Raw genomic sequence first — 57,373 nt, forward strand, 5'->3', positions numbered from 1 at the left:
GCCCTGGCGGGCCAGCTCGGCGACCTCCTCGACCGCGTCGGCGTATGCCGTCTTGCCGTCCTCGCGGAGCTGCTCGACGAGGGCGGGGTTGGGCCGGAAGTGGTCCTGGATGAGGCTCTTGCCGCCGGAGACCACGATGGTGATGTCGGTGATGCCGGAGTCCACCAGCTCACGCACGGTGTGCTCGATGACCGGCTTGTCGCCGACCGGCAGCATCTCCTTCGGAATCGCCTTGGTGAGGGGCAGCAGACGGGAACCGAGGCCGGCGGCGGGGATGACAGCCCTGCGAATCGTCGGGGACATCATGTCTCTCCTGGTCGAGCGGCACTGCGCACCCGTCGGTACGACGGCGCCTGGGCGCCACGCGGTCGCGCGGCCTCGCAGGAAGCCTACCCAGGCGCTTCCCGGCGCCCGCGCCCCGTCCCCGATCGAACGGCGCACCTCCGGCGTATCGCCGCGGTGATCGCTAAATCGATTGCCGCCGGCTCTTCCGGCCCGGTAGGAAGCTCGCATGCTGAGAGGTGCCAAGGTCGGGCTCAGGGCCCGGCACGAGGACGACATTCCGATACTGCGGACCGAGCTCTACAACGACGTGATCTACGCCTCCCGGACCGATACCGCGCCGTGGCGGCCGATCGCCCCCGGCAAGGACGAGCGGCTCATGGCGGACGACGAGGAGCAGACGCGTGTCCAGTTCTCGGTGGTCGAGGCGGAGGGCGGGACCCTGGTCGGCTCCACGGCGCTCTGGGGCATCGACACCCACAACCGGACCGCGCACATCGGGATGGGGCTGCTGCCGGCCTCCCGGGGCAAGGGCTACGGCACGGACGCGGTCGCGGTGCTGTGCCACTACGCGTTTGTCGTGCGCGGTCTGCACCGGCTGCAGATCGAGACGCTGTCCGACAACGTCGCGATGCTGCGCGCCGCCGAGCGCAACGGCTTCCTCCGTGAGGGAGTGCTGCGCTCCTCCGCCTGGGTGATGGGCGAGTTCCTGGACGAGGTCGTGCTGGGGCTCCTTGCCCAGGACTGGAAGCCGGACACCACGGCATGAGCGCTGCCGAGGGGGTACGGCGGCGGGGCGGAGGGTCCCCGCGTCTCACCCCTCGCCGCCCGGCCGGGGTCGCCCCGGGCCGGTGCGTCGGTGGCCGGCCGACGGCTCGATGGTGACGAGGACGGGACCGGGGTCCGGTCGGGCGGCCCGCCCCTCGCCCGTCGTGTTGTGCAGCAGGGCGCGGGCCACCGCGTGCGCCTTGGTGACGGCGCGCTCGGACACCGGTCCCGCGTGCCGCCGCCGCACCACCGCCGACCACAGCTCCAGCCAGCGGTCGAAGTGCTCGGCGCGCAGCGGGCTCTCGGCGTGCAGGGCGCGGTGCGCCCGGAGGGCGTTGCGCCGGTAGACGCCCGGGGACAGCGGGGCGCTCTCCCAGAAGTCGGCCATCACGGGCAGATGGGCGGCCATGTCGACACGCGCCACCTCCGTGAAGAACCGGCCGATCAGGGGATCGCCGAGGACGTCGTCGTAGAACGCGCCGACCAGTCGCTCCACGTCCTGGCGGTCGCGGATGTCGGGAAGGTGCCGCGTTCCGTTCACTTGCCGAGCCAGAGGTCGGGGCCGAACACCTCGTAGTGAACGGCGGCGGGACGCAGCCCCTTGGCCAGCAACTCGCCCCGCACCGCGCGCATGAAGGGCAGCGGCCCACAGAGGTAGGCGGTGGTGTCCGGGGCCGGGGTGAGGTGGTCGAGCGACGCGCGTCCGGTGAAGACGTTGACGCCCGAGGAGCGGTGGGCGTCCTGCTCGTACCACAGGTGCAGGTCGGCCCCGGTCAGGCGGCTGACGAGGTCCGCCTGCTCGTCACGGTGCACATGGTCGAGCGGTGAGCGGTCGGCGTGCACGACGGTGACGGGGCGCGTGGAGGAGGTGAGGGCGAGATGGTCGAGCATCGACAGCATCGGGGTGATGCCGATGCCGGCGGAGGCGAGGAGGAGAGGCGTGTCGCCCTCCGGCAGTACGAGATCACCGGCCGGCAGCGAGACATCCAGGACGTATCCCACCTCGGCGTGGGCGTGCAGCCAGGACGAGACCTCGCCGTCGGGCACCGAGCCGTCGGCGGCCCTCTCCCGCTTGACCGTGATGCGCCAGGTCTTGTGGTCGGGGGCCGTCGACAGGCTGTACTGGCGGATCTGGCGGGCCCCGTCGGGCAGTTCCGCGCGGACGCTGACGTACTGGCCGGGCCGGAACGCGGGCGTCGGACGCCCGTCGTGCCGGCGCAGGACCAGGGACACGGCGTCGGCGGACTCCTGACGGCGCTCGGCGATCTCCATGGGCCGCCACACCTCACCGTCCGCCACCCCCGCCTCGGTGTACAGACGGGCCTCGACGGCGATCAGGGCGTTGGCCATCAGCCAGTAGACCTCGTCCCAGGCGGCACCGATCTCGGGGGTGACGGCGTCACCGAGGACTTCGGCGACCGCCCCGAGCAGGTGACGTCCCACCAAGGCGTACTGGTCCGCGGTGACACCGAGGGAGACGTGCTTGTGGGCGATGCGCGCGAGCACGGCGTCGGGACGCTCGTCGGGCCGCTCGACCAGGAGGGTCGCGAAGGCCGCCACCGAACCGGCCAGGGCCTCGCGCTGGGCGCCGGAAGCCTGGTTGGCGCGGTTGAACAGATGCCGCAGCAGCTCCGGACGTTCCTCGAACAGCCGCCGGTAGAACACTTCCGTGATCGTGGTCAGCGAGGCTCCCACCACGGGAAGCGTCGCACGGACGACGGGGGCCGACTGCGCGGAAAGCATCAGACACACTCCAGTATGTGAATTGGTATGCGAGACTCGTATTTTTGGTCGCGACAGCCGCTTGACGATCGCGAGCGCGAGCGCGAGCGCGAGGCGCGGAACCGTCAGCCCGGGGGAGCGCCGAGGGCCAGCAGGACCGGACCCGTCGGTGACGTCACCAGGTCGGCCACGGTCACACCGTTCAGCGAGGCGTAGAAGGCGTCCTGCGCCTGTCGCAGCGCTCGCCGCAGCCGGCAGGCGCCCGCGAGCGGACAGGGAGTGTCGCCCTCGCACACCACGGCTTCCCGGTCGCCCTCCAGCGTCCTGACCAGATCCCCCACGTGCGTGCTCCGGCCCGCTTCGGTGAGTGTCAGCCCGCCGTTGCGGCCGCGCCGCGCTTCGATCACCCCCAGGTGCTGCAGCTGTGCGATGGCCTTCGCCATGTGCGTGTAGGGGACGTTCATGGAGTCGGCGATCTGCCGCGTGGTCAGCAACTCCTCGCTGTCCACGACGGCCAGGCGCATCACCGCCCGAAGCGCGAGATCCGTGTATCTGGTCAGCCTCACGGCGGCAGCCTAGCAATCTTGCATCCAAGATGCTTATTAAAAGGGGACGCTGGGGGAGTGGCATACGTCTCGTCGGACGCCTACGGCTGAAGGCGGCTCAGTTCCCGCATGGCCTCGTGCTCCACCCGTGCGAGTTCACCGAGCACCGTGCCCGCCTGTCGCAGGTGCTCCTCCTCGCCCGACGCACCGGCCCTTTCGATCAGCGCCGCCACTTCGGTCCACAGGGTGGCCGCCTCGGCGTACAACGCGTGGCCCGTGCGGACATGGCCGCTGTCGAGCAACTCGGCGCACTCGGCGAGGAAGTCACGGTAGAGATTGCGGAACAGCGCGCCGCCGGTGCCTGCCCTCTCCATCAGCAGCGCTGCCTGCGGCAGATCGCGTCGCGGATCGTCGGTGCGCCGCAACCATGTCGGTACGAGCCTGCCGGCCTTCTCGATGCCCCGGTGCCCCAGGTTGGCGATGGGCGGGTGGAGGAAGGCGTCGGCGCAGGCGGTGATGGCCGGAACGACCCGGTCCGCCAGGCCGGGTGTGCCTCCTGCCGGGACGGTGAGCGTGAACGAGCGGTGCCTGGCGCTCATCGGTCCACGCGCGGCCCGGGCCTCGGCGAGGCTCGTCAGACTGGTGGACACCGCCCCGCCCTGCTGGGCGGTGTCCACCAGCTGGGCGTCGCGGTCGTCGTAGCCGTACAGGGCGACGACGTGGCCGGCGAAGTGCACCTTCGAGGAGAAGTACGGCAAGTGGTAGCTGTCGAGCTGGAGTCCGACCGGGTGACCTGCGTCGAGGGGGGCCTGCACGTTCTCCCACGCCCTGCGGGGTGAGCCGGTCTCCTTGACGACCAGCTCCAGGCCGAGCGCGGCGGCCAGGTTCCTGGTGAGCTCGAACGGCCTGACCCGCCCGCCGAGGAACGGGAAGTCCATGTTCTTGCTGTCCCAGTAGATGAAGGACAGTCCGGAGCCGAGGCCGAAGAGCATGGGCTCGGACAGATCGAGCCCTTGATGCCGCAGCAGCACCCCGAGGGTCGTCGTCTCGCAGTGGTGTGTGTCGCGGACCTCGATGCCTTCCACTGTCGTCATGCGGGCCATCATGGCGGACGCTCGCACCACGGGAGGGCTCGATGGTTCCCTCGGCCCCGAGGCCCCTCGGTTTCTCCGGGCGCGGTCCGTCGGCTACTCGGCGGGCTCCGACAGCCGCTCCACCTCGGAGGCGGCTTCGTGTGCCGTCCGCTCGGCCCGCGCGAGGCTGTCAGCGGCCTGCTCCCGTTGTTTCTCCGCCGCCCGTTGCTGCCGCTCGGCCCGCTTGAGGTCCTCACGTGCCTCCCGCACGCGCTGATCGGCGGCACGAGCCTCCTCGCGCGCCCGGCGCAGGCGCTCGCGCTTCTCCTGCCGTTCACGCTTCTCCCGGGCGAGCCGCTCCCGTTTCTCCTGGGCGAGCCGCTCTCGCTTCTCGTGGGCGAGCCGTTTCCGTTCCTCCTGGGCGAGTTGCTCCTGCTTCCGGCGGCGCCGTTCGGCGACCTCGTCCCGCGCGTGCTGGTGGGCGGCAGGTGCCTTGGTCGCCGCTCCGGCCGGACTTCGGCGTCGATCGGTCTTCACGGCCGTGGGGTCGGGAAAGTCCGACGGAGGGGTGAGGGCGCTCTCCAGCCGGCCGGTCGCCCACCGGTCGGCCGCGTCCTGGTCGGCGAGCACGGCCCGCAGGGTGGCCTCGACGTCTCGTAGCACCGGGTCCGACAGCCGGTGACCCGCCTCGGCGGCGAGCCCGGCGGCCTGCCGGGACATCGCGGAGACGACGCCTCTGCGCTGCTCGGTCAGCTCCTTGACCCCCTCGGCGTCCAGGCTCCGGTAGGCGTCGCGCAGCGCGCGCCCTAGGCCCAGGAACGTTCGGCTCTCCTCCGGCCGGGAGCGCAGCAGCAGGTTCGCCGCCCAGGCCGCGAGGGAGGGGCGCCGGGCGGCACGGATTCGACGGGCGTCCGCTGTGCGGCCGGCCGCTTTCGCCTCGCCGGCCAGGCCCTCGCGGCGGGAGACGAACGCGGGTGGAGGCGTGACGTAGAGCTCGTCGAGCGCCGTTGCCACGGCGTCGCCGTCGCCGCCGCCTTCTTCGTCGTTGTCGTCCTGGCCGTCCCGTCCACCTCCGCGGCGCGGGCTCATCAGGCTCGCCCGGACCGATCCGTGGCGGGGACCGTGCTGAACCGGGCCGTGTCGACGTCGCTCCGACGCAGCCGTTGGGCCTCCCGGAAGAGGCGGTCGGTCCGGTCGGACAGGACGCCGCCGAGAAGCAGGTCGGGGGTGTAGAAGGACCGCGCGGCGGCGGCCACCTGTCGTGCGGACAGGTCGATCTGGATGATGCCGGTGCGTCGGATGCCGTCGATCGAGGTGGCCCAGACGACACGCCGCACGTCCGCCCACGCCAGCGCGCTCATACACATCGAGCAGGGCTCGCCCGTCGTGTAGAGCGTGGTGTCGGCCCAGCCCTGGTTGCCCTGCCGCCGTACGTAGTCGTTCATGGCGACCACCTCGCCGTGCAGCAACGGGCTGTCCGCCCCCTCGTTGACCCCGCTCCCCAGCACCTCGCCGGTACGACTGCCGACGATCACCGCGCCGAACGGCCATTCCGGGTTCCGCCGGGCCTGCTCGATGGCCAGCTCCATGAATCGCTCGTGCTCGCTGCGAGTGCCAGTGCGAGTGGGGGTCTGCGTCTGGGGCTGGTTCTGGGGGGCGATCGGCCGGGCGTGGCTCTCCTGGAGCGCGGGCCGGGGGAGGCTGAGGGGCGCCGCGGCTCCCGTCAGCACGGCTCCCCACCTGCCGAGAAACTGCCGCCTGCCCGCATCCATCCGTCTCTCCTCACGTCGCGCCGACGATTCCGGAGGGTATCGGTTCGGATCTGCTGTGTAGTCGATGTGGGAGGCGGCCGGGCGCCGTGCCGTCAGGACGTCGCGTCGGAGCGGCCCCCGGGACCCAGGAGGCCCGTAGGCCGGAGAGGGGTCTCGGATGCGACGCGGGGGAAGCTGCGGCGGGTCGCGCGGAGAACGAGGGGTGGGATCGCGGCCCGGGTGAGCTGCGCCAGGCGGAGCCAGCGGGGGATGTAGACGGCGGTCCGCCGCTGTTCGACGGCGTGCGCCAGGCGCGCGGCGACGGTCTCGACGGTCTGGACGTGCCCGGCCGGAGGCGGCATGTGAGCCCGCAGTTCCCGCACGGCCGGGTACCGGTCGGCGTCGCGGATCAGCTCGGTGTCGGTCCAGCCGAGGTAGGCGATGCCCACGGCGACTCCGTGGTGCGCCGTCTCGGCGCGCAGGGTGTGGGTGAACGCCTCGACGCCGGACTTGGAGGCGCAGTACGCGCTCATCATGGGCGCGGCGCCGATGGTGGCCAGGGAGGCGATCTGCAGGTGGTACCCGGCGGTCCGCACCAGGTCCGGCAGGAACGTGCGGGCCGTCTCGGCGCTGCCGATCAGGTTGACGTCGATCACCCGGCGCCAGGTGTCGGGGTCCGACCGGGCGAAGGGACCGCCTTCGGCGATGCCCGCGTTGGCCACGACGACCGAGGGCGGGCCCAGGTGTTCGCGGATGGTCCCGGCGGCTTCGTCGAGGGCCGCACGGTCGGTGACGTCGACCCGCAGGGCCAGCGTCGTGCCGGGCAGGGCGGCGGCGGTCGCCCGCAGCGCCGGCTCGTCGTGGTCGAGGAGGGCCAGGCGGGCGCCCCGCCGGGCGAGTTGGTGGGCCAGCGCCGCTCCGATGCCGCGTGCGGCCCCGGTCACCACGACTGTGCGGTTCTTGAGTGGACTGTCGACCACGGAGACCCCTCCCTTCTGTTGTCCTCGTGCGGGTCTTCCGCGTGACCTGGCTGCCGTACAAGGAGACGTCAGCGGTCGAGGCCGGGTTTTCGGCCGGTGCGGTCCCGGTGGGCGAGGACGCGTTGGGCGCGGGTCAGGCCGGGCAGCCGGTGGCGGCGCAGGGCGGCGCGGGCGGCGTTGGCGCCCGGGGCGCCGTGGACCCCGCCGCCCGGGTGGGCGGAGGCGGAGGCGAGGTAGAGCCCGTCCACGGGCGTCTCGGGACGGCCGGTGCCGGGGGCGGGACGGAAGACGAGCTGCTGGTGCAGGGCGGCGGTGCCGCCGTTGAGGGCGCCGCCGTGCAGGTTGCGGTCGAGGGACTGGAGAGTGGGCGGGGCCAGCACCCGCCGGGCGCGGATACGGGAGCGGAAACCGGGCGCGAACCGCTCGACCTGGCGCTCGACGCGATCGGCCATCAGCTCCTGCTCCGTACGGCTCCACGCGCCCGTCAGCCCCTCGTCGCCCGCGTCGGACTTGATGACGTGCGGCACATGGGTGTAGGCCCAGGCGGCTTCGGTGCCCCGGGCCGAGCGGGAGGGGTCCGCGGTCGTCATCTGCCCGAACAGGGCGAAGGGACGGTCGGGTACCTGGCCCATGGCGATCTGGGCGGCGCAGCGGGTGAGTTCGTCGACCCCGTCGGCCAGGTGGACGGTCCCGGCCCCCGCCGCCGCCTCGGCCCGCCAGGGCACGGGCCCGTCACAGGCCCAGTCGACCTTGAACGTGGCGAAGTCCCACTGGAAGCGCCTGAGGTCGGCCAGCACCTGGGAGGGCAGGTGTTCCGGGCCGACGAGTTCGCCGTACAGGGCCGGTGCGGACACGTCCGCCAGGACTGCGTTGCGGGCGCTCACCGTCTCGCCCTCGGCGGTGAGCACTCCGGCGGCCCGTCCGTCGCGCACCAGGACCTCCCGGACGCGCTGCCCGCAGCGGACGCTGCCGCCGCGCGCCCGCAGCCGGCCGACGAGGGCCGCTGTCAGGGCTCCGGCGCCGCCCGCCGGCACCGGGAAGCCGTACGTCTGTCCGAGCATGCACAACAGCCAGCCGTAGCCGCCGCTGCCCGCGGCCTCCGGCGCGAGGTCGGCGTGCTGGGCGTTCCCGGCCAGCAGGAGTCTGCCGCCCTCCCCTCGGAACTCCTCGTCGCCCATGCGGCGCACCGGGGTCGCCAGGGTGCGGGCCATCCGCAGGCCCCCGGCCGCCCGCAGCCTGACGGCGAGGCGGGCCGCTGCGCGCAGCGGCGGGAAGGGGGTGAACAGCGCGTCCACGATGTCGGGGCCGAGGCGCTCCCAGGTCGCGTGCAGACGTTTCCAGGCGTCGCCGTCGCCGGGGTGGAAGGCGTCGAGAGACGCGGCGGTGACGTCGATGTCGCGGGAGAGCACCGCGCACCTGTCGTCGGTGAGGGGATGGGCCAGGACGTGCGGGGCGTGGCTCCAGCGCAGACCGTGCTCGTGGAGACGCAGCCCCGCGAGGACCGGTGACGCGGCGGCCAGGGGATAGAAGGAGCTGAAGAGGTCGTTGACGAAGTCGGGGTCGACCTCCCGGTCGTGGCGCACCGCGCCGCCGGGCTCCGGCTGTTCCTCCAGGACTTCGACGCTCCATCCGGCGTCCGCCAGCAGATTGGCGGCCACCAGCCCGTTGGGACCGGCCCCGACGACGACGGCGTCATGCATGACCGTCGGCGCCGCCGTGTGCCGCCGCCCCGCGCAGCCCGCGCGCCCTCGCGGGCCGTTCCGTCGCGGCCTCGTCCGGGGCCTTCTGCCCGGGCGCGCCCTGCGCCTCGCAGAGCCGGGCGAGCCGGGCGAGCATCGCGCGGTGTCGCAGCTGGATCAGCGCTTCCACGCCGACGTTGTGGAGCTTTCCGCCCACGCCCTGTAGGGGGTGCTCGTCCGCGATCACCAGGCAGTACCGCCCCCAGGGGCGCAGTTCGAGGGAGATGCGCGCCGTCCCCAGCACCCCTGCCCGGGCCTCCAGGCCCAGCGCGGAGCCCTCCTCGCAGGAGCGGACGACCGTCTCGTTGCCGAGCCGCACGGGGCCCACCCGGATCTCGTAGGCGAGCGCCGAGCCCACCTCGGGCCACTGCCCCCGCACCGGCTCGGTGTCCGAGGTCCCCACCACCCACTCCCCGTACCGGCTGCCGTCCGCGAGGACGTCCCACACAGCCCGCGGGCTCACCTTGATCAGACGATGCCGTACCGCCATCGCGCACCTCCAGCCGTGTCCCGCCTCGGTCGACGGCCGAGTGCCCGGACCGAGCGGAACCACACCAGGCACGTGCACCGCGCGACGCCCCCCGAGCCCACGGGACGCCGAACGGCGTCCCGTGGTGTTGCCCGATCGGATGCAGAGGTCTGCCCCTATGGACCTCGTCGAACAGGGCGGCGCCGGTGTAGCAAGGAATTTCACGCGTTGGTCATGGGAGAGGGCTGTCAGTGCGGACACGCAGGAGCGACAAGGCAGGCGACGACAGGAAGGAGAACCGGGGCCCGGCTGTGACAGCGGCGTCACCCGCGCGGCAGCACCCGGATCTGTCGTCGCCGCAGGGACTGCTCGCACTGCAGAACGCCACCGGCAACGCGGCGGTCGTCCAGCTGCTCCGCCGGTCCGGCCATTCCTGGGCCCAGGAGGAGCACCGGCACAGTGCCGACTGCGGGCACCGGGGTGCCGCCGAGCCCACCGTGCAGCGCTCGGCCGTCCACGACGTCCTGCGCGCGCCCGGCCAGCCCCTCGACGACGCCACCCGTACGGACATGGAGGCGCGGCTCGGTGCCGACTTCTCGGACGTCCGCATCCACGACGACAGCGCGGCGAGGGCGTCGGCCGCCGAGGTCGGCGCCCGCGCCTACACCTCCGGCAGCCATGTGGTCATCGGGGACGGCGGAGCCGACAAGCACACGCTCGCCCATGAGCTCACCCATGTCATCCAGCAGCGCCAGGGGCCGGTCGCCGGCACCGACAACGGTGGCGGGCTGAAGGTCTCCGACCCGTCCGACCGGTTCGAACAGGCCGCCGAGGCCAATGCGCGCCGGGTGATGTCGGGCCCTGCGAGGCCCGAGGTGCAGCGGGCGGCCGCCCCGGGGCGGGACTCGGCGGATTCCGCGCGTGACCTTGCCTCCGCGCCGGCGGTGCAGCGGATGCTCGGGGATCCGCAGGAAATGCTCCAGGAGAAATACTGGAAGGACAAGATGACGGCCGCGGGCCATCCTCTCCTTCCGCCCAAGACGAAGAAGAAGGGAAAGGCCGGGGCGGCCCCGAAGCGGAAACTGGAGGACATTCTCCACACCGTCGGACCCCAGCTCCTGGAGGAGCTGGCCGGTCTGGGCGACAAGGGCAAGGGCCGTCTGAAGCTCTACCGGACCATGTTCGCGAGCGAGGCCGTCCAGATCATGGAATGGAAGGGAAAGGCCACTGCCACCGAGGACTGGCTGAAGACCGAGAGCAAGGACGGCGACGGAATCGCGAAGCGGTTCCGTGCGGCGGTGGCGGACGGCGCCGGCGACGTCGGAGTCATGCCCGTCAGCAACCACCTCGGTGACGCCGGTCAGGCGGAGGAGTACTTCCATGACGAGGACACGCAGGTGATGGTCGAGTTCACGCTCAAGGAGGGCGCGCACGAACTCCTCTTCCACCCGCAGTACATGGCGATTTCCGGAGACAAGGGAACTCCCTATCACATCAGGAAGACCCGCGAGGAGGAAACGGGAAGCACCTTCCCGACGGCCGCGGGCGGCGAGGGAAAACTCCCCGGATACATCGGGCTCAAGCCCGAGGCGAAGGAGCCGTTCAGCCTCTCCCTCGGGGACAGTGACATCACCCGCCTGCTCTTCCAGCTGTTCGTGGAGGACGTCAGGCCGGTGAAGGGCGAGAAGAACGTGTAGCCCGGGACGGCCCGTGAGGGATCCGATCCCTCACGGCCCCTCGGGCGAGGGGGTGGACCCGCCGCCTCGGCGGAGCCGATCATGGGCACCATGAGTGACATGCCCGTGGGGGAGGAAGCCGCCGAGGTCCGCCGTTTCTGGGAGGCGCTCGCCCTGCCCGGACTGGTCGACGTCCACACGCACTTCATGCCCGAGCGTGTCCTGCGCAAGGTGTGGGAGTACTTCGACGGGCTCGGACCCCTGACCGGCGGGATGGAGTGGCCGATCACCTATCGGCACGAGGAGGCCGAACGGGCCGCCCTGCTGCGGCAGTTCGGGGTCCGGGCCTTCACGGCGATGCTCTACCCGCACAAGCCGGGCATGGCCCGGTGGCTGAACGGCTGGGCGGCCGACTTCGCCGGCCGCACCCCCGACTGTCTGCACACCGCGACCCTCTATCCGGAGCCTGGCGCCGAGGCGTACGTCCGCGAGGCCGTCGAGGCGGGCGCGCGTGTCTTCAAGGCGCATGTGCAGGTGGGCGCGTACGACCCCGCCGCCGAACTCCTCGATCCCGTCTGGGGGTTGCTGGCCGAGGCGGGGGTCCCCGTGGTGATCCACTGCGGTTCCGGACCCGCGCCGGGCAAGCACACCGGTCCCGAGCCGATCACCCGGGTGCTGGCGCGGCACCCTCGGCTGCGGCTGATCGTCGCCCACATGGGGATGCCCGAGTACGAGGAGTTCCTCGGGCTCGCCGAGCGGTACGGGGAGGTGCGGCTGGACACCACGATGGCGTTCACCGACTTCAGCGAGGGGTTCATGCCGTTCCCCCGCCGTGCCCTGCCCCGGCTGGCGGACCTCGGTGACCGTGTCCTCCTCGGCTCCGACTTCCCGAACCTCCCCTATCCCTACGTGCACCAGCTCCACGCCCTGGAGCGGCTGGGCCTCGGCGAGGAGTGGCTGCGGGCGGTGTGCCACGACAACGCGGCGAAGCTGTTCGCGCTGTGGGGGTCCGGGCAGGTGCCACCCGGCCACTTGATAGGCAAGTGACGACTTGCCTATGCTGGGGTGTGGCCGACGACCTGTTCAAAGCCCTGGCCGACCCCACGCGCCGGGTCATCCTCGACGAGCTCACCGAGAAATCCGGGCAGACACTGTTCGAGATCTGTTCCCGACTGAGCATGAAGCACCAGCTCGGGATCTCGCGCCAGGCGGTCTCCCAGCACCTCGCCGTGCTGGAGTCCGCGGGGCTCGTCGAGACCAGACGGGAGGGCCGCTACAAGTTCCACGACCTCAACACGGCCCCACTGCGGCGGATAGCCGAGCGGTGGCACATGTCCGACACCCCCGCACCGCAGCAGGAGAGCACCCCATGAAGATCCATCTGACCAGCGTCTTCGTCGACGACCAGGCTGAGGCCGAGCGGTTCTACACCGAGATCCTGGGCTTCGTGAAGAAGCACGACGTCCCGGTGGGCGAGAAGGACCGGTGGCTGACCGTCGTCTCGCCCGACGAGCCCCACGGCACCGAACTCCTTCTGGAACCCGCCGGTCATCCGGCTGCCAAGACCTACCGGGACGCCCTCGTCGAGGACGGCATCCCGCTGGCCCAGTTCGCCGTGGACGACGTGCGCGCGGAGTACGAGCGCCTGCGCGGCCTCGGTGTGCGCTTCGTCCAGGAGCCCGTGGAGATGGGCCCCGTCACCACCGCCGTGTTCGACGACACTTGCGGCAACCTGATCCAGATCGCGACGGAGCCGCAGTAGGGGAGTAGGGGAATTGGGGCCGGAGGACACCTCCCGCCACGCCCCCGGCCTGATTTCGAGGCAGGAGAAGGAAACTTTCCCTCTTGGCGGCCGAAACGTTAACACCAGGGCGCTTCGGAGGCCACGGTCGTGGCGACGAGAGATGCCAGAATGAGCCGGGTGCGATCAGGAGACGGGCGGGCTACCTTGGCGGACCAGACGGTCGACCAGACGGCCGACCGGCCGGCGGACAGCAACGACGGACAGGGCGACACGTCCCGGCCGGTCACGATCGCGTTCATCGCCGAGTCGGCGGGAGTGTCCGTCCCCACCGTGTCCAAGGTGATCAACGGCAGGTCCGGCGTCTCCGCCGACACCCGCGCCCGCGTCGAGGAACTGGTCGACCGGTACGGCTACCGCAAGCCGACCGGCGCCCAGCGCAACAACGTCCTGGAGCTCGTGTTCCGCGAGTTGGAGCACCTGTGGGCGGCCGAGATCATCCGGGGTGTCGAGCGGGTCGCCCGCCGCCACCGCGTGGGTGTCATGGTGTCCGAGTTCGGACTGCACGACTCGAACCCGCTCACCTGGGACGACACCGTCTCCCGGCGGCCCAACTGCGTCCTGTCCGTGGCCCAGCTGTCCGAGGCCGAGCGGGAGCAGCTCACGGCCAAGGGCATCCCGTTCGTCGTCTTCGACCCGGCCACGGAACTGCCCGACGACGTCCCGTTCGTGGGCGCCACCAACTGGTCCGGCGGCCGGGCCGCGACCCGCCACCTCACCGAACTCGGCCACCGCCGCATCGCCATGATCGCCGGCCCGCCGGACCAGCTGTACTGCAGCGCCCGGCTGGACGGATACCGCTCCGCGATGGGGGCGGCCGGTCTGCCGGTCGACCCGGAACTCGTCGTGCACGCACCCCTCACCGGGGAGGACGGCCGGCGCGCCGCGCGCGCCCTGCTGGCTCTGCCCGACCGTCCGACGGCGATCTTCACCACCAACGACCTCCAGGCGCTGGGCGTCTACCAGGCGGCACGCGAGGCGGGTCTGCGCATCCCCGACGACCTGAGCGTCGTGGGATTCGACGACCTGCCGGTCGTGGCATGGGTCGACCCGCCTCTGACGACCGTTCACCAGCCCCTGACGGAGATGGCGGTGGCCGCGACCGAACTGGCGCTCACGCTCGGCCGGGGCGAGGCCGCCCCCCAGGCCGGGATGGAGATCGCGACGACCCTGACGGTCCGGTCCAGCACCGCCCCGCCCCCGGAAGCCGACCGCCCGGGCCATTGACCGCCGGGACAGCCGGTAACTAGCCTGCCGAAAGAAACTTTCTACAACTTGATACGAGACTTTCGTGACTGCGAAAGGACCCTGAGGGTGACCAGCGTGTCCGAGACGGACCACACCGTCAGCAATCCGGTGATCCCCGGCTTCCACCCCGACCCCTCCGTCTGCCGGGTGGGCGACGACTACTACCTCGCGTGCTCCAGCTTCGAGTACTTCCCGGGCGTCCCCCTCTTCCACAGCCGGGACCTGGTGCACTGGACCCAGATCGGCAACGCCCTCGACCGTCCGAGCCAACTAAGGCTGCCCCCGGACGCGGCCTCCTCCGGAGGGATCTACGCGCCCACCCTGCGCCACCACGACGGCCGTTTCTGGCTGATCGTCACCAACGTCAGCGGCGACGGCAACCTGCTGTTCACCGCCACCGACCCGGCCGGCCCCTGGTCCGACCCGATCCGGCTGCCCGGGGTGGACGGCATCGACCCCGACCTCGCCTGGGACGAGGACGGCACCTGCTGGTGCACCACCGCGGGAGTCGGACAGATCGGCCTCGACCCCCGCACCGGCGAGACCTCCGGCACCCGTCGACAGCTGTGGTCCGGGGCACCCGGCGCCAAGGCCCCCGAGGCACCGCACCTGTACCGCATCGGCGACCACTGGTACCTGCTCATCGCCGAGGGCGGCACCGAGCGGGGCCACGGCGTCTCGATCGCCCGCGGCCCCAGCCCCACCGGCCCGTTCGAGCCCTGCCCGGACAACCCGATCCTCAGCCACCGCGGCAGGGACCACCCCATCCAGAACACCGGCCACGCCGACCTCGTGCAGGGGCCCGACGGCTCATGGTGGATGGTGCTGCTCGGTGTACGTCCCGGCGGCGGCACCCCCGGCTGGCACGTACTCGGCCGCGAGACCTGCCTCGCGCCGGTGGGATGGGTCGACGGCTGGCCCGTGGTCGGAGAACTGGCCACGACCATGCCCGCGCCGCCCTGGCCCCTCCACCCGCCCGCCGTCGTCCCGGAAACCCGGGACGACTTCGACGCCGCTGAACTGGCGCCGCACTGGATCTCGTTGCGTCGGCGTCCCCCCGAGGACGTCACCACCAAGGAACGGCCCGGCTCGCTGACCCTGCGTGCCCGTGGCGGGTCGCTCGACGACGCCGAGGTGACGTTCGTCGGACGCCGTCAGCAGCACGCGTCGTGCCGGGTGCGCACCCTGGTGGACGTGGCGGAGGGACAGGGCGGCCTCGCCGTACGCCTCGACGAACGGCACCACTACTCCGTCGAGACGAGCGCCGGAGAGGTGCGGGTCCGCGCCCGCATCGGCCCGTTGAACACGATCGTGGCGTCCCGGCAGGTGCCGGACGGACCCGTGGTGCTCCGCGCCGAGACGGTCCCCACGACGGTGAACGACCCGCGGACCGGCCCCGACCTCGTCTCGCTCGGCTTCGAGGAACCCGACGGCGGCTACGTCGAACTCGCCTCGCTGGACGGCCGATACCTGTCCACGGAGGTCGCCGGAGGCTTCACCGGCCGGGTGTTCGGCATGTTCGTCTCCACGGCCTCCGCGCACTTCGACTGGTTCGACTACGAGCCGCTGGAGAGCTGAAGCGACCGCTGCTCCCGGCGCTGCCGCTGCTGCAGATCCGGGTCCGGCACATCCTCCACGACCGAGCCCTCCTCCACGATGCGGTCCTGCTCCATCACGATCGCGCGGTCGCAGCTGCCCGCCACCACGCCCAGGTCGTGCGTGATCAGGACGATGGCCATACCGTGCTCGTCGCGCAGCGTCCGCAACAGGTCCAGGAACCCCGCCTGCACGGTCACGTCCAGCGCCGTGGTCGGTTCGTCGGAGATCAGCACCTTCGGCGACCCGTCGGCGCCATGGCCATGACGACGCGCTGGAGCATGCCGCCGGACAGCTCGTGCGGGTGCGGGCGTGCCACGTCGTCCGGATCGCGCAGTTGGTCGCTGGTCAGCAGATCGCGGATACGCTGCCGTACGGCGCCCTTGCCGACCTGTTCGTCGCTGGTGCGCCGGATCACCTCACGACGTTTCCCCCTACGCCGCTCCCGCCCGTGCGGCCGACCTCTCGGGCCCCACGCATGGCCGGGCGGTTTCCACGGCTCCGACGGCCTTGTGCCGCGTTCATCAGGAGCGCGGCAGGTGCAGGGACGTCCCCGTCTGTTCGACGTCGACCTCGACGTCGTCGGCGAAGGCGCCGGTCGCTGTCACACCACCGAAGAGCACGGTGGCGACCGCCGCGGCCACCGCGAACATCCTCCGGTGCTGCCGCACTCGCCCGGCACGTCCGCTGTGGAGGCCGTCTCCCGCTACCTTCCGGCGGCGCGGGTCCGGGTCGGCCGCGACCGTGCGAGGCCGCACAGCGGTCCCGGCGGGCGGCCCGCACGCGATGGCCACCCGCGCGTCCAGCCATGCCTCCGCCTCCTCCGCCCGCACCCCGCACGCCGCCACGAACGCCGCGACCAACTCCTCGCGGGGCAGGCGGTCCCGGCCGAGCATGGTCGCCGCCGTGGAATAGGGCAGGGTGTGACCCGACTCGGTAGCGCGGCGCTCCAACTGGCGGTAGCTCAGGCCCGACCACGCCTTGAGGCGGCGGAGCGCCGCCACGAAGGCGGCTGCGTCGGTGTCCGGCGGTGTGGGCGGTGCTGTGGTCATCGTGGTTCCCCCTGGTCGACCTGGACGTACACGGGCTCGCACAAGCTCGAACACCATCATGGCTTGAGAAGCGGCGGGAGCGACGGTCAACCTCGGGACGGATTCCCGATGTTGGAGGTCATATGGGCAAGACTCCGTCGCCCCCCACCCACAACCACAGTCCCCACCACAACCACAGTCCCCACCACATCCACAGTCCCAGCCACATCCACAACCGCCATACCCACCACAGCCATGGGCACGGCCCCCGCCGCCGTACGGCCATCGGCACCGCCTTCGCCGCTCTGCTGACGCTCGGCGGGTGTGCCGAGAAGCCCGGTGCCGAACGGTCGGCGGCGCGCGCCCCTGAGACCCGGCACCGCGAGGCGGAGTCGGTCGCCGACTTCCTCCGCCGTACCCTGCCCGCCGGGCCCGGTGGCACCGTGATCGCCGCCCGGGGTGACCGGCTCGTGCACTGCGGCGGATTCGGGGCGGCGGACCGTGCCGCCGGAACTCCCGCGAGCTGCCGGACCGTGTACGACGTCATGTCGATCACCAAGCAGTTCACCGCGGCCGCGATCGTCAAACTGGAGGTGCTGGGCCGGCTCCGGGTGAGCGATCCGATCAGCCGGTTCCTCGGGCGTGGGCGGGCCGTGCCCGCGGACAAGCGCGGCATCACCGTCGAGCACCTGCTGACGCACACCTCGGGTCTGGTCGAGGGCCTCGGCGACGACTACGACCCGGTGTCGCGGGAGGAGTTGGTGCGCGGAGCCCTGGCGTCGCGGCTGCGGTCCGCCCCGGGCGAGGAGTTCCACTACTCCAACACCGGCTACAGCCTGCTCGCGGCGATCGTCGAGGAGGCGTCCGGGGAGACGTACGAACGGTTCCTGGCCCGGCACCTGTTCGCGCCGGCCGGGATGGAGCGGACCGGCTACGTCCTGCCCCGCTGGCCCCGGCATCTGGTCGCGGTGGAGTACGACAGCCGGGGGCGCGCCCAGGGGCGGCCCTTCGACCACCCCTGGGCGGCCGACGGACCGTACTGGAACCTGCGTGGCAACGGCGGCATGCTCTCCACCGCCCATGACATGTTCCGGTGGCACCGCGCCCTTCTGGGGGACGAGATCCTGCCGACGCGGGCCAGGGACAAGCTCTTCGAGCCCCGCGTCCCGGAGCCAGGATCGGAGAGCTCGTACGGATACGGCTGGAGCCTGCGCGACACCCCGGACGGCCGGCTCGCCTGGCACGACGGCGGCAACGACTGGTCCCTGGGGCTTCTGAGCCGGTCCCTGCGCGACGGCGTCCTCGTGTTCTGGATCAGCAACCACGCCTCCCGCGACGGGAAATGGAACCTGGAGGACCAGGCGCAGGCACTGACGCTGGGCATCGCGGACCGTGTGCGCGCGGAGGGCGACTGACGCGGCACGTCCGAGGCGCGCCCGTCGCCCTCCGCGCGGCGTCGAGGGGCTCAGGGCAGTCGGAGCAGTACGTCCCTGGCCGTGTGGCCGAGGATGCGGAGATCCTCCGCGAACCGGACGCGATCCGCCCCCGGGAGCGGACTCAGGACACACTTCTTGATGTTCTCGACGTGGACCCGAGCGGCGCGCACCGTCGTCTCCTCGCCCAGCGGGGTCAGCCGTACCGGCTTTCCGCGGGCGGAGGGGGACTCCGCCCGGGTGACCGGCTCCGCCTCCTCCCTGCGGTCCACCAGCCGGGTGGCGCCCCGCCGGTGGTGAGGACCTGTTCCGCCTCAGGAACGTGGGCAGCGGTACTGACGGGCCGGCCGTTCCTCGACGACGGCCGACGTCTGGACACGGGCCTCCCGGCGATCACCGGTGCGCGACTCGGCACCGGCCGATCGCCGGGAGGCCCGAGTACTGGGGCGTGTGCTCCGGGCGCACCCCGGAGCGAGGTCCCGCGCTCAGTCGGTTGCCGCCGCGGGCTCGGAGGGGCCTTGCGCCGGGGCGGCCGGCTCCGGCGCGTCGGGAGCGGTGTAGTACACCGAGGAACCCTGCTTGACGCGCTGGGCGTTGCTCTTGGCGACGAGCCCTTCGAGGGTGGTGCGCACGACGTTGGTCTGCACACGGCGGTCCGGGTGGGCCTGGGTGAGCGCGGCGGCGACCTCGGCCGCGGAGCGCGGTTCGCTCTGCTCGGTGAGGTGGCGGCGGATGAGTTCGACGAGCGTGGGCTGCGCCTTCTCGGCGGTCGCGGTCTTGGGCGCCGTCGTCTTGGCCGCCGTCGTCTTGGTGGCGGCCGTCGCGGTCTTCTTGGCCGTCGTGCTCGCCGACTTCGTGCTCGCGGGCTTCGCCGTCGCTGACTTCGGAGCGGCGGTCTTGGTGGCGGCGGTCTTGGTGGCCGCAGCCTTGGGAGCGGCGGTCTTCGTGGCGGTCGACTTCTTCGTCCGCCTGCCGTCCTGCGTGGGCTCGGTCTTCTTCGCCCGGGCGCGCTTGCCGGCTTCCGGGGAGGGAGCGGTCTTCTGCCGGGGCACGGAGGGTGTCGCGGGCTCCTCGGCCACGGCCGTGGGCTCGGACGCCGCGACACCGAGGGCCTGCTGCATGTTCACCAGCACGGCGTGGTCCTGCCGCAGACTGAGGAGTTGCTCCTGCAGAGCGTCGATCTCCCCGATGAGACGGTCCTGTTCCTTGGCGTTGCGCTCCAGGTCGGCTGCGACCTGGGCGGTGTACTGCGTCTTGAGATCGGCCGACTCGGACGGTGTCTCGGTCATGGCGGTTCCCTTCCCGACAACAAACGTGATGTGTGCGGATGGTACTCACCCATGTGCCCTCACAACTCCCGCATGAGCAGTTGTTCCCACGGAGAGGTGGCTTCCCCGCGGTGTGCGGATCTCGGTTGCCGCGGTGGTGCTCCGGCCACGATGCTGAGGCGATGAGGCACCCCGTATGCGGCTGAGGCTGCGCGAGTTCAGGCCCCGGATCGGGCCACACGAGCACCGTGTCGTCCGGCCCCGACAGCCCCTGCGCCACACCTCGTTGCGCGCGCCGGAGCCCATCGGAATCCTGCTCGGCGACCACGACGGGCTGAACCGGCTGGCCGGACTGTTCTCCTTCGCCGCCTACTCCCGGCACACGATCGTGCATGTGCCGTTGCGCGACGGCCTCCCGCCGGACGAGGGCGTCGGCGAGCGCGTGGACCTGGTCCTGGCCCACCGCACGCTCGGCCTGCGCTCCAGCAAGTGGCCCGAACTGCGGCGCAAGCTGGTCGACGGCACTCCGCTGACCGTCCGCACCGACGAGGCGCGCACCGTACGGGACGCCGGCTCCTGGACCGGACGTGGGCAACGGGCCGACCTCCGGGACGGGTTGCGGCACGCCACCCACGCCAGGACGTTCTTCCTCTTCGGCAGCCGTGACGTCTTCGCCGCGATCGCCACGGACTTCGCCCACGCGGCGGGGTGGGGCCCGCACCAGAAGGGAGTGGCCAAGGGCCACTCGGCTCTGATGGCGGCACTCCCGTCACTGTCCCAGCCACCCGGCGGCGGCCACCCCCTCGAAGTCCTGATCTGCTTCAAGCCGTATCCGCCCTACGCCCACTTCAGGCGGCCGGGACACTGAGCGGGGGAAGCGCGCTCCCGTCGGTCAGGAGCCGCCCCGTTCGCGCGGGATCCTCTCCCCGGCCTCGATCGCCACCGGCAGGCGGTTCTCGGCAGGGGGCAGAGGGCAGGTGGCCAGATCGGTGTAGGCGCACGGCAGGTTCGTCGCCCGGTTGAAGTCCAGGACGACCGTGCCGTCGGCGGCGGGCGGGGCGAGCGCGAGCGCCCGGTTGGCCGCGTAGGTGGTGACCCCGGACGTGGCGTCGGTGAACAGCACCAGCAGACCGCCCGGCCCGTGCCCGGGGAACGCGGTCAGGGCGAGGGAACGTCCGTCCAGTTCGAACTCGACCCGGCCCGGCGCGTCGTACACATGCTCAAGGCCCTCCACCGCCGCACCCACGGTCGTCGGCCGGGGTGCGTCGAAGGCCGTGTAGCGGCCGGTCACCACCCAGCGGGGGTGTGGTGCGTAGGCGGGCGTACCGGTGTACGCGGTGCGCAGCGGGGCGTCCGGGTGCCGAGGGCGGACGATGTCGTGTCCGCCGCGCCTGGCCACCTCGATCACGGCGTCGCCCCAGACCGCGTCGACCCCGCCGCGTTCCGGGAGCACCCCGAAGCGGTGCTCGCCGTGCACGGGGACTCCGTCCACGACCAGTTCCTCCCCCTCGTCGAGGACCACGACGACCCCCTCGGCGCCGGTCGACCAGGCGCCCGGCGCGTCCGGGAAGCGCTGCGGCTCCTCGCCGAGCCAGTACAGGCCGGTGACGGCGAGGAAGCCGTGCGGGTCGGCGAGCCGGGTCTCCTGCCCGGTGTGCCACTCCTGCCAGTCGCGGGTGAAGGCGGACAGCTCCTCGGCGGTGTCCTGAACGGTCATGTGGGTCCCTCCGTGGTCGGTGATGTCGGCGGTGGCGTTGCCCATGAGGCTCTCGGTGGCCGGTGCCGGTCAGCGCGGCGCGGTCGCGGGGCCGGCCGGTGTGTCGCCGCGCAGCGTGATGCGGTGCATGACCCGTCCACCGGCCCGACAGCGGGTGACGGCCTCGCCGGGCTCGGCGGCCGAGGTGTCGACGTGGGCGGCCGACCCCGAGCGGGAGCGATGCTGGACTGAGCGGAAGGGCGCACCCCGCGACCCGGCGCGAGGACCGCCCGCACCGGGTGGGTCACCGGAGGGCGGGGCGGGCCGGAGAGCGTCGGTTCAGCAACAACACGAGCCCGGGCGTCGGCACAGGTCGATGACCAGGCGTCGCACCAAGGGCTCGGGATTCATGGCCCTGTTCTACCGCAGCCGTGGCTCGACACCAAGAGGCGTCCACTCTCTGGAACGCAAGGCAGGAAGGACACTTACGCGGGGCCGGAGGGCGGATCGCTCGCGGGTCTGCGTCCCCAGGCGGTGAGCATGCCGGCCGACAGCGCCGCGCACTCGTCCCCGCCCAGGTACCGGATCGCCGCGTCGACGGCCTCGTCGTCGACCAGGCCGGTGGCGACCATCGCCGCCCTGCTCCGGTCCCATGTGTCCGCCCAGAAGCGGCTGATGGGGCTGCCCGGCAGCAGCGGCGGCACATGGACCTCGGCGGCCACGGACTCCAGCCCCGCGCCCCGCAGCAGTCGGGGGTACGACGGCACCCAGGAGACGTCCGTGCCGATGGTGGTCCGCAGCCCCTCCCACATGGCCCGCATCGCCACGCCGTACGGGGTGTCGGGAGTCCGGTCGCCCGTCAGGTCGACCGCGTCGCTGAGCACCAGCACACCACCGGGCTCGACGAGTTCGGCCAGCGCCGTGATCAGACGCTCGCGCTCGGGGAGGTGCATCAGCACGAAGCGCGCGTGGACGAGCCGGAAACGGCCGGGCGCGAAGGTCGGGGCCGAGATGTCGGCCTCCAGTACGTCGAGCCCGGGTACCGGCCGAGATCCGAGGAACCGTACGTCGCGGTCCACGGCCAGCACGCTGGTGACCCCGGCCTCCTCCAGCAGCAGTCGGGAGACGGTGCCCGTGCCGGCGCCCACGTCGAGGCAGCGCCACCCCGGGCCGACCCCGAGGCCCCGCAGCCGCGCCAGGGTGATGTCGTCGTAGGCGAGGGCGCCGTAGTCGATCCGCTCGCTCTCGCCCGCCTGGTCGGGGCGGAAGACGGCCTCGCCGTAGCGTCCACCGTCGGGCGAGCCGTCGAACGCGGTCATGCGCGAACCCCTTCGCACGAGGGACAGGTGCCGGGCGGCTCCCACGAGGTCGCCGCCCCACCCGATCGTCCCCGGCCCGTGCCCCACCGGCCCGAGGCGCGCCGCACCACCGGCCCCTCCAACCCGGTCGCCGACCGCCGGCCCTCCCACCCGGTCGCCTTCCTCCGGCGCGCCGCGTCGGCGTGGTCCGATCCCGTGTCGCTCAGCCCCCGAGGCGTTCGCTGTACGCCTCGGTCGGCGGATACGGGGCGGACCGTGTCATGCCCACCGACCAGAACGACCTGGTGCCCGGGACGGACGTCACGTCGTTGAGGTACGGCGCCGGTGCCGGGCCCGCCGGGCCCCGGGCGAGGGCCCAGGTGTCCCCGTCCCGGCGCAGATACGTACTGCGGCTCTGGTCCGAGAAGTTCCAGCCCGATATCCAGGCGGCGCGCCCCCGGGCGTCGCCGGTTATCCCGGTGAGCGACCCGAGGGTGAAGCCGGCCTCCAGTCGGGTCCAGGCAGTACCGTCCCAGTGGCTCAGGGCGGGGTTGCCGGGGCGGCCGACGGGGCCGCCGACACCGGCCTCGGTGCCCACGGCCCACACGTCGTCCGGAGCGGCGCAGTGCACGTCGGCGATGCCCAGCCGAAGGCCCGCGATCGGGGGGAGAACGGTCCACTCCCCGTTCCAGCGGGCCACGAGGCCGGACCAGCCACCTCCGTTCGACCGGTCTCCGCAGACCCACACCTCGCCCGGCCGACGGACGACGACCCGGTAGAGGTTCACGCTCGCGACGGGCAGCGGGTCCAGCCAGCGCCACCTCCGTCCCTCGCCGAGCAGCAGACGGGCGGCGCCGTCCCGCACGCCGCAGACCCACACCCGCCGGTCGCGGCCGACCGCCACCGCGCTGATCCTGACGTCCGGTTCCCCCCTGCCGGGGAAGTCGGCCTCGCGCCACGTGGTCCCGTCCCAGCGCAGCAGGGGGCTGCCGTCACCGGTGGGATGGGCCACGGCCCACGCCGCGGACGGGCGGACACCGGCGACATCGACGATCCTCGTGTGCGAGAGGTGCGACAGGTCGGCCTTCGACCAGGCACCGCCGTTCCACACCATGGTCAGGGCCCGTTGCTGGGCCTGCGGGGCCAGGTTCTCCTCGCCCACGGCCCAGGCCAGTCGTGGTCCCGCGGCGGCGATCCGCCGCAGTTGCGCGGCGGGAATACTGCCGGGTGCGGGCACCGCCTGCCACTCCCGCGGACGGGGTGCCGGCACATCGGCCCGGGACGAGGCCCCGCCGAGTGCCGTCCCCGAGAGGACACCGATGCTCCCTGCCACAAATCGCCTACGTCTCACTGCGGGATCCCTCCGGGCGGATCGGGCGGACAGGAGGAACCACCGTGAACCGGAGCACCCCAAAGTTCTAGCCACCCACATGACAAAACGCGCGGACCCGCCTTACCCGATCGGGTGACGGACCAGTGGCGCACGCGCTCGGTGGGGGAGTAACAACTCCTACGAGGCACCAGACATCAGGCGCGAGACATGAGACACCAGACATGAGGCACGACGCACGGCATGAGGCGTGGCGTGCGCGGCGTGCGGACCGGGCGAGTGGGGAGACAGATGCGTGTTCCGATGACGGTGGCCGACTTCCTGGACCGGGCGGAGGCGGGGTTCGCCGACAGTCCCGGGGTGATCGACGAGCCGAGTCAGCCCGCGGTGCCGGTGGCGCCGTCGACGTACGGACGACTGGGTGAGCGGGTGCGGGCCTGGCAGGCGGGACTGGACGCGCTCGGCGTGGGGGAGGGCGAGCGGGTGGCGGTGGTCAGTCACAACTCGGCCCGTCTGCTGGAGCTGCTGTTCGCGGTGCCGATGAGCGGACGGATCTGTGTACCGGTCAACTTCCGTCTGAAGGCGGAGGAGATCGAGTACGTGGTGCGCCAGAGCGGTGCCTCGGTGCTGCTGGTCGATCCCGAGGTGCGGGACACGGTCGCCGATGTCGAGGTGGCGCACCGGTTCACCCTCGGGGAGCAGACGGACACCGAGCTGATGCGGTTCGGGGCGGAGCCGAAGCCCTGGTCGAACCCGGACGAGGACGCCACCGCGACGATCAACTACACCTCCGGAACGACCGCGCGCCCCAAGGGAGTTCAGCTCACGCACCGCAACATCTGGGTCAACGGACTGACCTTCGGGCTGCACACACGGGCCTGGGAGCGGGACGTGTATCTGCACACGCTGCCGATGTTCCACTGCAACGGGTGGGGGATGCCGTTCGTGCTGGCCGGGCTCGGCGCCAGGCAGGTGGTGCTGCGCAAGGTCGACGGCGCCGAGATCCTGCGCCGGGTGGAGGAGCACGGGGTGACGCTGATGTGCGGCGCCCCGGCGGTGTGGAACGCGGTCCTCGACGCGGCGACCGGCTGGGAAGGGCCGGTGCCGGGGCGCGACCGGGTGCGGATCGTATGTGCGGGAGCGCCGCCGCCGAGCCGGATGATCCAGCGGGTGGAGGAGGAACTGGGCTGGGAGTTCACCCAGATCTACGGACTGACGGAGACCTCACCCCTGCTGACGTTCAACCGGACGCGGCCCGAGGACGACGCCCTGGGAGGCGAGGAGCGGGCGCGCAAGCTGTCGCGGGCGGGTCTGCCGGCGCTCGGTGTGAAGCTCGAAGTGGCGGACACCGGTGAGGTGTTGGCGCGCTCGAACGTGGTCCTCGACGGATACTGGGAGAAGCCGGAGGAGACCGCCGCCGTGCTGGAGGACGGCTGGTTCCACACGGGCGACGGCGGGACCCTGGACCCCGCCGACGGACATCTGACGATCTCGGACCGGAAGAAGGACGTCATCATCACCGGCGGCGAGAACGTGTCGTCGATCGAGGTGGAGGACACGATCTTCAGCCATCCCGAGGTCGCCGAGGTGGCGGTCATCGGGGTGCCGGACACGAAGTGGGGCGAGACGGTCAAGGCGCTGGTCGTGCGGGCCCAGGGAGGGGCCGTGACCGAGGCCGAGATCATCGCGTACTGCAAGGAGCGGCTCGCCGGGTACAAGGCCCCGACGAGTGTGGAGTTCCGCGAGGCCATCCCGCGCACGGCGACCGGGAAGGTCCAGAAGTTCAAGCTGCGGGAGCCGTACTGGGCCGGACGGCCCCGGGAGGTCAACTGACCGGCTGCCGACGGCGGCACGACGATGGTGTACGGCGACGACAGCGGTCCGTCGTCGCCGTACACCACGGATGCGCCCGCTCAGGCGCGCACCGCGTGGAAGAAGTGGGTCGGCTGCTGTACGGCCACGCTCTCGTGAACCTCGGCGCAGACGGCCGTGCCCGGTCGCTCGAAGAGGCCGGGCGGCGGCTCCGCGACCTTGATCACCGAGCGGCCGGACTCCAGCAGACGTGCGGCCATCGCGAAGTCGCCGACCAGCGCGGAGCCGGGAGCGACATGGCGGTGGCGGCAGATCATCACCTTCTCGCGGGCGAGGTCGGCCAGCAGGCTGCCGGAGCCCACCCACTCCCCGTAGTAGTCCTGGGGGTTGATCATCAGGGCGTGGCCGGTGCCGCCCTGCTGCTCTATCTCGTTGAAGGCGGCGAGGACTCCGGCGGTGTAGGAACCGGTGTACGGCAGGGTGGCGACATCCGGGTGGTCCACGACGTCCAGGGTCAGGGCGCGGTTCTCCGCGGTGCCGAGCCGGACCATGAGCCGGTGGTCGATGAACTGGGCCAGTGCGTCGGGCTGTTCGCCGAGGGCCTCGGGGATCTGCACCCACGCGGTGATCGGCCGCACTCCGTAGGTGGCCGCCTCGAACCGGTACGCGCTCTCCCGCAGCCCGCCGGACGCGTGCGGCGCGTCCGGCCGGGTCTCGAACCACGACCGGACCGTCTCGCTCGTGACGCGCTGCTTCTTGAACAGGTTGCGGGCGGTCAGCCGCGGCCGGTCCTTCCCGGGCTGGAAGGAGTCGGTGATGGTGTACTCGAACCGGACCTCTGCCTTCTCCGGGTCCTCGGCGAAGGCCCGGGCGAACTGCTCGCCCGGGGAGGCGGTTGCCGTCGCGCCGGCGGGGGTCGTCCTACCGGCGGTCGTCGTACCAGCGGTCGTCGTCATCGGGGCGTACGTCCTCGGGGTCGGTGGAGCCGGTGTTGGTGGGCGGTAGGCGGTGGGCACGTCAGAGCGCGTGCTCGACCAGGCGCTCGTAGTACGGGAGATGGTGCTCGTAGTAGCCCCGCAGCCGTGCGTCGTTCTCGACCGTGGCGGCGTACTCCTTCTCCGGAGCCCGGAACCCCGCACTGGCGATGGCGTCGAGGTGCCAGCGACGGTTCTGGCGCCACTCGGAGCGCTCACCGGGCCGCCAGTTCAGCGCCTCGGGCAGGAACGGCAGACCCACCCGGTCGCAGTACGCCGCGACGACCCGCGCCGGGTCGGCGAGGAGTTGTTCGGCGGTGATGACCACCGGGCGTCGGCCGGTGATCTTCCACGCCAGTTCGAACAGGGCGTACTGGTGCTCGTAACCGATCTCCCGGCAGGCCAGCTCGGGCTTGATCGCGTGGTGCGAGGCGATCGTGCGGGCCGGATGGCGGACGATGAAGGTGTGCTCGAAGTCGGCGATCCGCTCCGGACGGTCGAAGAGATGCTGGTGGTGGTACTCCAGGGTGTCCTTGAAGAACACCGGCCGGTGGGCGCCGAGGCGGGCGAGGTGGGCCAGCAGCTCACCGGGGTCGCGCAGGGTCGCCGTACCGCCGTCCGGGTCGGGGACGGACACCTCGCCGTGGTCGGTGAGCAGGACCAGCGGCTCGTGCACGACGGTCACGTCACCGCGCTCGATCATCATGCGGAGGAACGCCGTGGAGACCGCTCTCGGGTGCGCCCACATCGCGATGACCGTGGGGCGCGACGCGGGGCGAGGGGCCTGGCTCGGGGGCGGGGCCCCGGTCACATCGACCACTCCGTCGGCTGCCGGTCCCAGCGGTGTGCGCGCAGCTCCGCCAGCAGAGCCGGGTCGAGCGGCGGAGCGCCGGAGACGGCGAGGTTGGCGCGCGCGTGCTCGGGTGTGCGCATGCCGGGGATGACCGTGCTCACGGCGGGGTGGTGCAGGATGAAACGGAGCGCGAGTTCGGGCAGGGTGACTCCCTCGGGGAGGATCTTCTTGAGGAGTTCGGCGCGTTCGACGGTCGGGCCGAGGTTCTCCGGGCCGAAGTAGACGGCGCGCCAGTCCTCCTCGGGGAACGTCGTGTCCCGGGTGAGCCGGCCGGTGAGGCCGCCCTCGTCGAAGGGGACACGGGCGATGATGCCGATGTCGTCGCGCAGCGCCCGTTCGAACAGCTCGTCCTCCGGGGCCTGGTCGAAGATGTTGTAGATGACCTGGACGACGTCGACGAGACCGGTGTCGATCGCGCGCAGGCAGTTGGCCGGCTCCCAGCGGTTGACGCTGAGGCCGAAGCCCTCGATGACACCCTCCGCCTTGAGGTCGGAGATCACGCGCTGCCAGCGTTCGTCGTCGCTCCAGCGGTCCTCCCAGACGTGGAACTGCAACAGGTCGATGCGTTCGGTGCCGAGGTTCTCCAGACTGCGGTGGACGTACTCCCGGATGTGGTCGGGCGGGAAGACGTCGTCGAGGGTGTCCTGCGGGCGGGGCGGCCATTCACGGTTGAGCGGGGGGACCTTGGTGGCGACGCGGAGGCGACGGTCGGGGTGCCGGCGCAGCAGGGCGCCGAGCATCCGCTCGCTCACACCCCGGCCGTAGACCCAGGCGGTGTCGAAGAAGGTGCAGCCCTCCTCCACCGCCAGGTCCAGACAGTGGGGCGCGGTGTCGTAGTCCCAGCCGGTGAAACCGCCGGGGCCGCCGCCGATGCCCCACATGCCGTAGCCGATCTCGCTGATCCGCCAGCCGAGCCGGCCCATGGTGCGCTGGTGCATGTCGTCCTCTCGTGTCACTGGGTGAGGGTGGTGCGGTAGGCCGCGAGGGCCGCCTCCAGCGGCTGTTCCCGCAGGCCGTGGCGGCCGTCGAGCGCCGTGCAGGACTCACGGGTGAACAGGCCGGGGTTGTCGGTCAGCAGCCGCCGGAAGTCCGGTGTGCCGTCGGGCCCGGACGCGGGCAGCAGGGTGAGCACGGCGTCCAGCACGGCCGCCGGGGAACCCGCGTCCTCGGCTGCGGCGGCCCGCAGTGCCGCCATGAACTCCCTTACGGGAACGGTCCGTTCGCCGTCGGTGAGGGCGATCGCGGCGAAGTCCGCACCGCCGTCGCGGAACACATGGTGGACCGCGCCCGCGGCCGCCTCGGCGAGGCCGGCGACCAGCCGCGCGGCCGTCTCGTCGACGGGTGTGTAGTCCGAGCGCATCGGTACGTCGGGCCGCAGGCCCAGCCGACGGAACGCCGACAGCAGCAGATGGGTGAGCGCCTTGGGGTTCGGTACGCCGTTGTCGGCGGCCGGCATGATCTCGCCGAGCCTGTAGAGGGTGACCGGCGCGCCGAGTCGCCGTGCCGCGAGCACCAGCCGCTCCGCGACCCACTTCGAACGGCTGTAGCCGCTCGCGGGCGTCGCCGCCCGCGCGGGATCGAAGTCCTCGCCGAGACGGCCCCGCGCACGCTCCCGCGCACGGGCCGCCTCCCGGTCGAGCACCCCGAGGGTCGACACGTGATGCAGCGCCTTGACCCGTCCGGACAGCGCGAACCGCAACACCTCGGCCGTGCCGGTCACATTGGCGGGGCGATGCGCCCGGTAGTCCAGCAGGAAGTTGACGAGCGCCCCGATGTGCAGCACGGCGTCGCATCGGCCGGCGTATGCCTCCCAGGTCTGGTGGGTCCAGCCGAAGCGGCCCCGGGCGAGGTCGCCGCGCCGGGCGTCGAGCCGCCCGGCCAGGGTTTCCTCCCACAGCCCCTGCGAGCGCAGGGCTTCGACGAGGCGGTGCCGGGCGTGCGCGTCGTCGCGGGCCCGCACCACGCACACCACCCGGGCGTCGGTGGTCGTCAGCAGTCGGTGCACGGCCCTGGCCCCCACGAAGCCCGTGGCCCCTGTGACCAGCACGGTGCGCGGCGGCACGGCCGGGCGGGCGCCGCCGGCCCGCCGTGCCAGGGCGGCCAGTTCCTCCGGCAGCGCGGCGTCGCGCTCCATCAGCGCGGCCTCGTTCCCGGCGGACGTGGCGGTGGCGGTGGCGGCACCGTCGTCGAGCACCGCCGCGGCGAGCGCCGCCGGGGTGCGGTGCGCGTAGAGGTCGGAGATGCCGACGCGCATGCCGAGCGTGTGCCGGATGCGCAGGGCTGTGGTCAGCGCGGTGAGGGAGTCGCCGCCGTGGTCGAGGAAATCGTCACGGACGCCGAAGCCGGGCCGGTCGAGCACCGCCCCCATGACCTCGGCGACGCGCTCGGCACGGGTGAGCCCGGCGCCGTCGTCGGCATCCGTCGTCGTGGCCGGGGCCGTCTCCGTGCCGGAGCCGGTCCCCATGCCCGTCCCCGTGCCGGAGCCGAGTTTCTCCTCGACGATCGTCCGCAGCGCCCGCAGATCGACCTTGCCGTTGTCGGTGAGCGGCAGTGCCTGGAGGACGAAGCAGTGCCGGGGCACCTGGACGCGCGGTAACACGGAGGCCAGGTGTCGGCGCAGGGCGGCCGGGGTCGTGCCGTCCTCGGCCGCCACGGCGACCACCAGCCGGGTGCGGCCGGACCGGCGCAGGGTCAGCGCCTTGGCCTGGATGACACCGGGACAGGACTCGGCGGTCGTCTCGATCTCCCGGAGCTCGATCCGTACGCCGTCGACCTGGGCCTGCCGGTCCCGGCGGCCGACGAACCGCAGCAGCCCCGAGTCGTCGAACCGGCCGAGGTCGCCGGTGCGGTACAGCCGCTCGCCGGGAACGTCGGGGCAGGGGTTGGGCACGAACGCCCCCGCGGTGAGCTCCGGGGCGCCGAGGTACCCGGCACCCAGACACGCGCCCCCGATGAGGATCTCCCCGACGCCGTCGGCGTCCGCACCGTCGATGAGGGCGTAGCAGTTGTCGACGGGCCGCCCGAGCGGGATGTGGTCGCCCTCCGTGCCGTCGACGCGGTGGAAGACCATCCCGATGCTCGCCTCGGACGGTCCGTACCCGTTGGTGATCCCGAGCCCCGGCACGAGGTCCCTGAGCCGGTGCACGGCGTGCGGGATGATCTCCTCGCCGCCGACCACCAGATGGCGCAGCGAGGCGACCCGGGAGACATGCGCCGGCTCGGCCTCCAGCAGGGCCACCAGCATGCCGAGGATCGCCGGGACGAAGTCGGTGACGGTCACCCCGTACCGGGCGATGGTGTCCACGGTCCGTTCCAGATCGAGGAACTCGCCCTGCTCGGGGATGATCGTGCGGCCGCCCGTCGTCAGCGGCCACAGCAGCTGCCAGATCGCGGAGTCGAAGGTGTGACGGCTGTTCTGCAGCACCACCTCGTCGCCGGTGGCGGCGAAGTAGCTGGACATGAAGCGGAACCGGTTGGTCAGTCCGCCGTGCAGATTGACGGCGCACTTCGGGACGCCGGTGGTGCCGGAGGTGAAGACGCCGTACACCGGACGACCGGGACCGGGCCGCACTCCGGGGCGCTCGGTGCTCGGGACGACGGTCCGGTGGGAGACGACACGGGACCTCCCGTCCGTGGGGACGAGGGACCCCGTGGTCAGGGACAGCGGAGGGTCGAGCACCTTCAGGACGGCGCGCAGCCGCTCCTCCGGCCAGGCCGGGTCACAGAGGACGAACACCGCGCCCAGTTTCATCAGGGCGACCATGCACAGCGGGAGTTCGACACTGTTGCCGATCATCAGCGGGACGAGATCGCCCTCGCGCACTCCCACCGAGGTCAGCTCCGCGGCCAGCCCGTTGGCGAGCGCGTCGAACTCCGCGTAGGTCAGGGCCGTCTCGGTCTCGCCCCGGTGGACGAGGGCGGTACGGTCCGGGGTGCGGTCGGCCTGTTCCTCGATGAGGGTCGCCACCGGACGGTACGGTCCGTGGTCGACCTCCGCGCCGGCGACCTGCCACTTCGTTTCCGACATATCCTCCGAGCTCTCTGCTGATGCTGATGTGGGTGGGGGCGCCAGAGAGATGGCTGTTCACGACCGGTCGGCGCGGGCGGGGGTGGTGCCCGCGACGGCCCCGGCGAGCCCGGGTGGCGGCTCGTTCCCGGCGACGAGCGCGGCGAGCAGGGCGCCCGCCGCGGGGGCTGTCTGGATCCCGTAGCCGCCGAGTCCGGCGAGCCAGCAGAAGCCGGGCGCCTCCGGGTCGGGGCCGATCACGGGGGTGTCGTCGGGCGCCGAGCTGCGCAGTCCGGCCCAGGCGCGGCGGACGTGACGGACCGGCAGGTCCACCACCGCCCGGAACCGGTCGAGGGCCAGTGCCACGTCACGCTCGTCGGGCCGTGCGTCACCGGGCGGGACGGGTGTGGCATCGGCGGGCGAGACCAGCAGCCCGCCGGACTCGGGGCGGGCGTAGAACGTGCCGGCCACGTCGGCGATCATCGGCCAGCGGGCGATGCCGGCCGCCGCCGTGCCCGGCTGGCACCCGTTCCCGGGCGCCCCGTCCGCCGGAGCCCGATCCGCCCGAGCCCGATCCGCCCGAGCCCGGTCCGCCGGGATCCGATCCGTCGGGAGGGAGACGAGCGCGGCCGTACGGCGGTATGCCACCAGGCCCTGGGTCGGGACACCGGCCGACTCCGCCACCTGGTCGGCCCACCCTCCCGCCGCGTCCACCACGAGCGGCGCGCAGAACTCCCCGGCCGAGGTCGCCGCGTGCCACCGCCCGCCGCGCCGGGTCAGGGTGTGCACCCGTGCGCCGGTCACGACGGTCCCGCCGGTGGCCTTGAGGCCCCGCAGAAAACCCTGGAGGACGGCGTCCGTGTCGATGTCGCGGGCACCCGGCTTGTACAGCGCACGGTCGAAGGCGCTCGGTCGCAGCGCCGGGCACAGGGTGAGCGCCTGCTCGCGGTCCACCTCGACCACCGGCTGCGGGGCGCCCGCGCCGGAGGCCTTCGCGGCGTCGAACTCCCGGCCGGTGCCCGGGGTCCCGAGGGCCAGGACACCGCGCGGTCGCAGCAACTCGGCGACGGGCGAGAATCCCGCCGGGGGAGTCTCGTAGAAGGCACGGGAGGCCCCGGTCAACTCCCGTACGACGGCGTTCCCGTAGTACTCGGAGAAGAGCGCCGCCGACCGGCCGGTGGCGTGCGTGCCCGGGGCGCTCTCCGCCTCCAGCAGCGTCACCCGGCAGCCGGAGCGGCCCAGGAAGTAGCCGGCCGAGGCACCCGCGACTCCTCCGCCCACGACCAGGACGTCCGGCTCCCGCACGGCGCTCACCGGCCCTTCCGGGGCAGGGTGAGGGCCGCCACGCACAGCGCCAGCAGGGTGAGGCCACCCGCCACGGCGAACCCTCGGGCGACCCCCGTGGACAGTCCCGCCGCCGTTCCGCCGGACGCGGCGGCACCGGACGACCATGCCACCGCGCCCAGCACGGCGAGACCGGTCGCACCGCCGATCTGGCGGGCCATGTTGACCAGTCCGGACGCCGCGCCCGAGTCCTCGTCGGCGACCTTCGCGAGCGCGGTCAGGGTCAGCGGCACCCCGGTCACGCCCAGACCCGCGTAGGTCAGCACGGTCGGCACGAGCATTCCGGTGGTGTAGCCGCCGGAGTCGCCGATCCTCGCCAGCCACAGGATCCCGGTGGTGGCCACCAGCAGACCGCCGCAGACCACCGCACGGGTGCCGAAGAGCGCCAGGAGCGGGGCGCCCGCCTTGGCCCCGAGGATCAGCAGACAGGTCAGCGGGAGGTAGACCAGCGCGGTGCGCAGCGGGCTGTAGTCCCAGACCTGTTGGAGGAAGAGGGTCAGGAAGAAGAAGATGCCGAACACGGCCGTGCTGATGAGCGCCGTCACGGCGTAGCTGCCCAGTCGGGTGCGGTCGGCGAACAGCCGCAGCGGGACGAGGGGTTGGGCGCTGCGCCGCTCGACGAGAACGAACACGGGCAGCAGGAGGGCCGCCGTGCCGAGCGCCCCCAGCACCACCGGCGAGGACCAGTTGCCGCCGCCGGACGCGCCGTCGATCAGTCCGAAGCACAGCAGCAGCGCGGCCAGGGTGCCGGTGACCGCCCCGAGGACGTCGAACGCGCCGCGGGTACGCGGTGTCTCGCGCAGCACCCCGGCGCCGACGGCGAAGATCGCCACGCCGAGCGGGACGTTCACGAACATCACCCAGCGCCAGGACAGGTGGACGGTGATCAGCCCGCCCGCCAGCAGCCCCACACCGCCGCCCGCCGTGGCCACCGCCGTGTACCAGCCGACGGCCCGGTTGCGTCCCGGGCCCTCGGGGAAGGTCACCGCGATCAGCGACAGGGCGGCGGGCGAGGCCGCGGCGGCGCCCACCCCCTGCGCGGTGCGGCAGACGGTCAGCAGCCAGGCATCGGTGGCGAATCCGCCGAGCAGCGAGGCGACGGTGAAGACCGCCACGCCGGTCATGAACACGCGCCGTCTGCCGAGGATGTCCCCCGCCCGGCCGCCCAGCATCAGCAGTCCCCCGAAGGCGACCGAGTACGACGCCACGACCCACTCCAGGTCCGAGCCCTCCAGCCGTAATGACCTCTGGATGTCGGGCAGCGCCACATTGACGATGGTCGCGTCCAGCAGGAACATCAGCTGCGCCGAGGAGATCACCGCGAGCGCGACCGACCGCCGCCTGCCGACGTGGCCCTCCTCGGGGAACTTCGAGGCGTCGGCGGCGGTCCGCGCGGACGCCGTCATCGGCGGGCGGCGTATTCGATCTCGAGACGTTCGCGCAGCGGGTGCCGCAGCACCTTGCCCAGTGAGTTCTTGGGCAGTTCCCAGACGAACTGCACCCGGTCGGGCCAGAGCACCTCCGCCATCCGCTCCTGCGCGAGATGGCCGTGCAGGGTCGCCAGGGTGGGCGGTTCGCCCTCCGGCACGACGACGGCGCAGACCAACTCGCCGCCCGGGATCCGCGGATCGGGACAGCCGACGAGCGCGACCTCCTTGACGGCCGGGTGCCGGGTCAGCACGGCCTCGACCTCCAGGGTGGAGACCTTCTGGCCGCTGCCCCGGGTGATCTGGTCGACGCTGCGGCCGACGATACGGATGCCGCCCCGGCCGTCGTCCCGGGCCAGGTCGCTGGTGTCGAACCAGCCGTCCGCGTCGAGGCATGCCTCGTAGACCTCGCGCCGACCCAGGTAGCCGAGGCACTGCGAGGCCCCGCGCACCAGCAGCCGGCCGGAGTCGCCGCCGTCCTCGACGGCGATCCGCAGTTCCATCCACGGCTCGGCGCGGCCGTCGCTGTGGCCCGCCCAGCCCTCCGGGTCGTCGTCCCGGGTCACGGTGACGGCCCCGTTCTCGGTCATGCCCCACAGGGCGCGCACCGGGATGTCGAAGACCTCGCGGACCTGGGCGATCAACCCCGGGTCGATGGGGGCGGAGCCGGACACGATCTGTACGACGCTGGAGGTGTCCCGGGGCTCCTTGCGCTGGGCCTCCAGCAGGTCCACGAGGTACGCCGGGGAGGCGTAGGCCCAGGTGACGCGGTGGGCGGCGACGATGTCGAGCAGCAGCTCCATGTCCCGGTTGGCCTCCTGCATCACACAGGTGCCGTGCAGGAGCAGCGGCATGTAGCAGGCGTAGGTCAGACCGGCCATGTGTGTGGCGAAGTTGGGGATGGAGATGACGTCGTCCCGGGTGAGCCGGTGCGGCTCGGACACCGCGAGCACCGCCGCGTGCAGGGTGTTCTGGCTGTGCACGACACCCTTCATCCGGCCGGTGGTGCCGGAGGTGTAGAGCAGCAGGGCCGGATCGTCGGGTCCCGAACTCCGCGCCGTGTCGACGTCGTGCCGCTCCTCCCAGGGTGTGCGGACGAAGAACTCGTCGAAGTCGACCGCGCCGGTGGCGGCGGCGTCGCCCACCACGACCCGGTGGGCGAGGGTGGGGGGAGCGGCCTCGGCGAGCCGGGCGCCGTAGTCGATGTCGTTGAAGCGGTCGACGGTGACGCAGATCCGTGCGGCGCTCTCCTGGAGCACCTGGGCCAGTTCCCGCACGTCCAGCGCGGGGATCACCGGGCAGGCGACGGCCCCCACCCGGTGGCAGGCCAGGTACAGGGGGGTGAGGACCCAGCGGTTCGGGAGGTAGAGCGCGACCACGTCGCCCGTGCCGACGCCGAGTTCGGTGAGCGCGGCGGCGAACCGCTCCACCAGGCGGGCCAGTTCGGCGTAGCTCACCTCCCGGGTGAGGTCCCGGCCCTCGTAGGCGATGACGGCGGGATGCTCCGGTCTGGTGCGAACAGCTTCGGCCAAGTCGGCCAGAAACGTTTCCTCTCGCCACCAGCCGGCTGCCCGGTATTTCGCGGCCGTCTCCGGTCCGGGAATTACCAGCGTGTCCCATTTACCCACTGAAGCGCCCCCGCTCTTCGTACTTCGAGATTGGTACCTGCAGCACGAATCCGATGGCAGAGCCTAGAGGATGACGGAAGGCCGCGGTAGGCGGAACGGAGAAATCCGATTCTGTTTATCAAACACACGCCGTCATCACCGTTCGCGCAAAAGCGCGCAGTGTCCACGATTGCGGCGATCCGTGTTCAACGTGTCCCGGAGATAAAGCACTTGACAGACAGTGGCGGCGAGAGTGAGGCTGCGACGGCGTCCGCTCTGTCCACGGCAATGCGCGAGCACTGGAGGCACGGTGAAGATAGGCCTGCTCGGCTGGGACTATTCGGGAATCGATCCCGATGGCATAAGCCTGGTGGAGTACGGTCGGGAGCGCGGGCATGAAATGTCGTTCTTCACGCTCGAGGAGCTCGCCTATCGCCCCGGCCCGTCCGGCGTGACACTCACCCTGGGAGGGGAGCCCGCGGAGGCCTTCGACGCCGTCATCAACCGCTCCAAGCTGTACGGGGACGACTGGCAGGACCGCGTCGAACGGCTGACCATGCTCAGCAACGTCCCCGGGCTGCGGCTCTTCGACCCGGCGGACGTGTGGGTGACGGGATACAGCAAGTTCCTGATGGCCCAACGGCTGGCCGCGGCCGGTGTGCCCGTACCGCCCACCCGCTCGGCGACCTCCCTCGCGGACGTCGAGGCGGCCTGCGAGGAGTGGGGCGCGGTCATCCTCAAGCCCTCCTTCGGCTACCGCGGCACCGACGTGGAGCGCGTCGCCGACTTCGCGGCCGAGAAGGCCGTCGCCGAGGAACTGCTCTCCCGCTATCCGACCCTGGTCTGCCAGCGCTTCTACCCGACGTCCGGCGGCGAGTACCGGATCACGGTCGCGGGGGAGGCGACCCCGATCAACATGCTCAAGCTGCCGGCACCGGGCTCCTGGCGCTGCAAGACCATGGAAGGCGCCTCCTTCGAGCGGTTCGAGGCCCCCGACGACCTCGTCGACCTGTCGCTGCGCGCCACCCGGGCCATGGGCATCACCCTGGCCGGCCTGGACATCCTGCCCGCCCCGGACGGCTATGTCGTCCTGGAGGTCAATCCGGTCCCGGGCTACCTCTCCATGCTGGGCAGGGAACAGCACCGCCAGGTGCTCGGCGGTGTCTTCGACTGGGTCGAGGCGAAGACCTCCGCCTGAATGCGGGCCCGCGCCGCTCACGGGCCCGCGCCGCTCACGGGCCCGCGCCGCTCACGGGCCCGCGCCGCTCACGGGCCCGCGCCGCTCACGGGCCCGCGCCGCTCCCGGCGCCGCCCCTTCCGCCCCGCCGCCCCCTGCCCCTCGACCCCGTACCCGCCAGCACTCAGGAGAGCCATGCGCTACACCACCTTCGGCCGCAACACCGGGCTGCGTGTGTCGGAGTTCGCCCTCGGTACGGCCAACTTCGGTGCGGGCGTCGGCGCGCACCCCGAGGCCGCGGGGCTGATGTGGGCCCGACGGGGCGACGGCGCCGGACGGGAGGACGCGCGCAAGATCTTCGACCGGTTCGCCGAGGCCGGCGGCACCCTCATCGACACCGCCGACTGCTACCAGTTCGGCGAGTCGGAGAAGCTGCTGGGCGAGTTTCTCGCCGCCGACCGCGACCACTTCGTCCTGTCGTCGAAGTACACCAACAGCGACTCCGCCCGTCCGGGCGTCTCCGACACCGGCAACAGCCGCAAGAACATGATCCGTTCCGTCGAGTCCAGCCTGCGGCGCCTGCGGACCGACCACATCGACCTGTACTGGGCCCACTTCCCCGACACGCTCACACCGACCGAGGAGATCCTCACCGCCGTCGACCAGCTCGTGCGCAGCGGCAAGATCCTCTACGCCGGTCTCTCCAACTTCCCCGCCTGGCGCGTCTCCCGCGCCGTGACGATCGCGGAACTGCGCGGCTGGGCCCCCGTCATCGGCATCCAGACCGAGTACAACCTGGTCAACCGCACCGGCGAGCGCGAACTGCTGCCCATGGCCGAGGCGCTCGGTCTCGGCGCCGCCCTGTGGTCCCCGCTGGGCGGCGGCCTTCTCACCGGCAAGTACCGGCGTACGGCGGCCGGCTGGGTGAGCGACCAGAACCGCCGTCACCCGCGCAACGACACCGACCGGATCGAGGCGGTCGTGAACACCGTCCTCGCCGTGGCCGAGGAGACGGGACTCTCCGCGCCCCAGGTGGCGCTGGCCTGGCTGCGCGACCGCGCGGCACGGTCGACCACCGCGTTCGTGCCGGTGATCGGCCCGCGCGACGTGAACCAGCTGGAGGAGTACCTCAGGTCGCTCGACGTCACGCTCACGGACGAGCACCTGGTCCGGCTGGACACGGTGAGCGCCGTGGAGCTGGGCAGCCCGCACGAGATCGGCCGTCTCGTGCGGGACTCCCTGATCGGCGGGGACCCCGACCGGATGAGCACACCGATCGTGCCCGTGGCCTGAACTCCGGTCGCCCCCGCCGGGCGCGGGCCACGGGGGCGACCGGAGTTCACTCCGGCCACGCCGGCTGGTGGTGGACGGTTCCCGGTTCCAGGAACGGCGCCGTGTAGAGCTCGGCCTCGGCCGGTTCCATCGGCTTCTCGCTGATCAGGTGTGCCGCGAGGCGCCGCCCGGCGTACCCGAGGACGAGCGTCGGATCGCTGAGTGCCGTCAGCCGCAGGACGAGATCGGCCTCGTCGCAGGCCTGGGGGTCGGCGCACTCGTGCGAGGGGACCGCGCGGAATCCCAGAGCGGTCTTGAAACGGAGCAGCCCCGGCTGCGTCAGATGCCCCATGAGATTCGGTTCGTTGCCCAGCGTCGCCCGCCCGTAGCCCCTGGCGCGCGCCGCCCGCAGCACGGAGAAGTAGATGACGCGGGGCAGGCTGGAGCGCCGGTACGCCGCGCTCACCGCGGAGAACCGGAGCACCAGCGTGTCCACCGCCGGGCATTCGAGGGCCAGACAGCCGCCGACCAGTTCGTCTCCGTCGTACGCGAAGACCCCGAAGAACTTTCGTGGCCCGTGCAGGACGGCGTCCCGGTGGTCGAGCGCGAACGGGACGCCGAACCGCATGTCGGCCACCCGCTCCTGGTAGAGCGCGAGGAACCGGTCGAGGGTGGCCGGTGTCACCGGGTCCTCGACCGTCTCGCGCACACCGGCCGTGACCGCCTGGCGCTGGGCGCGCCGTACGGTCTGGCGTGACGAGCGGTCGAGACCCGCGAGGAAGGCGTCCTCGTCCGCGCCCAGCTCGGCCACCCAGGTGAGCAGGGACGGCTTGCGGATGAACCCCCGGCGCGCGAGGTCGTCCCAGGTCTCGGCCGGGGGGTTGGGCAGCCGGACGACGTCGATGGGCTGATCCGTCCTGGTCCAGGGTTCCTCGGCCAGTTCCGAGGGCTCGATCAGGGCGAGCGTCAGGCCGTAGCGGTCCACGATCTCCATGCGCCGGGCGGGTCAGGCACCCGCGGCGACGGAGTTCGTGGCGCCGGGGGACCCGGCGGACGCCGACGCGGAGCCGGTCAGACAGTCGGCGAAGCACGCGAGGGCCCGGGACCAGTTCTCGGAGTACTCCCTGACCAGCGTGAGGAACTCGGCGGCCTGCGCCGTGTCCGTGACCACCCAGGTCATACCGGTCTCGTCGTCGCTGACCTGCGCCGCGTGCACCGTCTCCGCCTTGATGTGGGAATCGATCCAGGCGAACTGGTCGGTCTCACCGAAGACCCGCTCCCCGTCCACCCGGACCTTCGCGTACAGCCGGCGGAAGGCCACGGCGATGTCCAGCGCTATGGTCTCCACCACCCGCAGTTGGATCGCCGCCCCGAGCGGGGAGCGTCCGAGCCGGTCCATGTTGGCCAGCAACTCCCTGATCGCGTCCGGTAGTTGATTCGCCGCCCGCAGCTCGTCCGCGCCCAGCCCGGCCGCCAGCGGGGCGACGATGGTGTCGTCCCACCACACGTAGTGGATGCCGGCCGGACCCTGCGGCGCCACGGCCCGGAACTCCGGCGCGGCGTTGTCCAGGTCGTCGCCGATCACCCGGTAGACGGTCTGGAAGGCGCCGAGGATGTCGTGTGTCGGCGCGTCCTGCGCCGAGAACACCCGGGCCATCTCGCCCATGCCGGCGATGGTGCTGAACATGAAGCTCTTCGTCATCGACCGCCACCACACGCCCAGGGTGAGCGCGGCCCGCGGGGAGACGGATTCGGCGGCGCGCGCGTTCCCGAAGAACGCGTGGTCCGCCCGTCGCAGTCCCGCCCGGTCGATTTCCTGGTCCACCCGCTCGTCGAGTTCGGTCCGGTCGGCGAGGGAGAACTCGGTTGCAGCAGTCACGATCGCTCCAGAGAAGTATGAGGACGACGAGGTTCGCTGAACAGGCCGATGTCCGGCCGAGGTCATACGCCGAGTCGCTCTTTCACATCGGCGAAGAACGGGATGTAGCGGTAGTCGCGGGCCACCGGGTCGTAATCCGTGTAGCGGTTGGTGAATTCCAGCAGGCGCCGGCGGACGGCTTCGACGGGTTCCTCGTGGATCCTGCGCTCGATGTCCTGGATCGCGCCGAGGAAGCGGGCCAGCACGAGGGGGATGTCGGGACTCAGCTCGATCCTGCCGCCGGCCACCCGGATGCCGTCGTGCTCGCTGAGGTACCCGAAGAGCAACTGGGAGGCCACGGCGTCGTAGTTGGGCCGTGGGATGCCTTCGACGGCGTAGCGCAGCAGGCGTTCGGCGAGGATGTACTCGTAGGCGGTCCGCGCCTGTTCGGCCGGGAGGGCGGGGTCGTTCAGCAGGACCAGCATGGCCGAGACGTCCACGCGCAGCTCTTCGAGTCCCGCGAGGGGCTTGTACTTCTTCGCCGACAGGAACGCGGGGATCGGCATGTCACCCTGCCGGTGGTGGTACTCGTGCAGTCGCACCCACCACGACGAGGCCTGCTCCACCTGTCTGTCCGTCGCTCCCTGGATGAGCGGGAAACTCCCCGCGGCCATCACCGCGTCGATCATTTTGCGGGTGGTGCGGTTGTGCCGTTCGACGAACTTGTCGATGAAGTAGAAGATGAGGTCGTCCGGGTCCTGGATCCCGTCGAAGTGGTTCTCGGGAAAGAGCGCCACCACCACACGCGAACGGAATCCGTCGGACTGCCCTGTCACGGTGACCGGAGCGGTGGGACTGGCGTACCGCTCCGCCAGGTGCGGATCGGTGGGCAGCATCTCGTACGTGAGGTAGTCGAGGGACAGCGACGGAAAGTACGAGGCGTCGAACAACGAGAAGATGTGGTTGTCCCGACGGCTGTTGATGTGTTCCTTCGTGGCCCGCAGTCTGGAACCGGGAGCGAACGTACGCAGATCCTCCAGAAAGGCCTGGACTATCGGCTGCCGCCGTAGGTGAGTGGATCCTTCGAGTCGACGGGCCAACTCCTTCTGGGTGTCCGCCTCACGGAACGCGGAGTGACTGCCGAACTCCCCCCGTAATTCATTGACTTCCGCGAACACCGAGCCCATGTCGATGTCGATCAACAAATGCTCCTCCCCGTCAACTCCGGTGCACGCTACCACGCCCGGATGTTCGAATCTTTGCGTTTTCGGAAGGGCCGCAATCGGTCCCGCAATTCAGCGGGAGCCGTGCCGTGGAGCGGCCGCGAGAGTCGCGCGCAGAACCGCGTACGGCGGGTCGGCGATGAGGTAGAAGTGATTGCCGGAGACCCCGACCTCCCGGACCGGCGCCGTGCTGAGGGCACTCCACGGACGGCGGTCCGCGTCGTCGTCCCGGTCGCCGACGAGGGTGGTGACCGGACAGGTGAGCAACGGCTCGGGAGACATCACGTAGTCGTGGAACATACGGCCGTCGGCGATCAGATAGGGCAGGACCACCTCCTGGAAGATCGGGTCGGCCGCCATCTCCGCGTCGGTGCCGCCCATCCTGACCAGATCGTCGAGCAGTCGGTCCGGGTCCTCCTCTGCGACGAGGCCGGTGGGCAGCGGAGCGTCACGCGACCCCGAAGCGAACAGGTGCTCGATGTGGATGTTCCGGCGTTGCAGCGCGCGTGCGGTCTCCAGAGCTATGGGTGCGCCCAGGCTGTGCCCGAAGAAGGCGAGGGGACGGTCGGCGAGCGGTTCGAGCGCGTCGGCGATGTCGCCCGCGAGCCGGACGAGGTCGTGCGGGGGCTCCTCGTCGAACCGGTCGGCACGCCCCGGGTACTGAACGGCGTGCACCTCCACCTCGTCCAGGGCCCCGCCCCAGTCGCGGTAGAACGACGCCGACCCGCCGGCGTGCGGGAAGCACACCAGACGGATCCGCGCCTCCGGCCGCGCGGTGTCGCACGTCAGCCGGCGAGAGGTACCCCCGGTCACCGGCTGACCCCCTTCCGGGCGCGCTGCTGCCGAAGTCTGGCGGTACGGGCCCGGCGGGCGGCCTCGGCCGAGGAGCCGGCCGACGCCTCCTCCCCCTGCTCGCGGCCGGCGCGGATGAGCGCGACCTGTGCCGTCACGGTGGTCTCCTGGAACAGGGCGACGATCGACGGCCGCAGGCCGCAGTGCTGCTCCAACGCGTCCTGGAGCTTGAACATGGCCAGCGAATGACCGCCGAGATCGAAGAAGTTGACATCCGAGGGCACCGTGGGCGTGCCGAGCACCTCCGCCCACGCGGCGGTCACCTGGGCGGTGAGCGGGTCGCGGGTGAGGTGCGCGGCCGGGGCCTGGACTGTGGGTGACTCGGCGGAGGGCGGCCCGGCGGTCGGTGGCTCGATGGTGGGCGGCTCCGAGGCGAGCGTCCGCAGCAGCGCGCGGTCGAGCTTGCCGTTGCGGTTGCGCGGCAGCGCCGGCCGTACCCGCAGCTCACCGGGGACCATCACGGAGGGCAACTCCGCCGCGAGGGCGCGCCGCAGCGCGACCGCGTCCGCGCCCTCCCGCGAGGCGACGAAGCCGACCAGGCCCGTGCCTGCCGCGTCGCGCAGTACGACCGCCTCCTCGACGCCGGCCAGCCTGCGGAGCGCCGACTCGACCGCACCGGGCTCCACCCGGTGCCCCCGGACCTTGAGCTGGTCGTCCTTGCGGCCGACGAAGTCCAGCCTGTGCTCGGAATTCCGGCGCACGATGTCACCCGTGCGGTACATGCGCGCGCCCGGCTCGTCGGCGAAGGGGTCGTCGAGGAAGACCGCCGCCGTGGCCTCGGGCCGGTCGAAATAGCCACGGGCCACCCCCGGCCCGCCGATGAACAACTCGCCTTCCGCGCCCGGGTCCACGGGCCGGAGCTCGTCGTCGAGCACATGGAGCCTGGCTCCGGGGATCGGTCCGCCGATGTCGACCGGCGCGACGCGGGTGAAGCGGCGGAAGGTGGCCCACACGGTCGTCTCCGTCGGGCCGTACTCGTTGACGAGGTCCACCCCGTGGGGATGGACCGCGAAGTGCCGGTCGACCAGTGACTGCGCCAGAGCCTCGCCCGCCACGATCACCCGCCGTAGGGACGCCAGCCGACCGAGATCGGTGCGTTCGGCGGCGTCGAGCAGCAGCCCGTACAGCGCGGGCACGCACAGGAGGCGGTCCACCCGGCGGCGGCCGACGAGGGAGACCAGTCGCTCGGGGTCGCGCAGTTCCTCCTCGGACGCGACGACCAGGCAGCCGCCCGCCTGGAGCGTCCCCCATATCCCGGCGACCGACGAATCGAAGGCCAGCGGTGAGACCAGCAGGAAGGTCGGGCTGCCCGGATGAACCATGAGCCGAGCCCGGGTCGAGGTGGCGAGGTTCCGGTGCTCCACGACGACGCCCTTGGGCTCACCCGTGCTGCCCGAGGTGTAGACGAGATAGGCCGGGTCCCTCGGGCCGACCTCGGCGGCGAAGGCGCCCGGCTCCCCTCCGGGTTCCGGGTCGGGGGCGTCCTGGACGTCCGGGGCGTCCGGGGCGGTGATGACGGGAACGGGGGAGACGGTGGTCGTCCGCGGCGCCGTGCGTGCCGTCGCCACGACGGCCTTCACCCGGGCGTCGTCGAGGACCGTGGCGAGACGGGCATCCGGCTGCCCCGGGTCGACGGGCACGTAGGCGGCTCCCGCGCCGAGCACGCCCAGCACGGACGCGATCATCGTCACCGAGGGCTCGGCCACGAGGGCGACCCGGTCGCCGGAGCCCACCCCGGCGGCGTCCAGCCGGTGGGACAGCCGCCGGGACCAGGCGATCAGTTCGCCGTAGGTGACCTCGATGTCACCGCAGCGCACGGCGACCTCCGTCGGCCGGTCGGCGGCCACCTGGGCCACCGCCTCGTGCGCGGGAACGAACGGGACGTCCGGCAGTGGTTCGCCGATTTCTTTCCTGTGGTGCGATGACGACAACTGAGAAACTCCCCCGTGCAATAAGCGGAATTTGGTGATCCGTGTTGCGGGGCGATCAAATTGTGTTCGGTCGCCCGTGGTTGGGAATGCGTTCAGCGGGTGGATTCGTCCTGGATTCGGTGAACCACCGCGATATGACCGTCCAGAGTTCTTCGGGCCAGCATCTCGCGTACGGGGACACGGATCTCGAACTCCGTGTTCACCCTCCGGATGAGCCGGGTGATCAGCAGGGAGTCACCGCCTTCCTTGAAGAAGTCGGCGTCCGCCGGGAAATCGTCCCGGCCGAGCAGTTCCGCCCAGATCCGGGTCACTCCCTCGGTCGCGTCGACGGGCGCCGGGTGCTCACCGGCCGGTGGTTGCGGTGCTCCGGCCGCGGGACGCGGTGCTCCGGCCGGCGGTACCTGCGTCGCGGCGGCCGGTGGTTCCTGTGTCGCGGGTGATGGTTGCGGCGTCGCGCCGCGGGGCGGCTCCTCGGCCGAGGCGAGTGCCTCGCGGGCCACCGTGCGCGGGCCCCGGAAGGGATAGCCGGGCAGCCGGGCCCTGCGGCCCTCGCCGGTCAGCCCGTCCACCGCGACCGGCTGGCCCAGTGTCCACAGCGCGCCCACACCGGCGAGCACCGTCGACGCCGGTGTGTCCCTGGCCCGGTCCAGCGCGACCACCGGCAGTCCGGCGGCCTCGGCCGACGGCGACAGGGGGCGTCCCGGACCGATCTCCACGGCCACGGCGTCCGGGACGTGCTCGGCCAGCGCGTCGAGGGCCGCGCCGAACAGCACGGGCCGTCTGACCTGCGTGACGAACGTGTCGGGCGGCAGGACCGTACCGGCCGCGACGACCCGGCCCGACTCGTTGAGCGCGATCGGAAGGGCGGACGGCCGCAGTGCGATCCGCGACATCGCCCGGCCGAGCGCGGGCAACGCGGGCTCGATCAGACGGGAGTGGCCGGCGTGGGAGTAGCGCAGACGCCGGACGAAGCAGGTGTCGCCGATCCGTCGCAGATACTCGTCGACCTGCTCGGCCGGACCTCCCAGGACACAGGAGTCCGGTCCGTTCACCGCGGCCACGTCGAGGTCGAGGCCCCACTCCTCGGCGAGCGCCAGCGCCTGTTTCACATCCGCCCCGATGGCCACCATCGCGCCCTCGGGGCAGTCCTGCATGGCCCGGCCCCGCGCCGTGATGAACGCGGCCGCGTCCTCCAGCCCGAGGACGCCGGCGACCGCGGCGGCGGTGATCTCGCCGGAACTGTGTCCGCACACCGCTGCGGGCCGGACCCCCAGCTCCTCGAGCGCGGTCGCCGCCGCGTGGCCGACGGCGAAGAGCGCCGGCTGTGCCAGCGCGGGCCGGTTCAGCTCGTCGGCGGGGAAGTCCGGGTCGCGGACGGCCTGCCGGATCCTCGCGGCCAACGGTGAGTCGAAAGCGTCGAGGCACCGGTCGAGCGCCGGGCCGAAACCGGGGAGGGCGGTGAAGGGCGCGGCCATTCCCGGGCGTTGGGTACCGCCGCCGGGAAAGAGGAGGACCACCGGGGCGGGGCCGCCGGCCATGGGCACGGTGCCCCGGGAGGTCCCGGCCCGGGCGGCGAGGCGCTCGGCGACCTCGGCACTCGTGCGGCCCGTGACGGCCAGCCGCTCGCCCAGGGCCGGGCGCCCGTTGACCAGCGTGCCGCAGACCTCACCGAGATCCGGATCGTGCTTCCGGAGATGAACGGCCAGCCCGTCCACCATCCGGTCGAGCGCCTCGGAGTCACCCGCCGACAACAACACGAGCCGCTCACGCGGTTCCCGCGGCTCCCGCGCGGGGGAGGGGGTGGCCGGCCGGGGCGGTGTCCGGGCCGCCTCGGAAGCGGCGGTTCCGTGCGGCCCGAGGTCCTCCGCGAGAGCCTCCGCGAGGACCTTCGTGCGTGCCTCCCCGCGGGCCCACTCGTGGGAGGCAACAACCCTGGGGCCGGCTGTTCCGCGCGCGGTCGCTGCCTCGGGGCCGCCCGGCACCAGCACCAGCCCGGCCCCCTGGGCGGCCGACTCGCCCGGGGTGCCCATCCCCAGGGTGGAGGGCTCCCGTGGCGGTGCTTGTTCGATCACGACATGGGCGTTGGTGCCGCCGATGCCGAACGCGCTCACCCCGGCGCGTCGCGGCCCGTCGCCGGGCCACGGGACAGCCTCCGTGGGGATGTACAGGGGGCAGCCCTCGGTCTCCAGCAGGGGGTTGGCCTCGGTGAACCCCGCGACGGGCGGGATCACGCCGTTGCGCACCACGAGCAGGGCCCTGATCAGCGCGGCGACTCCCGCGGCGGCGTCGAGGTGGCCGACGCTCGCCTTCAGTGCGCCCACCGCCACGCTGCCCGGCCGGGCCCCGCCCTCGCGCAGCGCGGCGTCGGCCGCCGTCCACTCGATCGGGTCCCCGATCCGGGTGCCCGTGCCGTGGGCCTCCAGGAAGCCGATGGAGCCGCCGTCGACCTCGGCCGTGTCCAGTGCCGCGCCGATGACCCGTCGCTGCCCCGCCGCGGAGGGCGCGTAGTAACCGGCCTTCGCGTGACCGTCGTTGTTGATCGCGCTGCCCAGGATGACACCGTACGGTTCGGGGTCGTCGTCGGTGACGTCCGACAGCCGGCGCAGCACCACCGCGCCCGCGCCCGAACCGGCGATCACCCCGTCCGCGTACCGGTCGAACGGACGGCAGACCCCCGTCGCGGACAGCACGCCCCCCGGCTGGTGCAGATGGCCCGCCTGGGGGTAGCCGAACCCGGCCCCCACCACCAGGGCCTGGTCGCAGTCACCGCCGAGCAGCGCCTGCACGGCCAGGTGCACGGCCACGAGGGAGGAGGAGCACGCCGTCTGCACGGCGAAGGCGGGCCCGGTCAGGCCGAGCCGGTAGGCCACGCGGCTCGCCATGAAGTCCGGCTCGGTCCCATGGATCACGTCGTCCAGCAGGCCGGGGTCGAGATGGCCGCCACGGACCATGGCGCGCATGTAGCCGCTGCCGGTCATCGACGCGTAGACGCTGGTCACCAGGGTGTCGTCGCGGGGCGGAACCCCGGCGTCCGCGAGGGCGTTGTGCGCGACCTCCAGCATCCAGCGATGCTGGGGGTCCATCAGCTCCGCCTCACGACCGCGGATCTGGAAGAAGTCGTGGTCGAAACGGTCCCAGTCGTCGAGATGACCACGCACGGGCACATAGTCCGGGTCGGAGGCCAACGCGGCGGGTACGCCTGCCGCGAGCAACTCCTCCCGCGTGTATCTCCGGCTGTGCACACGGCCCCGGAGTTGCGAGTCCCACCACTCGTCCATTTCCCGGGGACCCGGTAACCGTGCCGCCATACCGATCACCGCGACGTCCAGGGAACGATCCCGACTCGTCACAACGTCCCCCATCATGCCGTTGGAAATCGGATATTCCATCAGATGCTGCGTAGGTGCCGTGTCGCCTCGTGATCATATTCATGATGCAGGCAGTCTCAACCCTATTTTGGGAAAAGGAGGTTGGCAGGAAACGATCAGACATGGCAACGTCGGACGCCGCTGATTGCGAAGGGGGTCGACGAGTTGCAGTCGAGGGAATCGCCGGGGGAAGGACTGCACGATGTCTTCGCCGCGTGGGCGGCCGCTCAACCGCGCCGCCCGGCCCTCATTGCGGGAAACACCCAGGTCTCCTACGGGGAATTGGACGCCCGTGCCGAGGGATGGGCCGACCGGCTCGCCGCCGCTGGTGTCGCGCCGGGGCATGTCGTGCCGATCCTGATGCCGCGCTCCGTGGACCTGGTCGTCGCCCTGCTCGCCGTCCTCAAATGCGGCGCCGCCTACGCGTTGCTCGATCCCGACTGGCCGGCCACCCGTCTCGACGCCGTGGTCGACCGGCTCCGCCCGCCCCTCGTGGTCGTCCGACCGGGCACGGCGGTGCGGTTCTCCGCACCGCCGTGGTCCTCGTCCGACGAGAGCCCGGGGCAGAGTCACGCCCGCCGCGCCGCCGTGACGGTGCGGGACAGCGACGCCTGCTGTGTGTTCTTCACGTCCGGCACCACGGGACGGCCCAAGGCAGTGGTGAGCCCGCACCGTGCCACGGCGCGGCTCTTCCGGCCCGGCACCTTCGCCCGCTTCGACCGGGACACGGTCGTCCCCCTCGCGGCGGCACCGCCATGGGACGCGTTCTCCCTCGAACTCTGGGCCGCGCTCCACAACGGCGGCACCTGTGTCCTGATCGACGAGCCGTTCCTGACGGCCGAGTCCCTGCGGGCGCTGGTCACCGACCGCGGGGTGAACACGGTGTGGCTGACCAGCAGCCTGTTCAACCTGATCGTCGACGAGGACCTCTCCGCGCTGAGCGGCCTGTCCCAGCTGATGATCGGCGGTGAACGCCTGTCCGCCCGCCACGTCGGCCGCTTCCTCGACCGGTTCCCCGGCACGGCCCTCATCAACGGCTACGGCCCGGTCGAGAGCACGGTGTTCACCACCACCCACCGCGTCACCGTCGCGGACACCGCCCGCCCGGGCGGCATCCCGCTCGGCCGGCCGGTGCCCGGCACCTCCGTCTTCGTCCTCCAGGGCGACCGGCCCTGCGCTCCCGGGGAGCCGGGCGAGATCTGCGTCGCGGGCGACGGCCTGGCCCACGGCTACCTCGGTGAACCGGCCCTCACGGCCGAGAAGTTCACGGACGTCGACATCCTCGGTGAACGGGTCCGCCTGTACCGCACCGGAGACCTGGGAGTCCTCGACGAGAACGGGATCATGGAGTTCCACGGGCGGCTCGACCGGCAGGTCAAGGTCCGGGGCAACCGTGTCGAACCGAGCGAGGTGGAGCGGCAGATCGTCGACCTGGTCCCTTCCGTCGCCGACTGCCGGGTGGTCCCCCGCTGGAACGAACTCGACGGCGCCTTCGACCTGGTCGCCTTCTGCGTACCGCACCGGCCCGTCGGCGCACCGCCGGAAGCCCCGACCGGCGTAGTCGCGGATGGGCCTACGGGCACACATGCCGACGTCTCCGCGGACGCGCCGACGCACGCCCTCGCGGAAGTGACCGAACACGTCCCCGCGGAAGTGACCGAACACGTCCTCGCTGACGTGTCGGCGGTGCTCGCCCGCCATCTGCCCGCGCACCAACGTCCCGCCGCCGTCGCCGTCGTGGACGTCTTCCCCCTGACCGGCACCGGCAAGCTGGACGACAAGGCCCTGCTCGCGACCCTGCCCGACGTGCCGGACGAAACCCACCACGGCCCCGTCGACGACCCGCTCGTCCGCCTCGTGTCCCAGGCGTTCGCCGCGGTACTGGGCCGGCGCTCCGTGCCACCGCACACCCCGTTCTTCGAGCTCGGCGGCTCCTCGCTCCAAGCCGCCCGCGCCTGCACCCGAATCGGAAGACACACCGGTCGCCCGGTTCCCCTGTCGAGCCTGTACGAGAACCCGTCGGCCGAACGCCTCGGCACCTGGCTGCGGTCGACGCCGGCCCCCGACGTCGTCGCGCCACCGCAGCACGGTGACATCCCGCCGACCCCCATGGAACTGGTCTTCCTAACCCGCCATCTGACGGCGCCCCAGGACCTGTCCCAGTACTGCCTGATGACGTGGCACCTCGACGACCGGCTCGACCCGGACGCCCTGGAGGCGGCCGTCGCCGCCGTCCACCAGCGGCACCAGAGCCTGCGCACCGCCTTCCGTGTGGACCCCCGGCCGCGGGCCGAGGTCACCGACGTCCCCGCCCCGCCCCTGGAACTGCTGGACGCCCGGCCGACCCTCGACGAGGCGGTCGTCGCGCTGCGGGCGCTCTTCGCGGAGCCCCTCGAACCGCGGGACGCCGACCTGTGGCGCACCGCGCTGGTCCCGGTGACCGACCGGGGCGGCTGGCTCTTCGGGGTCCTGGTCCACCACATCGTCTTCGACGGACGGTCGGAGTCCGTCCTGGCCCGCGACCTGTCGGACGCCTACGCCGGACGCGAGCCGGGCCCCGTCCCGCCCACCCTGGCCGAACGGACGGCGCTGACGGCGGCGGCCACCGCCGTGACGGATCCGGCGGCGCGTACGGCGCGGGCACGGCAGGAGTTCCGGGACGTGCCCGAGCTCCGCTGGCCCGAACCGCCCGGCCCCGGCGAGAGCGGCACGTGCCACCTCGACAGGTCCGTACCCGGCCCTCTCGCGGCAGGTCTCGACGCGCGGGGCACGGCGCTCGGAACGAGCAGATTCGTGGTGCTGCTGGCGGCCTGGGCCGACACACTGGCCGAGATCTGCGGTCAGCGGGACTTCGCGGTGGGCGTCCCCGTGGCCGAACGCACCCTCCCCGAGCTGGACCGCGCTGTCGGCTGCCTGATCGACATGGTGCCGGTGCGCCTGCGCGGCGCGGCCACGGTCGGCGGCGACGACGGCATACGGGAGACCGGACGGCTGGTCCACCAGGCCTTCGGCCGGGGCGCCGTCCCCTTCACGGCCGTCGCCGAGGGCGCCACGACGACCCCGGGGCGACCGCCGGTGTTCCAGACCCTCTTCGCCCTCCAGGACAACCCGCCACCCCGACTCGACCTCCCCGGCGTCGTCTCCACGCATCTGCGCCAGCCGTACCCGGCCCTCCCGCTGGAGCTGCACCTGGAGGTGTGGCCGGACGCGGACGGCGCCCTCGACGTGGTCCTGTCCTACCGACGCGAAGCCGTCGCCGACGTCACCGCCCGGAAACTGCTCGACGGCTTCCACGACCGTCTGACCTGCATCGCGACCGGAGCCCTCTCATGACCGTGGTGACCTGCGACCCCGCCGGTGTCGTCGACCCGGAGCTGCACGCCTCCGGCGAGGTGCACGAGGTGTGGCGCTGGATGAGACGGCACGCACCGGTCCACTGGCACGAACCGGGCGACCTGCCGGGCTTCTGGTCGCTCACCCGGTACGCGGACATCCGGGACGTGTACCAGAACCCGGCCGTCTTCAGCTCCGCCCGGGGCGTGCTGCTACGGCCGACCGAGCTGGGGGAGGACCCCGGCAGCGGCCTCACCATGGCCCTCACCGACCCGCCCCGGCACCGCGCCCTGCGCGGGCAGCTGGCCGACCGGTTCAGTGAGCGGTGCGCCCGCTCACTGGCGGACGAGCTGCGCGCCGAGATCCGCTCGGTGGTGACGCGTGCCGTCGAGTCGGGCACCTGCGACGTCGTCCACGACATCGGCGCCCGGCTCTCCGGCCTCAACATCGGAAGACTCCTCGGCGTGCCGTCACGGGACCGGGAGCGGTTGCTGACCTGGATCACGGAGGCGTTCGCATCCGGCAGGCCACTCACCAGCCACCTCCCCCTCATGCGGTACTTCATCGATCTGATGTACGCGCGGATGGAGGAACCCGCCGACGACGCGATGAGCAGGTTCGTCACCGAGGAGGTGCAGGGCGAACTGTCGACCGAGACCGAGATCCTGCTGGGTGTCGAGAACCTCGTCGGAGCGTCGGAGAACGCCGGTCTGTCCATGGCCGCCGGGATCCTCGCCCTCGCCGCGCACCCACGGCAGTGGGAACGGCTGGTGCGGGAGCGGGACGACGAACTCGTCAGGACCGCCGCGGAGGAGGTGCTGCGATGGACCAGCAGCGCCACGCACAGCATGCGGACGGCCACCGCGGACACGGTCCTCGGGGACCGGCGGATCGCCGCCGGCGACCGCGTCGTGCTGTGGATCCCGTCCGCCAACCGCGACGAGTCGGTGTTCCCTGACCCCGACCGCTTCGACCTCGGCAGACAGCCCAACCGTCATCTGGCCCTGGGCACGGGCGAACACGTCTGCATCGGCAGCACCATGGCGCGCCACCAGACCCGGATGCTCCTGGAGACGCTGGTCGAGCGGGTCGCCGTCGTCGAACTCGTCGGGGACGCGGAGCCGCTGCGCTCGATCACGGTCAACGGCCCCGCTCACGCCACCGTGCGCCTGATCGCCCGCTGAGGTCACGCGGGCCCGGCCGCCGGCGCGTTCTCCGCGGGGCCGGGCTCCGTCAGGCGGGCGCGCTGCCGGTGTTCCGCCCGGCGGACGGCGAACGGCGCGGCCAGGCCGGTCAGGGCGAACAGGCCCCCGACCACGTACCACCCGGGGCGGCCCCAGGTGATGCAGAGCGAGATGATCAGGGCCGGTCCGAGGGCGTCGGCCAGCCCCGCGCCCAGGCCGAACACGCCCAGGTACTGCCCCGTGGCGTGTCGCGGGGCGAGGGCGAAGGACACCTCGAAGCCCGCGGCGGAGTACCACAGTTCGCCGATCGTGTGGATCACCGCGGCCGTGAGGAGCAGGGCCGCGGCGGCCCACGCCGGTATGCCCGCCGCCAGCGAGATCAGCGAGCAGGAGACGAGGAAGGCCGCGCCCGCCCGGCGGTAGGCGTCGCCGCCGGCGGCGGGGGAGACGACGCTGCGGCTGGCCCGCACCTGGAAGGCGATGACGATGACGGTGCTGGTGAGGATGGTGCCCGAGATCAGCCAGTGCGGCGCCGTGGTGGCGCCGACCAGCCAGAGCGGGATGCCCACGGTGAGCACCTTGAACTGCACGGCCATCACGCCGTCCACGGCGGTGAGCAGCAGATAGGGGCGATCGCGCAGCGCGGTCCAGCGGGGCCCGTCGACTGCGGGAAGCGGCGCGACCGGCGGGAGGAGGACCAGGACCGCCGCCGCGAACACGAACGCGATCGCGTTGCCGACGACCATCAGCTGGTAGGCGGTGAGCGTGCCCAGCTGCACCACCCAGCCTGCCAGCACGGCGCCGAGGGAGATGCCGAGGTTGGTCACCGCGCGCAGATAGGCGCGGAACTCCTGCGGCCGGTCCCCTCCGTAGTGCCTGATGAGCGGGGACCGGGCGGCCGTCCCCGCCGTCTTCGCCCCCGCCGCCGCGCAGACCGCGAGCACGAACGGCCAGAAGCTGTCCGCCAGTACGAAACCGGCCGTGGCCGCGGCCTGCACCGTGAGGGTGACCGCGAACACGCCGCGCGCCCCGAACCTGTCCGCCAGATGACCGACCGTGACACCCAGGGCCAGCGCGACCAGACCCGCCAGTCCGAGACCGAGCCCCACCTGGTCCGCCGGAAGGCGCACCGCCTGCGTGAAGTACAGGACTCCGGCGGTCAGATAGAGACCGCTGCCGATGGTGTAGACGAAGTTCGAGGCAGCGAGCACGCGTTGCGGCCGGGTGTCCGGGATCAGGCGGGGCACGGCGCGACTCCATCACGGTCGGCGAGTACGGGCCCGGCAAGCTTTGTTGTGCAGTACCTGCCAAAGCAAGGGCGCCGTGCCGCCCCGGCCATCCCCTCGCTGACAGGAGCGGCGGCCCGCGCTGCCAGCCGTCAGGGCAGCCACACGCCGTCGCGCATGATGACCCTCCCGCGTAGTTCCGGCTCGCCGCGCCAGGCGCGCACGGTCGCCGGGACCACGCGGACGTACACGAAGGACCCCTCTTCCCCGCGCGGATCCCACCCGAACTTGTCGGCGAACGCCCGCGCCGCTGCTTCGGGCACCCCCTCGTCGGGGAAGCACTCCGCCTGCCCCTGGAGGAGCACCACGTCGAGGGTGTCCGGCAGCGACAGGCGTACGCGCGGCTCCTCCCGCACGTTCCGCACGGTCACGGAACCGGCGCCGGTGCACATCCACACCGCCCGCCCGTCCCACGAGAACCACAGCGGCACCTGGTGCGGCCCGTGGTCCGGGTGAGCCGTAGACACCCACACATCCCGCTCGGTGACGAGGCGGTCCAGCGTGTCACGCACGCGCTCCGCGGTCGGGCGGCGAACGACTCCCGTGGTCTCCATGAGGGCCGACCCTAGCCGTGCGCAGGCCACCCACGCCTGAGGCGCGGGACCTACGGCCGGCGACCGACGAACCCTCCTCCCAGCCCCGTCGGCGACTACGACCGTCCGCTTCAGGCCGAGGCCGCCGACCTACCCACTCAGACGGCAGAGGGTGGCGCCGCAACCGCAGTGGCTGAAAATGTGTCTCTCATCGCGCGGCTTGGCGATTCGCCGGCGGGCGGGGCTTCGACGCACGGCGGCCTTGGGGGGCTGGAATGAACACATGGACATTGCCCGGATACACCGAGTCAGTCGAGCTCGGGTCCGGGGCGAGCGGGCGGGTGGTCCTCGCCGTGCACGAGGAGACCGGCGTGCCGGTGGCCGTCAAGTACCTCAGCGAGTCGCTGCGCGGTCGGCCGGGCTTCGTACGCGACTTCCGTACCGAGGCGCGGCTCCTCGGCGGGCTGGAGAGCCCCTTCGTCACCGAGCTGTACGAGTACGTGGAGGGCCCGGACGGCGCCGCCATCGTGATGGAGCTGGTGGACGGCGTCTCGTTGCGCGCCGTGCTGAAGCGGGAGGCCCCGCTCGGCCCGGAGGCCGCGCTCGTCATCCTCAAGGGATCACTGCTCGGACTGGCGGACGCGCACCGCGTCGGCGTCGTCCACCGCGATTACAAGCCGGAGAACGTCCTGGTCGCGCCGGACGGATCCTCCAAGCTGGTCGACTTCGGCATCGCGGTGGACGCGGGCACCAGCCAAGGCGTGGCGGGAACCCCCTCCTACATGGCCCCGGAGCAGTGGACCGGGGCGCCCGCCTCTCCCGCCGCCGACGTGTACGCGGCCGCCGCCACCTTCTTCGAATGCCTGACCGGCCACAAGCCGTACCGCGGCGACAACCTCGCGGCGCTCGCGTTGCAGCACGTCGACGCACCCGTTCCCGCCGACGAGGTGCCGGAGGCGGTGCGTGAGCTGGTGCGCCGGGGGCTGGCCAAGGATCCGGAGGATCGGCCCGCGGAGGCCGAGGCGTTCGTCAGGGAACTGGAGGCGGCCGCCCTCGCGGGCTACGGGCCCGAGTGGGAGGAACGCGGCCGTGGGCGGCTCGCCGCGCTGGTGGCCCTGCTGCCGTTGCTGCTGCCCTCGGCCCGCAGCAGCCCTGGAACCACCACCGACACCGCCCGTACGGTCCTGCACCAGGAACCGGCCCCAGGCGGCGCGCAGGCATGGCTGCCCGGCCGGTCCGGCATGCTCGTCTCCGGTGCCGCGCTGCTCCTGGGAGCCGTTCTCGCCTTCGGGCTCCAGCACACCCCCGGAGACGGCACCGGTCAGGTGGCCCAGGCCCTCGCCACCACCAGCGCCGAAGGGAGTACGGACACGGCTGCACCGCCGCCCCCGACGGACTCCGCCTCCCCGTCCCCCACGCCCTCCGACTCGGCCGATCAGTCGCCGTCCCCCACCCCGTCGCCCTCGGACGACGCGCCCACCCCCACCGCCGAACCCTCGTCCTCCGCCACCACGGACGCGACCACGGAGACGACCGAGCCCGGCGCGGCGACCACCACCCCGGCGCCGACGACGACCTCCCCGACCCCGGTGAAGGACCCCGCCGTCAAGGATGTGGCGGTGTCGGGATTCCGGCAGACGGGCCCGGCGACCGCCACGGCGACCATCGACATCGTCACGGACGGCACCGGACCGATCTCCGTCACCGTCTCGTGGTTCGTGGGCGAGGCGAGCGGACAGTACGGCGCCCAGGACGGCACGTCCCAGACCTTCCGGCGCAGCGGCGCCACCCAGTACACGCTCACCGTCGACCACACCTTCCGGGGCAAGGGTTGCTACTGGGCGGTGCAGGCCACGACCACCCCGACCGCCGCGGACGGCGGCGCCTCGCAGCAGCTCCTGACCAGACAGTGTGTTCTCCGATGACCACTCAGAACGACGACAGCACACCCGCGCGCCCGACGACGGGGGCCGACGAGCCGACGATGATGCTGCCCGATGCGGTGACGCTGGTGGAGGGCATCGACGACGCCGTCACGCAGGTGCCGGAGCGCCCGGAAGCCGACGAGAACACCCAGGTTCTCCCGACCGCCGGCGAGTCCGCCACCACCGTGGACCTCGGCCCGGCGTCCACCGTGCGACCGGCCCCCGCCACCACGGTGGACCTTGGCCCGGCGTCCACCCTCCACCTCGGCCCCGTCGAGGACCGCGTCCCCAAGGCCGCCGCCGATGCGGATGCCGATGCCGATGCCGAGGCGGATGTCGCCGACGCCGGGTACGCCGCGGAGTACAGCGCCACCGTGCTGGCCAGCCACTGGATCCAGCGACCCGAGACCGACGACACCCTCGCCGAGGCGACGCTCGCCGAGACGACCGTCGCCGAGGAGACCGTGGAACAGCCCTCCACGGCCCCGGCGAACGGGTCCACGCCACCCGACCGCGTCGACGGCACGCTGCTGCGTTTCGGCCCCGGCGTGACCAACGTCGTCGCGCAGCGAACCCACCGCACGCTCCCCGCCCTGCCGCCGACCCCCGCGGTACCCCGGCGCCGACGGCTGCGCCGGCACGCCCTGCCCGTGCTGGTGCTCCTCTGCGTCCTCGCGTTCCTCGCCTGGCAACGGCTCGGGCCGCCCCTCCGGGTCGACGCGGTGACGGTCACGGCCCGGCCCACGATCCTGCGGTGCGACAGCACCGCGGACATCGTCGCCGTCGTCGCGACGAACGGCCGTCCGGGCACGTTCTCGTACCGCTGGATCCGCAGCGACGGGACCCGCTCGGGCGTCCTGGAAGAGGTGATGGTCCGGGGACAGCGTCAGGCACGCCTGCACCTGCGGTGGACCTTCCAGGGCGAGGGACACCGCACGGCCCGGGCCGAACTGCGCATCCTCACCGCGGGCCCGCACAAGGCCACCACCCGCTTCACCTACGACTGTTCCTGAGAGGGTCCCCGACCGGCCGTGCGACGCGTCAGTCGCAGCTGGAGGCGCTCTGGATCATGACGCCGGTCACGGTGAAATAGGAGGGGTACTGGCGTCCCGTGCTCGGCTCGATGCATTCGTAGCCGGTCACGCCGTTGCGGAGGTACCTGAGCATCACCCGGTCGTCGTTGCGGGTGTTGAACACATAGGCCGAGCCCCGGCTCCTCGACCCCAGGTTCTGGTAGTAGTCGGTGACGTCCTGGTACGCGGCGGTCGGCGACTGCGACGCCCAGTCGGCGGCCGTGAGGTAGAAGCACACGCGAGGGTACGCGCAACCCTTGTAGGAGTCGGCGTGGGCCTGGGGCGCGGCGAAGATCGCCGAGCCGGCGACCATGGCGCCGACCATGGCGAAAGTGCGCTTGCTGAGGGAAAGGCGCATGTCTGCTTCCTTCTGTCGATGGGATGCCACGGGTCCCTGTCTCCGGTGATCGCGGAGAGGCCCGGTGGGCACCAGACATTGCCGACGATGATCCTTTTCAGCAAGGAGAACCGGGGCCCGGGGGACGGTGGGACGCCGTGGCCGCCGCTGCCTGGCACGTTCCGGGGAAGCTGGGACGCCCGTGGGACGCCCCGACCATGACGCGTACTCCACAACACCGGTCTCCGGGAGCCTCACGGCTCCCGGACGACTCAGCCCGGTCCGTCCGCAC

The 57,373-nt window shown here is 72.2% G+C and carries 49 protein-coding genes and 1 pseudogene (1 of these 50 only partly in view); 16 read left to right on the forward strand and 34 right to left on the reverse strand.

From position 1 onward, the window contains the following. Window positions 1-303 carry the beginning of a UTP--glucose-1-phosphate uridylyltransferase gene (locus ACZ9QC_RS41110; protein WP_472917784.1) on the reverse strand. 600 nt of this gene lie to the left of the window's left edge, so only the first 303 of its 903 coding nucleotides appear in the window; it begins with the start codon at window positions 301-303; its stop codon lies off the left edge, out of view. A 208-nt stretch (window positions 304-511) separates the two neighbouring features. Here ACZ9QC_RS41110 and ACZ9QC_RS41115 point away from each other — a divergent pair, with 208 nt between their 5' ends. After that, on the forward strand, window positions 512-1,051 hold the full coding sequence (locus tag ACZ9QC_RS41115) for a GNAT family N-acetyltransferase (protein WP_472917785.1): 540 nt from the start codon (window positions 512-514) through the stop codon (window positions 1,049-1,051). Between the two features lie 45 nt (window positions 1,052-1,096). Here the strand turns inward: ACZ9QC_RS41115 and ACZ9QC_RS41120 are convergent, their stop codons facing one another. The 9 genes from ACZ9QC_RS41120 to ACZ9QC_RS41160 form a co-directional block, all read right to left on the reverse strand. Then, window positions 1,097-1,591 carry a group III truncated hemoglobin gene (locus ACZ9QC_RS41120; protein ID WP_472917786.1) on the reverse strand — a complete coding sequence of 165 codons (495 nt, stop codon included), beginning with the start codon at window positions 1,589-1,591 and terminating at the stop codon, window positions 1,097-1,099. Then, window positions 1,588-2,793 carry a globin domain-containing protein gene (locus tag ACZ9QC_RS41125; RefSeq protein WP_472917787.1) on the reverse strand — a complete coding sequence of 402 codons (1,206 nt, stop codon included), beginning with the start codon at window positions 2,791-2,793 and terminating at the stop codon, window positions 1,588-1,590. The genes ACZ9QC_RS41120 and ACZ9QC_RS41125 overlap by 4 nt, the downstream gene beginning before the upstream one ends. 104 nt (window positions 2,794-2,897) lie before the next feature. Beyond that, window positions 2,898-3,338 carry an RrF2 family transcriptional regulator gene (locus tag ACZ9QC_RS41130; RefSeq protein WP_472917788.1) on the reverse strand — a complete coding sequence of 147 codons (441 nt, stop codon included), beginning with the start codon at window positions 3,336-3,338 and terminating at the stop codon, window positions 2,898-2,900. Between the two features lie 80 nt (window positions 3,339-3,418). Beyond that, window positions 3,419-4,411: a BtrH N-terminal domain-containing protein gene (locus ACZ9QC_RS41135; protein WP_472917789.1), complete on the reverse strand. Its 993-nt coding sequence runs from the start codon at window positions 4,409-4,411 to the stop codon at window positions 3,419-3,421. Window positions 4,412-4,504: 93 nt separating this feature from the next. Next, window positions 4,505-5,479: a hypothetical protein gene (locus ACZ9QC_RS41140; protein ID WP_472917790.1), complete on the reverse strand. Its 975-nt coding sequence runs from the start codon at window positions 5,477-5,479 to the stop codon at window positions 4,505-4,507. Continuing rightward, the gene (locus ACZ9QC_RS41145) at window positions 5,479-6,162 is read right to left on the reverse strand and encodes a nucleoside deaminase (RefSeq protein ID WP_472917791.1); all 684 of its coding nucleotides are present in this window, start codon (window positions 6,160-6,162) and stop codon (window positions 5,479-5,481) included. Before ACZ9QC_RS41145 ends, ACZ9QC_RS41140 begins: the two co-directional genes overlap by 1 nt. A 92-nt stretch (window positions 6,163-6,254) precedes the next feature. Beyond that, window positions 6,255-7,121: an SDR family oxidoreductase gene (locus ACZ9QC_RS41150; protein WP_472917792.1), complete on the reverse strand. Its 867-nt coding sequence runs from the start codon at window positions 7,119-7,121 to the stop codon at window positions 6,255-6,257. A gap of 68 nt (window positions 7,122-7,189) precedes the next feature. After that, on the reverse strand, window positions 7,190-8,821 hold the full coding sequence (locus ACZ9QC_RS41155; protein ID WP_472917793.1) for a phytoene desaturase family protein: 1,632 nt from the start codon (window positions 8,819-8,821) through the stop codon (window positions 7,190-7,192). Continuing rightward, window positions 8,814-9,350, reverse strand: a complete 537-nt coding sequence (locus tag ACZ9QC_RS41160) for an SRPBCC family protein (protein ID WP_472917794.1) — start codon at window positions 9,348-9,350, stop codon at window positions 8,814-8,816. The genes ACZ9QC_RS41155 and ACZ9QC_RS41160 overlap by 8 nt, the downstream gene beginning before the upstream one ends. Before the next feature lie 230 nt (window positions 9,351-9,580). Here ACZ9QC_RS41160 and ACZ9QC_RS41165 point away from each other — a divergent pair, with 230 nt between their 5' ends. The 6 genes from ACZ9QC_RS41165 (at window position 9,581) to ACZ9QC_RS41190 (ending at window position 15,632) form a co-directional block, all read left to right on the forward strand. Continuing rightward, entirely contained in the window at window positions 9,581-11,026 is a 1,446-nt protein-coding gene (locus ACZ9QC_RS41165) for an eCIS core domain-containing protein (RefSeq protein WP_472917795.1), read from the forward strand. Between the two features lie 90 nt (window positions 11,027-11,116). Then, window positions 11,117-12,052: an amidohydrolase family protein gene (locus tag ACZ9QC_RS41170; protein WP_472917796.1), complete on the forward strand. Its 936-nt coding sequence runs from the start codon at window positions 11,117-11,119 to the stop codon at window positions 12,050-12,052. Between the two features lie 20 nt (window positions 12,053-12,072). Continuing rightward, a complete protein-coding gene (locus ACZ9QC_RS41175) occupies window positions 12,073-12,378 on the forward strand; it encodes an ArsR/SmtB family transcription factor (RefSeq protein WP_472917797.1) in 306 nt (101 codons plus the stop codon). Further along, window positions 12,375-12,767, forward strand: a complete 393-nt coding sequence (locus tag ACZ9QC_RS41180; protein ID WP_467312629.1) for a VOC family protein — start codon at window positions 12,375-12,377, stop codon at window positions 12,765-12,767. Before ACZ9QC_RS41175 ends, ACZ9QC_RS41180 begins: the two co-directional genes overlap by 4 nt. Before the next feature lie 150 nt (window positions 12,768-12,917). Then, window positions 12,918-14,033, forward strand: a complete 1,116-nt coding sequence (locus tag ACZ9QC_RS41185) for a LacI family DNA-binding transcriptional regulator (RefSeq protein ID WP_472917798.1) — start codon at window positions 12,918-12,920, stop codon at window positions 14,031-14,033. A gap of 81 nt (window positions 14,034-14,114) precedes the next feature. Then, complete coding sequence (locus ACZ9QC_RS41190; RefSeq protein ID WP_472921955.1) at window positions 14,115-15,632, forward strand: glycoside hydrolase family 43 protein; 1,518 nt, start codon at window positions 14,115-14,117, stop codon at window positions 15,630-15,632. Here the strand turns inward: ACZ9QC_RS41190 and ACZ9QC_RS41195 are convergent. The 3 genes from ACZ9QC_RS41195 to ACZ9QC_RS41205 form a co-directional block, all read right to left on the reverse strand. Next, window positions 15,611-15,886 (reverse strand): hypothetical protein, encoded by a 276-nt coding sequence (locus tag ACZ9QC_RS41195; RefSeq protein ID WP_472917799.1) that lies wholly within the window; start codon window positions 15,884-15,886, stop codon window positions 15,611-15,613. The two genes, ACZ9QC_RS41190 and ACZ9QC_RS41195, sit on opposite strands and share 22 nt — an antisense overlap. Then, complete coding sequence (locus ACZ9QC_RS41200; RefSeq protein WP_472917800.1) at window positions 15,880-16,068, reverse strand: hypothetical protein; 189 nt, start codon at window positions 16,066-16,068, stop codon at window positions 15,880-15,882. The genes ACZ9QC_RS41195 and ACZ9QC_RS41200 overlap by 7 nt, the downstream gene beginning before the upstream one ends. 106 nt (window positions 16,069-16,174) lie before the next feature. Next, window positions 16,175-16,702: a hypothetical protein gene (locus ACZ9QC_RS41205; RefSeq protein ID WP_472917801.1), complete on the reverse strand. Its 528-nt coding sequence runs from the start codon at window positions 16,700-16,702 to the stop codon at window positions 16,175-16,177. Window positions 16,703-16,824: 122 nt separating this feature from the next. Between ACZ9QC_RS41205 and ACZ9QC_RS41210 the strand changes: the two genes are divergently transcribed. Beyond that, complete coding sequence (locus ACZ9QC_RS41210; RefSeq protein ID WP_472917802.1) at window positions 16,825-18,096, forward strand: serine hydrolase domain-containing protein; 1,272 nt, start codon at window positions 16,825-16,827, stop codon at window positions 18,094-18,096. A 50-nt stretch (window positions 18,097-18,146) separates the two neighbouring features. On the opposite strand, the pseudogene ACZ9QC_RS41215 reads toward ACZ9QC_RS41210, so the two are convergent. Continuing rightward, window positions 18,147-18,424 (reverse strand): annotated as a pseudogene (locus ACZ9QC_RS41215) (MarR family winged helix-turn-helix transcriptional regulator); the annotation flags it as partial. 175 nt (window positions 18,425-18,599) lie between these two features. Continuing rightward, window positions 18,600-19,403 (reverse strand): hypothetical protein, encoded by an 804-nt coding sequence (locus ACZ9QC_RS41220; protein ID WP_472917803.1) that lies wholly within the window; start codon window positions 19,401-19,403, stop codon window positions 18,600-18,602. Window positions 19,404-19,578: 175 nt separating this feature from the next. Here ACZ9QC_RS41220 and ACZ9QC_RS41225 point away from each other — a divergent pair, with 175 nt between their 5' ends. Next, a complete protein-coding gene (locus ACZ9QC_RS41225) occupies window positions 19,579-20,250 on the forward strand; it encodes a hypothetical protein (RefSeq protein WP_472917804.1) in 672 nt (223 codons plus the stop codon). A gap of 24 nt (window positions 20,251-20,274) precedes the next feature. Here the strand turns inward: ACZ9QC_RS41225 and ACZ9QC_RS41230 are convergent, their stop codons facing one another. From ACZ9QC_RS41230 to ACZ9QC_RS41240, 3 genes are all read right to left on the reverse strand, one after another. Next, the gene (locus ACZ9QC_RS41230; protein ID WP_472921956.1) at window positions 20,275-21,099 is read right to left on the reverse strand and encodes a DUF1684 domain-containing protein; all 825 of its coding nucleotides are present in this window, start codon (window positions 21,097-21,099) and stop codon (window positions 20,275-20,277) included. A 464-nt stretch (window positions 21,100-21,563) separates the two neighbouring features. Then, complete coding sequence (locus tag ACZ9QC_RS41235; protein WP_472917805.1) at window positions 21,564-22,397, reverse strand: class I SAM-dependent methyltransferase; 834 nt, start codon at window positions 22,395-22,397, stop codon at window positions 21,564-21,566. A 202-nt stretch (window positions 22,398-22,599) separates the two neighbouring features. Then, entirely contained in the window at window positions 22,600-23,613 is a 1,014-nt protein-coding gene (locus tag ACZ9QC_RS41240; RefSeq protein ID WP_472917806.1) for a hypothetical protein, read from the reverse strand. Window positions 23,614-23,997: 384 nt separating this feature from the next. On the opposite strand from ACZ9QC_RS41240, the gene ACZ9QC_RS41245 reads away from it, so the two are divergent. After that, window positions 23,998-25,539: an AMP-binding protein gene (locus tag ACZ9QC_RS41245; protein ID WP_472917807.1), complete on the forward strand. Its 1,542-nt coding sequence runs from the start codon at window positions 23,998-24,000 to the stop codon at window positions 25,537-25,539. Between the two features lie 80 nt (window positions 25,540-25,619). Here the strand turns inward: ACZ9QC_RS41245 and ACZ9QC_RS41250 are convergent, their stop codons facing one another. The 7 genes from ACZ9QC_RS41250 to ACZ9QC_RS41280 all read right to left on the reverse strand — a co-directional run bounded on the left by ACZ9QC_RS41250 (window position 25,620) and on the right by ACZ9QC_RS41280 (window position 35,654). Then, entirely contained in the window at window positions 25,620-26,474 is an 855-nt protein-coding gene (locus tag ACZ9QC_RS41250) for a family 3 encapsulin nanocompartment shell protein (RefSeq protein ID WP_472917808.1), read from the reverse strand. 61 nt (window positions 26,475-26,535) lie between these two features. Continuing rightward, window positions 26,536-27,240, reverse strand: coding sequence for a sulfotransferase-like domain-containing protein (locus ACZ9QC_RS41255; RefSeq protein ID WP_472917809.1), 705 nt, complete (start codon window positions 27,238-27,240; stop codon window positions 26,536-26,538). A gap of 59 nt (window positions 27,241-27,299) precedes the next feature. Continuing rightward, window positions 27,300-28,301, reverse strand: coding sequence for an aldo/keto reductase (locus ACZ9QC_RS41260; protein ID WP_472917810.1), 1,002 nt, complete (start codon window positions 28,299-28,301; stop codon window positions 27,300-27,302). Then, window positions 28,298-31,372 (reverse strand): non-ribosomal peptide synthetase, encoded by a 3,075-nt coding sequence (locus ACZ9QC_RS41265; RefSeq protein WP_472917811.1) that lies wholly within the window; start codon window positions 31,370-31,372, stop codon window positions 28,298-28,300. Before ACZ9QC_RS41265 ends, ACZ9QC_RS41260 begins: the two co-directional genes overlap by 4 nt. Before the next feature lie 57 nt (window positions 31,373-31,429). Next, window positions 31,430-32,665 (reverse strand): NAD(P)/FAD-dependent oxidoreductase, encoded by a 1,236-nt coding sequence (locus tag ACZ9QC_RS41270; protein ID WP_472917812.1) that lies wholly within the window; start codon window positions 32,663-32,665, stop codon window positions 31,430-31,432. Further along, the gene (locus tag ACZ9QC_RS41275) at window positions 32,662-34,101 is read right to left on the reverse strand and encodes an MFS transporter (RefSeq protein WP_472917813.1); all 1,440 of its coding nucleotides are present in this window, start codon (window positions 34,099-34,101) and stop codon (window positions 32,662-32,664) included. The genes ACZ9QC_RS41270 and ACZ9QC_RS41275 overlap by 4 nt, the downstream gene beginning before the upstream one ends. Further along, window positions 34,098-35,654 carry an AMP-binding protein gene (locus ACZ9QC_RS41280; RefSeq protein WP_472917814.1) on the reverse strand — a complete coding sequence of 519 codons (1,557 nt, stop codon included), beginning with the start codon at window positions 35,652-35,654 and terminating at the stop codon, window positions 34,098-34,100. The genes ACZ9QC_RS41275 and ACZ9QC_RS41280 overlap by 4 nt, the downstream gene beginning before the upstream one ends. A 475-nt stretch (window positions 35,655-36,129) precedes the next feature. Between ACZ9QC_RS41280 and ACZ9QC_RS41285 the strand changes: the two genes are divergently transcribed. After that, window positions 36,130-36,927: an ATP-grasp domain-containing protein gene (locus tag ACZ9QC_RS41285; protein WP_472917815.1), complete on the forward strand. Its 798-nt coding sequence runs from the start codon at window positions 36,130-36,132 to the stop codon at window positions 36,925-36,927. Window positions 36,928-37,101: 174 nt separating this feature from the next. After that, window positions 37,102-38,199 (forward strand): aldo/keto reductase, encoded by a 1,098-nt coding sequence (locus ACZ9QC_RS41290; RefSeq protein WP_472917816.1) that lies wholly within the window; start codon window positions 37,102-37,104, stop codon window positions 38,197-38,199. Window positions 38,200-38,245: 46 nt separating this feature from the next. Here ACZ9QC_RS41290 and ACZ9QC_RS41295 read toward each other — a convergent pair whose 3' ends face one another. From ACZ9QC_RS41295 to ACZ9QC_RS41320, 6 genes are all read right to left on the reverse strand, one after another. Further along, window positions 38,246-39,172 carry a GNAT family N-acetyltransferase gene (locus ACZ9QC_RS41295; RefSeq protein ID WP_472917817.1) on the reverse strand — a complete coding sequence of 309 codons (927 nt, stop codon included), beginning with the start codon at window positions 39,170-39,172 and terminating at the stop codon, window positions 38,246-38,248. A gap of 12 nt (window positions 39,173-39,184) precedes the next feature. Continuing rightward, window positions 39,185-40,057: a DUF6202 family protein gene (locus ACZ9QC_RS41300; protein WP_472917818.1), complete on the reverse strand. Its 873-nt coding sequence runs from the start codon at window positions 40,055-40,057 to the stop codon at window positions 39,185-39,187. A gap of 62 nt (window positions 40,058-40,119) precedes the next feature. Continuing rightward, complete coding sequence (locus ACZ9QC_RS41305; protein ID WP_472917819.1) at window positions 40,120-41,238, reverse strand: DUF6421 family protein; 1,119 nt, start codon at window positions 41,236-41,238, stop codon at window positions 40,120-40,122. Between the two features lie 93 nt (window positions 41,239-41,331). Beyond that, the gene (locus tag ACZ9QC_RS41310) at window positions 41,332-42,072 is read right to left on the reverse strand and encodes a thioesterase II family protein (protein ID WP_472917820.1); all 741 of its coding nucleotides are present in this window, start codon (window positions 42,070-42,072) and stop codon (window positions 41,332-41,334) included. Beyond that, entirely contained in the window at window positions 42,069-44,042 is a 1,974-nt protein-coding gene (locus tag ACZ9QC_RS41315; protein ID WP_472917821.1) for a non-ribosomal peptide synthetase, read from the reverse strand. Before ACZ9QC_RS41315 ends, ACZ9QC_RS41310 begins: the two co-directional genes overlap by 4 nt. A 92-nt stretch (window positions 44,043-44,134) precedes the next feature. Further along, window positions 44,135-47,431, reverse strand: a complete 3,297-nt coding sequence (locus ACZ9QC_RS41320; RefSeq protein WP_472917822.1) for a type I polyketide synthase — start codon at window positions 47,429-47,431, stop codon at window positions 44,135-44,137. 144 nt (window positions 47,432-47,575) lie between these two features. Here ACZ9QC_RS41320 and ACZ9QC_RS41325 point away from each other — a divergent pair, with 144 nt between their 5' ends. Further along, a complete protein-coding gene (locus ACZ9QC_RS41325) occupies window positions 47,576-50,743 on the forward strand; it encodes an amino acid adenylation domain-containing protein (RefSeq protein ID WP_472917823.1) in 3,168 nt (1,055 codons plus the stop codon). After that, the gene (locus ACZ9QC_RS41330; RefSeq protein ID WP_472917824.1) at window positions 50,740-51,927 is read left to right on the forward strand and encodes a cytochrome P450; all 1,188 of its coding nucleotides are present in this window, start codon (window positions 50,740-50,742) and stop codon (window positions 51,925-51,927) included. The genes ACZ9QC_RS41325 and ACZ9QC_RS41330 overlap by 4 nt, the downstream gene beginning before the upstream one ends. A 2-nt stretch (window positions 51,928-51,929) precedes the next feature. Here ACZ9QC_RS41330 and ACZ9QC_RS41335 read toward each other — a convergent pair whose 3' ends face one another. Beyond that, window positions 51,930-53,174 carry an MFS transporter gene (locus ACZ9QC_RS41335; protein ID WP_472917825.1) on the reverse strand — a complete coding sequence of 415 codons (1,245 nt, stop codon included), beginning with the start codon at window positions 53,172-53,174 and terminating at the stop codon, window positions 51,930-51,932. 131 nt (window positions 53,175-53,305) lie between these two features. Beyond that, complete coding sequence (locus tag ACZ9QC_RS41340; RefSeq protein WP_472917826.1) at window positions 53,306-53,767, reverse strand: pyridoxamine 5'-phosphate oxidase family protein; 462 nt, start codon at window positions 53,765-53,767, stop codon at window positions 53,306-53,308. 254 nt (window positions 53,768-54,021) lie between these two features. On the opposite strand from ACZ9QC_RS41340, the gene ACZ9QC_RS41345 reads away from it, so the two are divergent. Together ACZ9QC_RS41345 and ACZ9QC_RS41350 are read left to right on the forward strand one after the other, a co-directional pair. Beyond that, entirely contained in the window at window positions 54,022-55,671 is a 1,650-nt protein-coding gene (locus ACZ9QC_RS41345) for a serine/threonine-protein kinase (protein ID WP_472917827.1), read from the forward strand. Then, window positions 55,668-56,684: a hypothetical protein gene (locus ACZ9QC_RS41350; RefSeq protein WP_472917828.1), complete on the forward strand. Its 1,017-nt coding sequence runs from the start codon at window positions 55,668-55,670 to the stop codon at window positions 56,682-56,684. Before ACZ9QC_RS41345 ends, ACZ9QC_RS41350 begins: the two co-directional genes overlap by 4 nt. A gap of 28 nt (window positions 56,685-56,712) precedes the next feature. On the opposite strand, the gene ACZ9QC_RS41355 is transcribed toward ACZ9QC_RS41350, so the two are convergent. Then, the gene (locus tag ACZ9QC_RS41355) at window positions 56,713-57,102 is read right to left on the reverse strand and encodes a hypothetical protein (RefSeq protein ID WP_472917829.1); all 390 of its coding nucleotides are present in this window, start codon (window positions 57,100-57,102) and stop codon (window positions 56,713-56,715) included. Window positions 57,103-57,373 lie beyond the last annotated feature (271 nt).

Source organism: Streptomyces sp. HUAS MS02 (genome assembly GCF_055702265.1).

Coding starts and splice junctions, on each gene's coding strand:
- ACZ9QC_RS41115 (WP_472917785.1), top strand. CDS start 512: ATGCTGAGAGGTGCCAAGGTCGGGCTCAGGGCCCGGCACGAGGACGAC.
- ACZ9QC_RS41125 (WP_472917787.1), bottom strand. CDS start 2,793: ATGCTTTCCGCGCAGTCGGCCCCCGTCGTCCGTGCGACGCTTCCCGTG.
- ACZ9QC_RS41135 (WP_472917789.1), bottom strand. CDS start 4,411: ATGACGACAGTGGAAGGCATCGAGGTCCGCGACACACACCACTGCGAG.
- ACZ9QC_RS41140 (WP_472917790.1), bottom strand. CDS start 5,479: ATGAGCCCGCGCCGCGGAGGTGGACGGGACGGCCAGGACGACAACGAC.
- ACZ9QC_RS41145 (WP_472917791.1), bottom strand. CDS start 6,162: ATGGATGCGGGCAGGCGGCAGTTTCTCGGCAGGTGGGGAGCCGTGCTG.
- ACZ9QC_RS41155 (WP_472917793.1), bottom strand. CDS start 8,821: ATGCATGACGCCGTCGTCGTCGGGGCCGGTCCCAACGGGCTGGTGGCC.
- ACZ9QC_RS41160 (WP_472917794.1), bottom strand. CDS start 9,350: ATGGCGGTACGGCATCGTCTGATCAAGGTGAGCCCGCGGGCTGTGTGG.
- ACZ9QC_RS41170 (WP_472917796.1), top strand. CDS start 11,117: ATGAGTGACATGCCCGTGGGGGAGGAAGCCGCCGAGGTCCGCCGTTTC.
- ACZ9QC_RS41180 (WP_467312629.1), top strand. CDS start 12,375: ATGAAGATCCATCTGACCAGCGTCTTCGTCGACGACCAGGCTGAGGCC.
- ACZ9QC_RS41185 (WP_472917798.1), top strand. CDS start 12,918: ATGAGCCGGGTGCGATCAGGAGACGGGCGGGCTACCTTGGCGGACCAG.
- ACZ9QC_RS41205 (WP_472917801.1), bottom strand. CDS start 16,702: ATGACCACAGCACCGCCCACACCGCCGGACACCGACGCAGCCGCCTTC.
- ACZ9QC_RS41210 (WP_472917802.1), top strand. CDS start 16,825: ATGGGCAAGACTCCGTCGCCCCCCACCCACAACCACAGTCCCCACCAC.
- ACZ9QC_RS41220 (WP_472917803.1), bottom strand. CDS start 19,403: ATGACCGAGACACCGTCCGAGTCGGCCGATCTCAAGACGCAGTACACC.
- ACZ9QC_RS41225 (WP_472917804.1), top strand. CDS start 19,579: ATGCGGCTGAGGCTGCGCGAGTTCAGGCCCCGGATCGGGCCACACGAG.
- ACZ9QC_RS41230 (WP_472921956.1), bottom strand. CDS start 21,099: ATGACCGTTCAGGACACCGCCGAGGAGCTGTCCGCCTTCACCCGCGAC.
- ACZ9QC_RS41235 (WP_472917805.1), bottom strand. CDS start 22,397: ATGACCGCGTTCGACGGCTCGCCCGACGGTGGACGCTACGGCGAGGCC.
- ACZ9QC_RS41245 (WP_472917807.1), top strand. CDS start 23,998: ATGCGTGTTCCGATGACGGTGGCCGACTTCCTGGACCGGGCGGAGGCG.
- ACZ9QC_RS41250 (WP_472917808.1), bottom strand. CDS start 26,474: ATGACGACGACCGCTGGTACGACGACCGCCGGTAGGACGACCCCCGCC.
- ACZ9QC_RS41255 (WP_472917809.1), bottom strand. CDS start 27,240: ATGTGGGCGCACCCGAGAGCGGTCTCCACGGCGTTCCTCCGCATGATG.
- ACZ9QC_RS41265 (WP_472917811.1), bottom strand. CDS start 31,372: ATGTCGGAAACGAAGTGGCAGGTCGCCGGCGCGGAGGTCGACCACGGA.
- ACZ9QC_RS41275 (WP_472917813.1), bottom strand. CDS start 34,101: ATGACGGCGTCCGCGCGGACCGCCGCCGACGCCTCGAAGTTCCCCGAG.
- ACZ9QC_RS41285 (WP_472917815.1), top strand. CDS start 36,130: ATGTCGTTCTTCACGCTCGAGGAGCTCGCCTATCGCCCCGGCCCGTCC.
- ACZ9QC_RS41290 (WP_472917816.1), top strand. CDS start 37,102: ATGCGCTACACCACCTTCGGCCGCAACACCGGGCTGCGTGTGTCGGAG.
- ACZ9QC_RS41295 (WP_472917817.1), bottom strand. CDS start 39,172: ATGGAGATCGTGGACCGCTACGGCCTGACGCTCGCCCTGATCGAGCCC.
- ACZ9QC_RS41320 (WP_472917822.1), bottom strand. CDS start 47,431: ATGGAATATCCGATTTCCAACGGCATGATGGGGGACGTTGTGACGAGT.
- ACZ9QC_RS41330 (WP_472917824.1), top strand. CDS start 50,740: ATGACCGTGGTGACCTGCGACCCCGCCGGTGTCGTCGACCCGGAGCTG.
- ACZ9QC_RS41340 (WP_472917826.1), bottom strand. CDS start 53,767: ATGGAGACCACGGGAGTCGTTCGCCGCCCGACCGCGGAGCGCGTGCGT.
- ACZ9QC_RS41345 (WP_472917827.1), top strand. CDS start 54,022: ATGAACACATGGACATTGCCCGGATACACCGAGTCAGTCGAGCTCGGG.
- ACZ9QC_RS41350 (WP_472917828.1), top strand. CDS start 55,668: ATGACCACTCAGAACGACGACAGCACACCCGCGCGCCCGACGACGGGG.
- ACZ9QC_RS41355 (WP_472917829.1), bottom strand. CDS start 57,102: ATGCGCCTTTCCCTCAGCAAGCGCACTTTCGCCATGGTCGGCGCCATG.